Source organism: Lentibacter sp. (genome assembly GCF_965658795.1).
GTDB lineage: Bacteria > Pseudomonadota > Alphaproteobacteria > Rhodobacterales > Rhodobacteraceae > Lentibacter.
Window position 1 is genome coordinate 55,968 of record NZ_CBFHTG010000010.1, and the last position, 56,357, is coordinate 112,324.

At 55.5% G+C, this 56,357-nt stretch carries 55 protein-coding genes (1 of these 55 only partly in view); 31 read left to right on the forward strand and 24 right to left on the reverse strand.

Features of this window, described 5'->3' with window-relative positions; translation table 11 throughout:
* Window positions 1-65 precede the first annotated feature (65 nt).
* Window positions 66-2,321, forward strand: a complete 2,256-nt coding sequence (locus ACTG3X_RS08970) for an NADP-dependent malic enzyme (RefSeq protein ID WP_439110913.1) — start codon at window positions 66-68, stop codon at window positions 2,319-2,321.
* A gap of 3 nt (window positions 2,322-2,324) precedes the next feature.
* On the forward strand, window positions 2,325-3,200 hold the full coding sequence (locus ACTG3X_RS08975; protein WP_439110914.1) for a ribokinase: 876 nt from the start codon (window positions 2,325-2,327) through the stop codon (window positions 3,198-3,200).
* Window positions 3,201-3,306: 106 nt separating this feature from the next.
* Here ACTG3X_RS08975 and msrA read toward each other — a convergent pair whose 3' ends face one another.
* Window positions 3,307-3,954: a peptide-methionine (S)-S-oxide reductase MsrA gene (gene msrA / locus ACTG3X_RS08980; protein WP_439110976.1), complete on the reverse strand. Its 648-nt coding sequence runs from the start codon at window positions 3,952-3,954 to the stop codon at window positions 3,307-3,309.
* Window positions 3,955-4,066: 112 nt separating this feature from the next.
* On the opposite strand from msrA, the gene ACTG3X_RS08985 reads away from it, so the two are divergent.
* From ACTG3X_RS08985 to ACTG3X_RS08995, 3 genes are all read left to right on the forward strand, one after another.
* Window positions 4,067-4,972 (forward strand): D-amino acid aminotransferase, encoded by a 906-nt coding sequence (locus tag ACTG3X_RS08985; RefSeq protein WP_439110915.1) that lies wholly within the window; start codon window positions 4,067-4,069, stop codon window positions 4,970-4,972.
* Window positions 4,969-5,685, forward strand: a complete 717-nt coding sequence (locus ACTG3X_RS08990; RefSeq protein ID WP_439110916.1) for an HAD family hydrolase — start codon at window positions 4,969-4,971, stop codon at window positions 5,683-5,685. The genes ACTG3X_RS08985 and ACTG3X_RS08990 overlap by 4 nt, the downstream gene beginning before the upstream one ends.
* A gap of 122 nt (window positions 5,686-5,807) precedes the next feature.
* The gene (locus ACTG3X_RS08995; protein ID WP_439110917.1) at window positions 5,808-6,845 is read left to right on the forward strand and encodes a fatty acid desaturase; all 1,038 of its coding nucleotides are present in this window, start codon (window positions 5,808-5,810) and stop codon (window positions 6,843-6,845) included.
* 47 nt (window positions 6,846-6,892) lie between these two features.
* Here ACTG3X_RS08995 and ACTG3X_RS09000 read toward each other — a convergent pair whose 3' ends face one another.
* Together ACTG3X_RS09000 and ACTG3X_RS09005 are read right to left on the reverse strand one after the other, a co-directional pair.
* A complete protein-coding gene (locus ACTG3X_RS09000; RefSeq protein WP_439110918.1) occupies window positions 6,893-7,168 on the reverse strand; it encodes an SCP2 sterol-binding domain-containing protein in 276 nt (91 codons plus the stop codon).
* 291 nt (window positions 7,169-7,459) lie between these two features.
* Entirely contained in the window at window positions 7,460-8,677 is a 1,218-nt protein-coding gene (locus ACTG3X_RS09005; protein WP_439110919.1) for an argininosuccinate synthase, read from the reverse strand.
* Between the two features lie 102 nt (window positions 8,678-8,779).
* Between ACTG3X_RS09005 and ilvA the strand changes: the two genes are divergently transcribed.
* The gene (gene ilvA, locus ACTG3X_RS09010; RefSeq protein WP_439110920.1) at window positions 8,780-10,018 is read left to right on the forward strand and encodes a threonine ammonia-lyase IlvA; all 1,239 of its coding nucleotides are present in this window, start codon (window positions 8,780-8,782) and stop codon (window positions 10,016-10,018) included.
* Here the strand turns inward: ilvA and ACTG3X_RS09015 are convergent.
* The 4 genes from ACTG3X_RS09015 to ACTG3X_RS09030 all read right to left on the reverse strand — a co-directional run bounded on the left by ACTG3X_RS09015 (window position 10,004) and on the right by ACTG3X_RS09030 (window position 14,025).
* Window positions 10,004-11,137, reverse strand: coding sequence for a CCA tRNA nucleotidyltransferase (locus ACTG3X_RS09015; RefSeq protein ID WP_439110921.1), 1,134 nt, complete (start codon window positions 11,135-11,137; stop codon window positions 10,004-10,006). The genes ilvA and ACTG3X_RS09015 overlap by 15 nt on opposite strands.
* Entirely contained in the window at window positions 11,134-11,697 is a 564-nt protein-coding gene (locus ACTG3X_RS09020) for an NUDIX hydrolase (protein ID WP_439110922.1), read from the reverse strand. The genes ACTG3X_RS09015 and ACTG3X_RS09020 overlap by 4 nt, the downstream gene beginning before the upstream one ends.
* Window positions 11,698-11,731: 34 nt before the next feature.
* Window positions 11,732-12,694 (reverse strand): Hsp33 family molecular chaperone HslO, encoded by a 963-nt coding sequence (locus ACTG3X_RS09025; protein ID WP_439110923.1) that lies wholly within the window; start codon window positions 12,692-12,694, stop codon window positions 11,732-11,734.
* A gap of 68 nt (window positions 12,695-12,762) precedes the next feature.
* Window positions 12,763-14,025: a PP2C family protein-serine/threonine phosphatase gene (locus ACTG3X_RS09030; protein ID WP_439110924.1), complete on the reverse strand. Its 1,263-nt coding sequence runs from the start codon at window positions 14,023-14,025 to the stop codon at window positions 12,763-12,765.
* Between the two features lie 158 nt (window positions 14,026-14,183).
* Between ACTG3X_RS09030 and ACTG3X_RS09035 the strand changes: the two genes are divergently transcribed.
* Together ACTG3X_RS09035 and ACTG3X_RS09040 are read left to right on the forward strand one after the other, a co-directional pair.
* Entirely contained in the window at window positions 14,184-14,504 is a 321-nt protein-coding gene (locus tag ACTG3X_RS09035; protein WP_439110925.1) for an Hpt domain-containing protein, read from the forward strand.
* Between the two features lie 67 nt (window positions 14,505-14,571).
* A complete protein-coding gene (locus tag ACTG3X_RS09040; RefSeq protein ID WP_439110926.1) occupies window positions 14,572-15,069 on the forward strand; it encodes a L,D-transpeptidase family protein in 498 nt (165 codons plus the stop codon).
* Window positions 15,070-15,084: 15 nt separating this feature from the next.
* On the opposite strand, the gene ACTG3X_RS09045 is transcribed toward ACTG3X_RS09040, so the two are convergent.
* The gene (locus ACTG3X_RS09045; RefSeq protein ID WP_439110927.1) at window positions 15,085-15,597 is read right to left on the reverse strand and encodes a CAP domain-containing protein; all 513 of its coding nucleotides are present in this window, start codon (window positions 15,595-15,597) and stop codon (window positions 15,085-15,087) included.
* A 158-nt stretch (window positions 15,598-15,755) separates the two neighbouring features.
* Here ACTG3X_RS09045 and ACTG3X_RS09050 point away from each other — a divergent pair, with 158 nt between their 5' ends.
* Both ACTG3X_RS09050 and ACTG3X_RS09055 read left to right on the forward strand, forming a co-directional pair.
* Window positions 15,756-16,361, forward strand: coding sequence for a L,D-transpeptidase (locus tag ACTG3X_RS09050; RefSeq protein WP_439110928.1), 606 nt, complete (start codon window positions 15,756-15,758; stop codon window positions 16,359-16,361).
* A 134-nt stretch (window positions 16,362-16,495) separates the two neighbouring features.
* A complete protein-coding gene (locus tag ACTG3X_RS09055; RefSeq protein ID WP_439110929.1) occupies window positions 16,496-16,675 on the forward strand; it encodes a hypothetical protein in 180 nt (59 codons plus the stop codon).
* A gap of 72 nt (window positions 16,676-16,747) precedes the next feature.
* Here ACTG3X_RS09055 and hemH read toward each other — a convergent pair whose 3' ends face one another.
* Together hemH and ACTG3X_RS09065 are read right to left on the reverse strand one after the other, a co-directional pair.
* Complete coding sequence (gene hemH, locus ACTG3X_RS09060) at window positions 16,748-17,806, reverse strand: ferrochelatase (RefSeq protein ID WP_439110930.1); 1,059 nt, start codon at window positions 17,804-17,806, stop codon at window positions 16,748-16,750.
* A complete protein-coding gene (locus ACTG3X_RS09065; RefSeq protein ID WP_439110931.1) occupies window positions 17,807-18,619 on the reverse strand; it encodes an SAM-dependent methyltransferase in 813 nt (270 codons plus the stop codon).
* Window positions 18,620-18,669: 50 nt separating this feature from the next.
* Between ACTG3X_RS09065 and ACTG3X_RS09070 the strand changes: the two genes are divergently transcribed.
* Genes ACTG3X_RS09070 through ACTG3X_RS09085 form a run of 4 tightly spaced genes read left to right on the forward strand, consistent with a single transcriptional unit; the run spans window position 18,670 to window position 20,967 of the window.
* Entirely contained in the window at window positions 18,670-19,401 is a 732-nt protein-coding gene (locus tag ACTG3X_RS09070; RefSeq protein ID WP_439110932.1) for a double zinc ribbon domain-containing protein, read from the forward strand.
* Window positions 19,402-19,433: 32 nt separating this feature from the next.
* Entirely contained in the window at window positions 19,434-19,694 is a 261-nt protein-coding gene (gene grxC / locus ACTG3X_RS09075; RefSeq protein WP_439110933.1) for a glutaredoxin 3, read from the forward strand.
* The gene (locus ACTG3X_RS09080) at window positions 19,694-20,527 is read left to right on the forward strand and encodes a carbon-nitrogen hydrolase family protein (RefSeq protein WP_439110934.1); all 834 of its coding nucleotides are present in this window, start codon (window positions 19,694-19,696) and stop codon (window positions 20,525-20,527) included. Before grxC ends, ACTG3X_RS09080 begins: the two co-directional genes overlap by 1 nt.
* The gene (locus ACTG3X_RS09085) at window positions 20,524-20,967 is read left to right on the forward strand and encodes a MarR family winged helix-turn-helix transcriptional regulator (protein WP_439110935.1); all 444 of its coding nucleotides are present in this window, start codon (window positions 20,524-20,526) and stop codon (window positions 20,965-20,967) included. The genes ACTG3X_RS09080 and ACTG3X_RS09085 overlap by 4 nt, the downstream gene beginning before the upstream one ends.
* On the opposite strand, the gene ubiG is transcribed toward ACTG3X_RS09085, so the two are convergent.
* Window positions 20,968-21,714, reverse strand: coding sequence for a bifunctional 2-polyprenyl-6-hydroxyphenol methylase/3-demethylubiquinol 3-O-methyltransferase UbiG (gene ubiG / locus ACTG3X_RS09090; RefSeq protein ID WP_439110936.1), 747 nt, complete (start codon window positions 21,712-21,714; stop codon window positions 20,968-20,970).
* Between the two features lie 44 nt (window positions 21,715-21,758).
* On the opposite strand from ubiG, the gene pip reads away from it, so the two are divergent.
* The 5 genes from pip to infB all read left to right on the forward strand — a co-directional run bounded on the left by pip (window position 21,759) and on the right by infB (window position 28,174).
* Window positions 21,759-22,733 (forward strand): prolyl aminopeptidase, encoded by a 975-nt coding sequence (gene pip / locus ACTG3X_RS09095; RefSeq protein WP_439110937.1) that lies wholly within the window; start codon window positions 21,759-21,761, stop codon window positions 22,731-22,733.
* 128 nt (window positions 22,734-22,861) lie between these two features.
* Window positions 22,862-23,437 carry a ribosome maturation factor RimP gene (gene rimP, locus ACTG3X_RS09100; RefSeq protein ID WP_439110938.1) on the forward strand — a complete coding sequence of 192 codons (576 nt, stop codon included), beginning with the start codon at window positions 22,862-22,864 and terminating at the stop codon, window positions 23,435-23,437.
* Window positions 23,438-25,045, forward strand: a complete 1,608-nt coding sequence (gene nusA / locus ACTG3X_RS09105) for a transcription termination factor NusA (RefSeq protein WP_439110939.1) — start codon at window positions 23,438-23,440, stop codon at window positions 25,043-25,045.
* Between the two features lie 12 nt (window positions 25,046-25,057).
* Window positions 25,058-25,678: an RNA-binding protein gene (locus ACTG3X_RS09110; protein ID WP_439110940.1), complete on the forward strand. Its 621-nt coding sequence runs from the start codon at window positions 25,058-25,060 to the stop codon at window positions 25,676-25,678.
* A 9-nt stretch (window positions 25,679-25,687) separates the two neighbouring features.
* On the forward strand, window positions 25,688-28,174 hold the full coding sequence (gene infB / locus ACTG3X_RS09115; protein WP_439110941.1) for a translation initiation factor IF-2: 2,487 nt from the start codon (window positions 25,688-25,690) through the stop codon (window positions 28,172-28,174).
* Window positions 28,175-28,433: 259 nt separating this feature from the next.
* On the opposite strand, the gene mutT is transcribed toward infB, so the two are convergent.
* From mutT to ACTG3X_RS09130, 3 genes are read right to left on the reverse strand one after another with little or no spacing between them, the layout of a single operon-like run.
* Window positions 28,434-28,832 (reverse strand): 8-oxo-dGTP diphosphatase MutT, encoded by a 399-nt coding sequence (gene mutT / locus ACTG3X_RS09120; protein WP_439110942.1) that lies wholly within the window; start codon window positions 28,830-28,832, stop codon window positions 28,434-28,436.
* Window positions 28,829-30,058, reverse strand: a complete 1,230-nt coding sequence (gene argJ / locus ACTG3X_RS09125) for a bifunctional glutamate N-acetyltransferase/amino-acid acetyltransferase ArgJ (RefSeq protein WP_439110943.1) — start codon at window positions 30,056-30,058, stop codon at window positions 28,829-28,831. Before argJ ends, mutT begins: the two co-directional genes overlap by 4 nt.
* A 6-nt stretch (window positions 30,059-30,064) precedes the next feature.
* Window positions 30,065-30,919 carry a peptidylprolyl isomerase gene (locus ACTG3X_RS09130; RefSeq protein WP_439110944.1) on the reverse strand — a complete coding sequence of 285 codons (855 nt, stop codon included), beginning with the start codon at window positions 30,917-30,919 and terminating at the stop codon, window positions 30,065-30,067.
* Window positions 30,920-31,093: 174 nt separating this feature from the next.
* Here ACTG3X_RS09130 and secA point away from each other — a divergent pair, with 174 nt between their 5' ends.
* From secA to ACTG3X_RS09145, 3 genes are all read left to right on the forward strand, one after another.
* Window positions 31,094-33,781, forward strand: coding sequence for a preprotein translocase subunit SecA (gene secA, locus ACTG3X_RS09135; RefSeq protein WP_439110945.1), 2,688 nt, complete (start codon window positions 31,094-31,096; stop codon window positions 33,779-33,781).
* 98 nt (window positions 33,782-33,879) lie between these two features.
* Entirely contained in the window at window positions 33,880-34,806 is a 927-nt protein-coding gene (locus ACTG3X_RS09140; RefSeq protein WP_439110946.1) for a hypothetical protein, read from the forward strand.
* Between the two features lie 22 nt (window positions 34,807-34,828).
* Window positions 34,829-36,391, forward strand: a complete 1,563-nt coding sequence (locus ACTG3X_RS09145; RefSeq protein ID WP_439110947.1) for a phosphate ABC transporter substrate-binding/OmpA family protein — start codon at window positions 34,829-34,831, stop codon at window positions 36,389-36,391.
* On the opposite strand, the gene radC is transcribed toward ACTG3X_RS09145, so the two are convergent.
* The 3 genes from radC to dnaK form a co-directional block, all read right to left on the reverse strand.
* The gene (gene radC / locus ACTG3X_RS09150) at window positions 36,388-37,152 is read right to left on the reverse strand and encodes a RadC family protein (protein ID WP_439110948.1); all 765 of its coding nucleotides are present in this window, start codon (window positions 37,150-37,152) and stop codon (window positions 36,388-36,390) included. The two genes, ACTG3X_RS09145 and radC, sit on opposite strands and share 4 nt — an antisense overlap.
* Window positions 37,153-37,383: 231 nt before the next feature.
* Window positions 37,384-38,541, reverse strand: coding sequence for a molecular chaperone DnaJ (dnaJ, locus tag ACTG3X_RS09155; RefSeq protein WP_439110949.1), 1,158 nt, complete (start codon window positions 38,539-38,541; stop codon window positions 37,384-37,386).
* A gap of 75 nt (window positions 38,542-38,616) precedes the next feature.
* Window positions 38,617-40,527 (reverse strand): molecular chaperone DnaK, encoded by a 1,911-nt coding sequence (gene dnaK / locus ACTG3X_RS09160; protein ID WP_439110950.1) that lies wholly within the window; start codon window positions 40,525-40,527, stop codon window positions 38,617-38,619.
* Window positions 40,528-40,726: 199 nt separating this feature from the next.
* Here dnaK and ACTG3X_RS09165 point away from each other — a divergent pair, with 199 nt between their 5' ends.
* Window positions 40,727-41,341: an alpha-ketoglutarate-dependent dioxygenase AlkB family protein gene (locus ACTG3X_RS09165; RefSeq protein ID WP_439110951.1), complete on the forward strand. Its 615-nt coding sequence runs from the start codon at window positions 40,727-40,729 to the stop codon at window positions 41,339-41,341.
* 5 nt (window positions 41,342-41,346) lie between these two features.
* Here ACTG3X_RS09165 and ACTG3X_RS09170 read toward each other — a convergent pair whose 3' ends face one another.
* On the reverse strand, window positions 41,347-42,168 hold the full coding sequence (locus ACTG3X_RS09170; RefSeq protein ID WP_439110952.1) for an ABC transporter permease: 822 nt from the start codon (window positions 42,166-42,168) through the stop codon (window positions 41,347-41,349).
* Between the two features lie 137 nt (window positions 42,169-42,305).
* On the opposite strand from ACTG3X_RS09170, the gene cysQ reads away from it, so the two are divergent.
* The 7 genes from cysQ to ACTG3X_RS09205 all read left to right on the forward strand — a co-directional run bounded on the left by cysQ (window position 42,306) and on the right by ACTG3X_RS09205 (window position 50,820).
* Complete coding sequence (gene cysQ, locus ACTG3X_RS09175) at window positions 42,306-43,103, forward strand: 3'(2'),5'-bisphosphate nucleotidase CysQ (RefSeq protein WP_439110953.1); 798 nt, start codon at window positions 42,306-42,308, stop codon at window positions 43,101-43,103.
* 1 nt (window position 43,104) lies between these two features.
* Window positions 43,105-44,322 carry a glycosyltransferase family 2 protein gene (locus ACTG3X_RS09180; protein ID WP_439110954.1) on the forward strand — a complete coding sequence of 406 codons (1,218 nt, stop codon included), beginning with the start codon at window positions 43,105-43,107 and terminating at the stop codon, window positions 44,320-44,322.
* 157 nt (window positions 44,323-44,479) lie between these two features.
* Window positions 44,480-45,376 carry a UTP--glucose-1-phosphate uridylyltransferase GalU gene (gene galU, locus ACTG3X_RS09185; RefSeq protein ID WP_439110955.1) on the forward strand — a complete coding sequence of 299 codons (897 nt, stop codon included), beginning with the start codon at window positions 44,480-44,482 and terminating at the stop codon, window positions 45,374-45,376.
* Between the two features lie 25 nt (window positions 45,377-45,401).
* A complete protein-coding gene (locus ACTG3X_RS09190; protein ID WP_439110956.1) occupies window positions 45,402-46,637 on the forward strand; it encodes a glycosyltransferase family 4 protein in 1,236 nt (411 codons plus the stop codon).
* A gap of 46 nt (window positions 46,638-46,683) precedes the next feature.
* Entirely contained in the window at window positions 46,684-47,694 is a 1,011-nt protein-coding gene (locus tag ACTG3X_RS09195; RefSeq protein ID WP_439110957.1) for a glycosyltransferase family 2 protein, read from the forward strand.
* Window positions 47,691-49,391, forward strand: a complete 1,701-nt coding sequence (locus ACTG3X_RS09200; RefSeq protein WP_439110958.1) for a DUF5927 domain-containing protein — start codon at window positions 47,691-47,693, stop codon at window positions 49,389-49,391. The genes ACTG3X_RS09195 and ACTG3X_RS09200 overlap by 4 nt, the downstream gene beginning before the upstream one ends.
* Window positions 49,392-49,395: 4 nt before the next feature.
* Entirely contained in the window at window positions 49,396-50,820 is a 1,425-nt protein-coding gene (locus ACTG3X_RS09205) for a sulfotransferase family 2 domain-containing protein (RefSeq protein WP_439110959.1), read from the forward strand.
* Window positions 50,821-50,823: 3 nt separating this feature from the next.
* Here the strand turns inward: ACTG3X_RS09205 and ACTG3X_RS09210 are convergent, their stop codons facing one another.
* The 6 genes from ACTG3X_RS09210 to ACTG3X_RS09235 form a co-directional block, all read right to left on the reverse strand.
* Entirely contained in the window at window positions 50,824-51,288 is a 465-nt protein-coding gene (locus ACTG3X_RS09210) for a PTS sugar transporter subunit IIA (RefSeq protein ID WP_439110960.1), read from the reverse strand.
* Window positions 51,289-51,333: 45 nt separating this feature from the next.
* Window positions 51,334-51,903 (reverse strand): ribosome hibernation-promoting factor, HPF/YfiA family, encoded by a 570-nt coding sequence (gene hpf / locus ACTG3X_RS09215; RefSeq protein WP_439110961.1) that lies wholly within the window; start codon window positions 51,901-51,903, stop codon window positions 51,334-51,336.
* Window positions 51,904-52,128: 225 nt separating this feature from the next.
* A complete protein-coding gene (gene lptB / locus ACTG3X_RS09220) occupies window positions 52,129-52,896 on the reverse strand; it encodes an LPS export ABC transporter ATP-binding protein (RefSeq protein WP_439110962.1) in 768 nt (255 codons plus the stop codon).
* On the reverse strand, window positions 52,883-53,368 hold the full coding sequence (locus tag ACTG3X_RS09225; protein ID WP_439110963.1) for an LptA/OstA family protein: 486 nt from the start codon (window positions 53,366-53,368) through the stop codon (window positions 52,883-52,885). The genes lptB and ACTG3X_RS09225 overlap by 14 nt, the downstream gene beginning before the upstream one ends.
* Before the next feature lie 4 nt (window positions 53,369-53,372).
* On the reverse strand, window positions 53,373-53,987 hold the full coding sequence (gene lptC, locus ACTG3X_RS09230) for an LPS export ABC transporter periplasmic protein LptC (RefSeq protein WP_439110964.1): 615 nt from the start codon (window positions 53,985-53,987) through the stop codon (window positions 53,373-53,375).
* 30 nt (window positions 53,988-54,017) lie between these two features.
* Window positions 54,018-54,632 carry a ribonuclease D gene (locus ACTG3X_RS09235; RefSeq protein WP_439110965.1) on the reverse strand — a complete coding sequence of 205 codons (615 nt, stop codon included), beginning with the start codon at window positions 54,630-54,632 and terminating at the stop codon, window positions 54,018-54,020.
* Window positions 54,633-54,770: 138 nt separating this feature from the next.
* Between ACTG3X_RS09235 and ACTG3X_RS09240 the strand changes: the two genes are divergently transcribed.
* Window positions 54,771-56,357: the 5' portion of a thiamine pyrophosphate-binding protein gene (locus ACTG3X_RS09240; RefSeq protein ID WP_439110966.1), read on the forward strand. The gene runs 69 nt beyond the window's last position; the window shows 1,587 of its 1,656 coding nt (coding positions 1-1,587); it begins with the start codon at window positions 54,771-54,773; the stop codon falls past the right edge of the window.

Below are 56,357 nucleotides of genomic sequence, written 5' to 3' on the forward strand. Positions count from 1 at the left end.
TTTTAGTTGAGAGAATGGCGCGCAACGTCTATGACAAACCGACCCAGCATAAAATCAGGCCCCAAATGACCAAGCAAAAGATCTCCCGCGAAGACGCCCTTGCCTTTCACCTCGAGCCGACACCCGGCAAATGGGAGGTCACAGCCACCGTCCCCATGACAACCCAGCGCGACCTGTCGCTCGCCTACTCCCCCGGCGTCGCTGTCCCGTGTGAAGACATCGCCGCCAACCCGGAGCTGGCCTATGACTACACCAACAAAGGCAACCTCGTCGCCGTGATCTCCAACGGCACAGCCGTTCTGGGCCTTGGCAACCTCGGCGCGCTCGGCTCAAAGCCGGTGATGGAGGGCAAGGCCGTGCTCTTCAAACGCTTCGCCGATGTGAACAGCATCGACATCGAGCTTGATACAGAAGACCCCAACGAATTCATCAACGCCGTGCGCCTCATGGGGCCAACCTTCGGCGGCATCAACCTCGAAGATATCAAAGCGCCCGAGTGCTTTATCATCGAACAGACCCTCAAAGAGCAGATGGACATCCCCGTCTTTCACGATGACCAGCACGGCACAGCCGTGATCTGCGCCGCAGGCCTGCTCAACGCCCTCCAGATCAGCGGCAAGCAAATCGGCGACGTCAAAATCGTCGTCAACGGCGCGGGGGCTGCGGGCATCGCCTGCATCGAGCTCATCAAAGCCATGGGCGCCAAGCACGACAACTGCATTTTGTGCGACACCAAAGGTGTGATCTACCAGGGCCGCGAAGACGGCATGAACCAGTGGAAATCAGCCCACGCCGCCAACACCGAAGCCCGCACATTGGCCGAGGCCATGGACGGCTGCGATGTCTTCCTTGGCGTTTCTGTCAAAGGGGCCGTCACACAAGAGATGGTCGCCTCCATGGGCAAGAACGCGGTCATCTTCGCCATGGCCAACCCTGACCCCGAAATCACCCCGGAAGAGGCCCACGCCGTGCGCGAAGACGTGATCGTCGCAACAGGCCGCTCCGACTACCCCAATCAGGTCAACAACGTGCTCGGCTTCCCCTACCTCTTCCGTGGCGCGCTCGACATTCACGCCCGCGCCATCAACGACGAGATGAAAATCGCCTGCGCCGAGGCTCTGGCCAAACTGGCGCGCGAAGATGTCCCCGATGAAGTCGCCATGGCCTACGGCAAAAAGCTCAGCTTCGGGCGCGATTACATCATCCCGACTCCCTTTGATCCGCGCCTGATCTACGTGATCCCCCCCGCCGTCGCGCGCGCAGGCATGGACACGGGCGTCGCCCGCCGCCCCATCATCGATATGGACGCCTATGAGGCCTCGCTCAAGTCGCGGATGGACCCGACAGCCAGCATCCTGCGGGGCCTCAACGCCCGTGCGCGCCAGAATCAGGCCACAATGATCTTTGCCGAAGGCGATGACCCCCGCGTTCTGCGCGCCGCCGTGCAGTACCAACGCTCTGGCATGGGCAAAGCGCTCATCGTCGGCCGCGAGGAAGATGTGCGCACCAAGCTCACAGCCGAAGGCATGGCCGATGCGGTCGAAGAGCTCGAAATCGTCAACGCCGCCAATACCCCCCACTTGGCCGAATATAAGGCCTTCCTCTACAAGCGCCTCCAGCGTCAGGGCTTTGACCGCCACGATGTTCACCGCCTCGCTGCGCGCGACCGTCACGTGTTTGCCGCCCTCATGCTGGCCCACGGCCACGGTGACGGCCTCATCACAGGTGCCACCCGCAAGTCGGCCCACGTGATGCAGCGCATCAACATGGTGTTTGATGCCAGCGCCGAGGCTGGCGCTGTCGGCGTCACAGCGCTCTTGCACAAAGGCCGCATTGTTCTCATCGGCGATACGCTGGTGCACGAATGGCCCGATGAGCAGGACTTGGCCACAATCGCCGAGCGCTCCGCCGATGTGGCCCGCCACTTGGGCCTTGAGCCGCGCGTGGCCTTCGTCAGCTTCTCCACCTTTGGCTACCCCCGCTCCGAGCGCGCCGAAAAAATGCACAAGGCCCCCGAAGTGCTCGAGGCCCGCGGCGTTGACTTCGAGTTCGAAGGCGAAATGACAGTCGATGTGGCGCTCAATGCCCAAGCGCAAAAGAGCTACCCGTTCTCGCGCCTCACTGGCCCGGCCAACATCCTCGTTGTGCCCGCGCGTCACTCGGCCTCGATCAGCACCAAGCTCATGCAGGAAATGGCTGGCGCAACCGTCATCGGCCCGATCCTTGCCGGCATCGACGAAAGCATCCAGATCTGCTCAACCGTCAGCACCGTGAACGACATTCTCAACATGGCCGTTCTCGCCGCGTGTAAAGTTGGCTAACCCATGACGCTCTTTTGCCTCGGCTCGATCAACCTCGACCACGTCTACGAGGTGCCTCACCTCCCCGAGCCGGGGGAAACCCTGCTCGCCACCGCCCATGCCACAGGCCTTGGCGGCAAAGGCGCAAACCAGTCTGTCGCCGCCGCGCAGGCGGGGGCGTCCGTGGTGCATATCGGCGCTGTCGGCCCCGAGGGCGCATGGGCCGTGGCGCGTCTGCAAGCACTCGGTGTCAAGACAGGCTATGTCGCAGAAGTGGCGGCCCCCACAGCCCACGCCATCATCAATGTGGACCCAAAGGGTGAAAACGCCATCGTCGTGTTTCCGGGCGCCAACATGGAACAGTCTCTAACATCGCTCAAAGCGGCCCTGCTCACCGCAAAGCGCGGCGACATGCTGGTGCTGCAAAACGAAACAAATCTGGGCCTCGAAGCCGCCACGCTCGCGCGCAGCCTTGGGCTCACAGTGCTCTATGCCGCCGCCCCGTTTGATGCGACCGCCACCAAAGCGCTGCTCCCTCTCACCGATATTCTCGTGCTCAACGCTGTCGAGCTGGCCCAGCTCACCAAAGCCACAGGCCAAAGCGCCCAAGAGCTTGCGCCCGAAACCATCATCATCACCGAAGGTGCAAAAGGCGGGCGCGCCATCACATCCGCGGGCGAGGCGCGCTTTGCGGCCTTCCCCGTCACAGCGCGCGACACCACAGGCGCAGGCGACACCTTCACAGGCTACCTCGCCGCCGCCCTCCTTGAAGGTCAAAGCCTGCAAGAGGCGCTCCGCCTCGCCGCCGCAGCCTCGGCCCTGAAAGTCACAAAAAAGGGCACAGCCGATGCCATCCCCTCCCGCGGCGACGTCAACAGCTTCCTGAGGAGCCAACCCTAGCTCTTTCTTTTTGCTCTAAATATCCTGGGGGGATGTTTCAAAAGCTGCAGCTTTTGAAACTGGGGGGCTAGCCCCCCAGCTGGTCGGATTTGCAAAGCAAATTCGATCACCCCGCAAAAGGCGCAGCGCTGCCCCAAAGCGCTTTCACGGTTTTGTCGCGCCCACAGGCCTTGCGATAGAACTTATAAGCCGCCGCCTTGCTCTTTGGTCCGGCCCGCGTCAGCACAAGGGCCGAGCTTTTGTAATAATCCTGGTGGTAATCCTCCGCCGCATAAAACCCGTTCAGCGGCAAAACCCTGGTCACAATCTTGCGGCCCAAGTCCTGCCCTGCCTCGGCAATGGCTTGCTCTGCCGCCGCCTTTTGCGCAGCCCCGTCATAAAACAGCGCAGTCTTATAGGCTGGCCCACGGTCACAAAACTGCCCGCCATCATCGGTCGGATCAATCGAGCGCATGAACTTATGCAAAATCTCCTCACGGCTGATCTTGCCCGCATCAAAGGTGATCTTCACCACCTCATAATGCCCCGTATGGTTCTTATACGTCGGGTTGGTCGTCTTCCCGCCCGCAAAGCCCGACACAGCAGACAACACACCCGGCACGCTCTCAAAGTCTGACTCCACACACCAGAAACAGCCTCCCGCCAGCACGATCTCCTCACGCGGCCCTGCATTGGCGATACCCGCTTGCAGCATCAAAGCCAGCCCGATCAACACCGCCAGCGCCGCCGCTTTCATTTCTCTCACACAGCACATCATTGCTTTCACTCCTTGCAATCTTCTCTCCACTCTAGCGCGCAATAAATGTTCTGTAGACAGCCCTCACAGAGAGGTTACTACTTGTCCCCAAAACGTGAGAGGCCGAAATATGAGCGACAAAATAACAACCCACGCCGCCGAAGAAGACGCGCGCAACGAGCAAATCCTCATCTGGCTCAACGGCCGTTGCGTGCCCAAGGCCGAGGCGCTGGTCAGCGTCTATGACAGCGGTTTCATGCTGGGCGATGGCGTCTGGGAGGGGCTGCGCCTCTATGATGGCAAATGGGCCTTCTGGGACGAACATTTCGACCGCCTCTTCGAAGCCGCCAAAGCGATTGACCTTGATATCGGCATGACCCGCGATCAGCTCTATTCCGCCTTGTTAGAGACACAAAAGGCCAACGCCATGACCACAGACGCCCACGCGCGCCTCATGGTCACACGCGGGGTCAAGACACGGCCCTTCCAGCACCCTTCGCTCAGCCAGCAAGGCCCGACCATCACGATCATCATGGAGCACTCCCAGCCCAAGATCCCGCGGCCCATCCGCCTTGCCACCGTGCCGCACCAGCGCGGCCTGCCGATGACACAAGACCCCAAGCTCAACTCCCATTCCAAGCTCAACTGCATCCTCGCCTGCATCGCCGCCGAGAAGGCAGGGGCCGACGAGGCGCTCATGCTCGATGTCCACGGCTTTGTGAACACAACCAACGCCTGCAACTTCTTCATCGTCAAAAAAGGCGCTGTCTGGACGAGCACAGGCGACTATTGCATGAACGGCATCACGCGCCAGAAGGTCATCGACCTCTGCCGCGCCAATGATATCCCCGTGTTCGAGCGCAACTATTCGCTGGTCGACACCTATTCAGCCGATGAAGCCTTCCTCACAGGCACCTTCGGCGCCCAAACCCCCGTCAGCGAGATTGATGGCCGCCCCATCGGCACCGGTGAAATGGGCCCTGTCACCCAGCGCCTGCGCAGGCTCTACAAAGCCCTCATCGAGGCGCAGCCATGACCTCCATCGCCATGTGGTCTGGCCCGCGCAACCTCTCCACCGCGCTCATGTACAGCTTTGGCAACCGCGCCGACTTTGCCGTGGTCGATGAGCCCTTTTATGCGCACTACCTTGCACAAACAGGCCTCGATCACCCCATGCGCGCAGCGGTTCTGTCCAGCCAGTCACAAAGCGCCGAGGCGGTGATACAGTCTCTAACACAGCCCAAACCGCAGCATTTTTATCAAAAGCACATGTGCCAACATATGCTGCCCTCTGTCCCGCGCGACTGGATGCACGGCGTTCAGAATGTCTTTCTCATACGCCACCCCGCGCGCGTCATCGCCAGCTTCGGGGCCAAATACGAGGGCTTCGGCCTCGCTGATATCGGCTTTTCCCAGCAGCTTGAGTTGTTTGATATGCTCCGCAACGAGGGCCAAACACCGCTGGTCATCGACAGCGCCGATATCCGCGACGCGCCGGAAACCATGCTCACCAGGCTTTGCACGGCCCTTGGCCTGCCCTTTGACAAAGCCATGCTCGGCTGGCCCGCTGGCGGACATCCTGAAGATGGCGTCTGGGCGGCTCACTGGTACAATGCGGTGCACGCCTCCACAGGCTTCGCTGGCCCCGAAGGCCCGCTGCCCAAGCTGCAAACAGCCGCTGACCAAAAGCTCCTGTCCGAAGCCCTGCCTGTTTATGAGGCACTTGCCCAATTCAGGCTCACAGCGTGATCGATGATTTCAAGCCAAAACTTGCTACCTTTTAACTCACTTTTCACTGAAAAGGCACATTTTGCTTGTCACACCCCCCCGTTGCTCTATTCGTGCAACACACAACAATAAGACTGAGACGTATGAACATCGCATCCGCCTTCCCGACCGAGCCAACCACCAAAACAAAATCAGCCAAAGAATGGGTGACAACCCTTGCCAAGTTCCGCGAGCCAAACCCGGCGCGCAGCAACTTCGAGCTTCTGGTCACAGCCCTTCCTTTTGTCGGCCTTTGGGCTCTCGCTTGGGCGTCACTCTCGGTCAGCTACTGGCTCACACTGGTGCTCTCTGTGCCAATCGCCGCGTTCCTTCTCCGCCTCTTCACCATCCAGCATGATTGTGGCCACGGCTCGCTGTTCAAAAACCGCACAGCCAGTGACTGGGTCGGCCGCGTCATTGGCGTCGTCACGCTCACACCCTACGATGTCTGGCGTCGCACCCACGCGATCCACCACTCCAGCCACGGCAACCTGGCCAAGCGCGGCATTGGCGACATCGTCACTCTGACAGTGAGCGAATACAAAGCCCTTTCGACACTCGGGAAGCTACAGTACCGCTTCTACCGCAATCCGTTCTTCCTCTTCGGCTTCGTCCCCGCATGGCTTTTCTTTGTGCAACAGCGCTTCCCCGTCGGCTTGACCGACACAAAGAAATACTGGGTCTCTGCCATGCTCACCAACGCCACGATCCTCGCGATCCTCGGCACCATCTATTATTTTGGCGGCTGGGCTCCGATCCTGCTGATCTTCTTCCCCTCCACACTTCTCGCCGCAACGGCAGGCATGTGGCTCTTCTACGTGCAACACCAGTTTGAAGATACAACATGGGATCACAACGAAGACTGGGATCTGCACGACGCCGCCCTTTACGGCAGCTCGCACTACATCCTGCCGTCATGGGTCAACTGGTTCAGCGCCAACATCGGCATCCACCATGTGCACCACCTCTATGCGCGCATCCCGTTTTACCGCCTGCCCGAAGTGCTGCGCGAAAACGCCGAGCTCGCCAAGATCAACCGCATGACAATCCGCGAGAGCTTTGCAAGCGTGCGCATGCACCTCTGGGATGAAGACGGCAAGCGCCTTCTCTCCTTCCGCGAAGCGCGCGGCCTTGTGGCCTAAGAGGCCATGTAACCATTCGAGATGCGCAGGCTCTGCGCATCTCTTCTCTAAAGCAGCTTGGCCAGGCGCATCGCGACGGTCATGTCGCCAGAGACTTTCAGCTTCCCCGTCATCACACCTGTCATCGCGTTAAGCTTGCCTGTGAGCAGCTTGCCGAGGTTGTCTTTGCTGATCTTGAGGGTGCAGTCGGTCGGCCCGTCCTCTGTCAGCACCGCGCCATCGCGCAGAATGATCACGCCATCAGCCCCGCAGTCAAACTTGAGCGAGCCTTCAAAGCTCTTGCCCGCAAGCCCGCGCGCAATTCCGTCAGCCATCTCTTGCATATGCTCTCTCCTCAAGATGCCACAAATATGGCCCAGATCGGCGCAGAGGGCTGCACTAACCTTGCGGCAAGTGCCCCTGCGCACGCTGCGTTAGCTAATTTTCTCTTAACGCAAACCCGTTTCAGGCGGTGCACGCATGGTGCACGCCCGGTGCACGCATATCACCCCCCTGTTTTGGAGCGGCCAAAGCGCGTTAACCTTTGCAAACGACGGGCTTACCAAAGCAAAACGGGCCCATGCTATACTGCACAGACCCGTTTGATTTTGTTGGTTTTTTTGAACCTGAAAAGGTTACTTGAAGCGACGGTTGCGTGTCGCCAAAAGCTTGAGGCGCAGCGCGTTCAACTGGATGAATCCCGCCGCATCCTTCTGATCGTATGCACCGGCATCATCTTCAAAGGTCACATGCGCCTCTGAGTAGAGCGAGTGATCCGACCAGCGGCCCACACAAGTGGCCGCGCCTTTGTAGAGCTTGAGCTTCACAGTGCCTGTGACGTGCTCTTGGCTCTTGTCGATGGCCGCTTGCAGCATCTCGCGCTCTGGTGAGTACCAGAAGCCGTTATAAATAAGCTCCGCGTAGCGTGGCATCAGGCTGTCTTTGAGGTGGCCCGCACCGCTATCAAGCGTGATCTGCTCGATGCCGCGGTGCGCCTCAAGCAGCACAGTGCCGCCCGGCGTTTCGTAAATCCCACGGGATTTCATGCCAACAAAGCGGTTCTCGACAAAGTCGAGGCGGCCAATGCCGTGCTTGCCGCCCAGCTCGTTGAGCTTGGTCAGGATCGTCGCAGGGCTCATCGCTTCGCCATTGATGCTCACAGCATCGCCGCGCTCAAAGCCCACTTCGATGTACTCTGCCTCGTTGGGCGCATCCTCTGGGCTCACCGTGCGCTGGTACACATAATCAGGTGCCATCTCGGCCGGATCTTCCAGAACCTTGCCTTCGCTTGACGTGTGCAAAAGGTTCGCATCCACAGAGAAAGGCGCTTCGCCGCGCTTGTCTTTGGCAATCGGAATCTGGTGCTTCTCGGCAAAGTCGATGAGCTTGGTACGGCTCGTCAGGTCCCATTCGCGCCAAGGCGCAATCACCTTGATGTCGGGGTTGAGCGCATAGCAGGCCAGCTCAAAACGCACCTGATCGTTGCCTTTACCCGTCGCACCGTGGGCCACGGCATCCGCGCCCACTTCTTCAGCGATCTCAACGAGACGCTTTGAAATAAGGGGCCGCGCGATAGACGTACCCAAGAGGTAGAGCCCCTCATAAACAGCATTCGCACGGAACATCGGGAAAACAAAGTCGCGCACAAATTCTTCGCGCACATCTTCAATGTAGATGTCTTTCACACCCATCAACTCGGCTTTGGCACGCGCTGGTTCAAGCTCTTCGCCTTGGCCCAGATCAGCGGTAAAGGTCACAACCTCACAGCCATATTCCGTCTCAAGCCATTTGAGAATGATGGAGGTGTCCAACCCACCAGAATACGCAAGGACAACTTTTTTGGGAGCCGACATCGTAATTTCCTCTTGTCTCGTTTGCCGCGAGGTAGCTCTTTTTACGCGTCTCTGCAAGCGCAGCCCCTTGCTTTGAGGGCTTTCGTGGTAGAATAAAACCAGATGGATAACATCAAGCCCGCCTCCCGCCAGATCGCCCAAGCCCTCCGCGCTGTCTTTGAAGCCACCCCGCTCCAGCGCAATGCGCACCTGTCCGAGATCTACGGCGCAGACATTTTGCTCAAACGTGAAGACCTCACACCTGTGCGCTCTTACAAAATTCGCGGTGCGTTTAACGCTATGACCAACGCTATGAAAGGCCGCGCCGACGCGCCGCTCTTTGTGTGCGCAAGTGCGGGCAACCACGCCCAAGGCGTTGCTTTCATGTGCAAATACCTTGGCGTGCGCGGGCGGATCTTTATGCCGGTCACAACGCCCAGCCAGAAGATCATGAAGACAAAGACCTTTGGTGGCGAGCTTATCGAAATCAAACTCGTCGGTGACTTTTTTGACGAAACCCTCGCAGCCGCAAAAGCCTATTGCGAGGCTGAGCAAGGTATTTTCCTGCCGCCCTTTGATGCGGATGATGTCATCATGGGTCAGTCCACAGTCGCCGCAGAAATTGAAGAGCAACTCGGCCAGGCACCAGACCTTATCGTTCTGCCCGTGGGCGGCGGGGGGCTCTCGGCTGGTGTCACATCCTACTTCGGCCGCGAAACCCACTATGCCTTTGTTGAGCCTGCTGGTGGCGCCTGCCTCGCTGCGGCCCAACACGCAGGCAAGCCAATCGCTCTTGAGCGTATTGACTCGTTCGTCGATGGCGCAGCCGTTGCCGAAATAGGCCAGCTCACCTTTGAAAAACTGCGTGCATTCAATGACCAAACACACCTTCAGATCAGCGAAGACAGGCTTTGCACGACACTGATTGAAATGCTCAACATCGAGGGCGTCGTGCTTGAGCCTGCAGGCGCGCTCACCATCGACGCGCTCAAAGACATGCGAGACGACATTCAGGGGAAAACCGTTGTCTGCATCGTTTCTGGCAGCAACTTTGACTTTGAGCGCCTTCCCGAAGTCAAAGAGCGCGCCCAACGTTATTCTGGCCTGAAAAAGTATTTCATCCTGCGGATGCCCCAACGGCCCGGCGCCCTGAAGGATTTTCTTGGCTTTCTTGGCCCCAATGACGACATCACACGATTTGAGTATCTCAAGAAATCAGCCCGCAACTTTGGCTCTGTCCTGATCGGGATCGAGACAGACACACCTGAAAGCTTTGAACGCCTTATGCGCCTGGCCAATGACAAAGGCTTCAGCGCGCGTGACATCACAAACGACGAGGTCCTGTCGTCATTCCTTGTCTAAAAGCTCGGCCTTCGTCAGCTGAAAGCCAGAGGCGATCCAAGCACGTTCAGCGCGCTTCAGTTCGTCGCCCAAGGCGCGGCCCTTGAGCATGGGAAGGTCTTTTGCAGCAAGCGGAAAGCGCGCCTCTGCAGCGGCGTTCAGCCCCCCTAGCTCAGGCGCATCACCACACAGCGCCGCCTTGAGCCTCACGCCAGCCTGCGCCGCCCCCAGCCCCTCACGATAGGCAAGTTCAGCGCCGCTTTGCTGGCTCCAAGCAAAGCGTTGGAGCGTTTCAAAAGCCCGCTGCTCCTTCTTAGACAACCGAAGCGGCACATCCCGCACAAAGACCATAAGAGCCGCAAGGCGCTCCTCGGCAACCGCCTCGCTGTCCAATGCCAAAAACGCCCGCAAAACCGGCAAGCTAGCCCCCTTCAAGATCCGCGCCAAAACGCCCGTGTCCTGCATCACTTGCAGCACCGCCACTGGCTGCTCTGCCCCAAGCAACTTGAGCATCTCTGCTGTAATCCGCTCAACGGAAACGTGGTGCAAACCGTAGCTCAGCCGTGCAGCTGCTTTGGCCGCGACCGGATCAATCCCCTCAGCCCCAAAACCCAGCTGTGCTGCAAAGCGAAACAGCCGCACGCTGCGCAAATAGTCTTCTCTGATCCGCTCATCCGCAGCGCCGACAAAACAGATTTTGCGGGCCGCTATATCGGCCACACCGCCTGTTGGGTCAGTCACATAACCACGTCGATCAGCATAAAGCGCATTCATGCGAAAATCTCGCCGCGCTGCATCCTCCTCGAGGCTGTCAGAAAATGCGATCACAGCGTGGCGACCGTCTGTCTCTACATCTTTGCGAAAGGTGGTCACTTCCAGAACGGAGCCCCTGCCAACAATGGTGATGGTGCCATGTTCTATCCCTGTGGGGATTGGCTTGAAGCCAAGTGCTTTCGCTGCCTCGATGACAATTTCGGGCCGCGCACTCGTGGCGATATCAAGGTCTTTGACAGGCAGATCGAGCAGCGCATTGCGCACACAACCACCCACAAAACAAGCTTGCGCACCCCGCGCCTCAAGAGCGCTCAAAACAGCTTGCGCCGCCTCGTCTTCAAGCCATGTGCCTCTCACCTGTGTCACAGTGAAATCCGCTCCGCCAAACCCAACGTCATGCGCGCTGTCGCGCCCCAAATGTAATGTGGGCCATAAGGTATTGTGTAGTATTTTCGCACGGCACCCAAAAACAGGCGCTCTTGTATGGTGTATTTCGCAGGATCGAGAAGGTGCGCGAGCGGCGCAAAGATAATCTCTTCAACCTCGCCCTTATCCAGCAGTGGCTCGAAAGGGCCGCGCACAACACCCAAGATCGGCTTCACAGCAAAGCCAGTCACTGTCACATGTTCAGGCAGGGCGCCAAAGACCTCGACACTCTCAGGCGCCAGCCCGATCTCTTCTTGGGCCTCACGCAAGCTTGCCACTTCAACCGATGCGTCACTACTCTCTACCTTACCCCCAGGAAAGGCTATCTGCCCGGGGTGGTGGCGCAGATGCTGGGCGCGCTTTGTCAAGATAACGTGCAGCGCGCCTTCCCGCTCGATCAGCGCGATCAAGACAGCCGCTGGGCTCTTGATCCCGTGTTCCACGGGAATCACGTCGGGGTTCAAATCATAGTCAGAAGAGGCCGCCCCCGCCTTGGCCAAAGCGGCCCTTATCTGGCTGATTTGCTCCAACGGCTTACTTCGCCGCAAGTCCAACAGTGGCAGGATCCAGCTCGAAGTGACGGTTGCAGAACTGGCAATCAGCAGTAACTTTGCCCTCTGGCGTCGTCATCTTTTCGATGTCTTTCACACCGTAGATAGACAAACTCTGACGCACACGCTCTTCTGAACATGTGCACCCGAACTGCACTTCACGTGTGTCATATACGGCGGGCTCTTCCTCATTGAACAAGCGCCAGACAAGCTCAGCAGGCGAAACATATGGCCCCAGCAACTCGAGGCTTTCCACCGTGTTGAGCAGAATATTGACCCTGTTCCAGTCTTCGTCCTTGCGCTGCGCATGCTCGCGCTGCTCCTTTTCATTGTCAGGGTCGCCACCTTCACTCTTGAGCGACTTGGGCAAATGCTGAAGCAACATGCCAGCCGCGCGCCACTGCGTACCTGTCTCTTTCATGTAGGTTTCCCCATGCTCCACGATCAGCTTCGTTGCGATCTGCTCGGAGGCCGCAAAATAGCCCTCTGCCGCTTCCGCAATCGAACTGCCCTCCAGAGGCGCGAGCGCTTGATAAGGCTTGGTGCCTTTGCCTTCATCCACAAGCACAGCAAAGTAGCCTTTGCCGAGCTGGTCAAAAGGCTTGCCATCGGTCAGGCGCGCTGCATCAAAGCTCGCGTAAGCACGGATTTTCGCTGGTGCGTTAAGCTCGGTGGGCGCGAAATAATCGGTCGCAATCATACGCACTGGCCCATCTGTCTGAACTTGCAATGACAGCTTCCAGCGGGATTCGACCATGCTCCCCAAAAGCGCTGTGATGATCACCATCTCTGAGATGAGTGATTCAACCTGCTTAGGGTAGTTATGCTGCGCCAAGACGCCATTGACTGTCTCGTCAAGGCGCACAATTCGTCCGCGAACGTCTGACACGCGCAGCTCGAATGGCAGGATTTTCTCATCCCAGTTTGTGTTTGATACATCTTCCATAAAGGTCACCCGATCTGTGTGTTTGCTCAGCACCTAATAGCGTGAGCCACCGTGCGCAAGGCAGCAGGTCAGGTTTCGGCTTTGGAGAACTCAAGCAGAATAGCCGATATATCGTCAGAAAAGTCACGTGCGCCAGCGAATGTATCAAGTTCAAACAACAGCGCATCAAGCAGACCGGGGCCACGTTTGTGATGCCAGTTTCTGATAAAACGTTTCACGTTTTCATCGTCATAAAACGCGCCTGTCTCGTTCATGCACTCAGGCACACCATCGGAAAAAATAAGCAGCCTGTCTCCAGCATCGAGCTTAAGCTCGAATTGCTCATACGTCGCATCCGACACAAGCCCCACAGGCAGCCCGCCTGCCCCCACCATTTCGACAGCACCATCGGCGCGCTGCAAAAGCGGGTGGGGATGCCCAGCCTGACTGGCGATAACATGACCGGTTGCCAAATTGACCGTAGCATAGACGAGTGTGAAATAATGCTCTGTCGTCATTTCACGGAGCACAAGGTTATTGAGCCGCGCCACAACCTCCTTGGGCGCAATCGGGGCAAACCCGCCGTCCGTAGAACGCTCAATTGCTATATTTTGCTCTTTTGAAGCCGATGACATGTAGCCAGCCAGTCGGGCGGTCATAAGCGCAGAGCTGATACCATGGCCCGAGACATCAAATGCAAACAGCCCGATTTCATTGTCGTTGATAGGAAAATACCCGACAAGATCACCCCCGACATGACCGCTGGATTGCAGCATCAACGAAATCTGCGCGCTCCCAAAATCTCTGTAGCGCTCACGCACAAGTGACTGCTGTAGCTGCTTGGCTTCGATCAAATCGTTGTCGATGGTTGTGTAAAGAGCCTTCAGCTCATCCAATGTTGTCTTGATAAGTTCATTTTTACGCGTGAGTTCACGCTCCATCTTCAAGATTCGTTCACCCGCAACAAGACGCGCGCGCAACTCTGCAGAACTGAACGGCTTCGTCAAAAAGTCATCAGCGCCAGCATCAAGTCCTTGGGCGATCTCAGATTTGTCACTTTTTGACGTCAGCAGAATGAAATATCCAAATCGCTCAGAACCTAGCGCCTTAAACCGGCGGCAGAACTCTATGCCGTCCATCCCCGGCATCATCCAGTCACTGATCACAAGATCTGGGTGTTGCTCTTCGCAAAAAGCCAGCGCTTCATCGCCACTCTCGACCTCTGCAACACGATAGCCCCATTTCTTAAGGCTGGTTCGCAGAATTGTGCGCTGCAAACGGCTGTCATCAACGACAAGCACCAGGTTGCTTGCGGCTTCAACTGCATCGATTTGTTTAAGTTTGCTCTGCATGAATACTACCTAGAGCGCAAAGCACTCGATTTCCCACGTCACACTAACCCTCCCGATTTAAGGGCAGGTGAATATATTTTATCGGATTTTAGGTTTGTTTTTGTATTCTCTTAACCTCCTAACGCTAAAGTATAGGAGGACAAACTGGGATCTTAAAAATGATCAACTGGGACAAGGTACGAGAACTGCGCGACGACATCGGCGCTGAAGACTTCAATGAGATTATTGAAGTCTTCCTTGAGGAGGTCGAAACTGAGCTTGCGGAGCTTTCCGACAAGCCGACTTCAGAGCTGGGCGCGAGTATGCACTTTCTAAAAGGCAGCGCACTGAACCTTGGGTTTCAGGAGTTTTCTGAGAAATGCCACGCTGGCGAGAAAATGGCAGCTGATAACAGGGCCGAGTTCATCGACTTGGCAGATGTACAAGCCTCCTACGCCGCCTCCAAAGAAAAATTTCTAGAGAACTGCACCAAAATCTGAACGAAATGCTATGCAGGTAGAGCTCAACTCTGCTAATCAGCTCTAAAACAAGAAAAGAGCTGATAAAATGCGGGCACAGACACTTCTCAGCGCACTTCTGGCATTACTCTGCTTGGCTGGATGTTCTTCTTCAAAATTTCGCAGCTACGATGGACCACCCGTGACACAGGTGGTTGTCATGAAAGAAGATAGGAAGCTTTACCTTTTAAACGGCTCAGACGTACTAAAAAGTTACAAAGTCCATCTTGGCTTTGACCCTCTTGGGCATAAAGCCATCGAGGGTGACGGGCGCACACCAGAAGGCAACTACCTGATTGATCGCCGCAACCCAAACAGCCAATTTCACCTCTCCATTGGCATCTCATACCCCGATAAAGACGACATCGCCCGCGCCCACGCGCTTGGCAAAAGCCCCGGTGGAGATATTTTCATCCACGGCCGGCCCAAGAAGTATCGTGATGGCAAGAGAGACTGGACAGCCGGGTGCATCGCCGTGACAGATCGGCAGATGGAAGAGATTTATTCAATGGTCCGCAATGGAACGCCCATCTCCATCCAGAAGTAAGCTTCGTGATAGGCTTTAACCGCCCATCACCAACGTCCACCAAATCTTACCCGTGCTTTCCTGATACCAATTAAAACCGATATTGGTGGCCCGCTTATCCAACAAGATTGCCCGTGTCGCAGGCTCCTGCATCCAGGCACCAAGTGTTTCCAGCTCGGTCTCATAGGTTTCTGAAATCAGCTCACCTACCAGGTCGCCCGCGTATCCGCTCCGCGCGACACGATCAATCGGCGATGATCCGTCTGATCCAAAGTGCCATGGGCGATTTTGCGCCGACATATCACGTGAGTGAGTCGCTGCCGCTGCATTCAGCTGAGCGTTCAGCTCGACACTTGGTGCGCCAGCAGCCTGACGCAAAGAATTGACCGAGTCCAAAATTCGAAATTGAATTTTGCCAGAGGCATTGTTGGAAATTCGGTACAGCTTTGGCAGAGGCTTACCATCAGCGCCAAGCTGCGGCGTTGTGGTGCCGATAGAACATCCTGCAAGCAGCACAACAGATACAATAAGAGAAACAAAAAAGCGCATGACGCCCCTTTCCAAGAGAATTCGCTCTTTGCTTTAGCGCTGAATCGCAGATCAATCAAACGCAGTTATGCCTTTCATTGCTTATTACAAAGGTTTGAATTGCGGGCAAAGCTCAAGCAGCATATAGAAATTGCTATTCTTTTACCGGAGAAAGTCCGATGTCCCAGTTTAAAAACCACCTGAGCCGTAGAGGTTTTCTCGCAGGCTCCACCTCACTTTTGGCAGCGCCAGCTCTAGCCCAAACGACCTCTGTTAACGGAGAAGAGACTGTCGAAGTCGAGCGCGACTTAAGCGAAGTTGTGCGCCGCAATGTTTCAAGTTTCCGCACATTGAGCTGGGAACCATATTTCACGAACCTCAAAAATGGCGCCTGTCTTGTCGATACAACGTCACGCGCGCTGCACTTTTGGTCGGAAGATCAATCTATCTACAAACTTTATCCAACCAGCGTTCCGCTGACAGAAGATCTGACACGACTTGGCCGCACGTCGGTGACACAAAAAGTCGAGGGGCCAAGCTGGCGGCCGACGCCGTCAATGCGCAAGCGCAACCCCGAGTGGCCCGAGTTTGTTGGCCCAGGGCCAGACAACCCCCTAGGCACACACGCACTTTACCTTTCATGGACCTATTACCGAATTCACGGCACACACGACACTCGAAAGATTGGTCGACGTTCGTCAAATGGATGTATCGGACTGTACAACGAGCATATCGCAGAGCTCTTTGATCTGACAAAAGTAGGCACTCAAGTGTTGCTAATTTGACGATATAGAGGCGTTCTTACACAAGTGTCCGCCACTATAAGTTTGCAAAACCCCTAAAATACTGCTTATGACACGCATACATAACAAATCTTGGGACATGGTTTTCGCCATGTTTTCAATTTCTGGAGGAAAAAATGAAGAAACTCGTACTCGCGACTGCATTTGCTGCTGCTGCCTCTGCTGCTTCAGCTGGCAACATGTCAGACCCAATCATCGAAGCGCCAGTTATCGTTGAAGAAGCCGCTGGCTCTTCAGGTGGCATGGCTATCCCACTTCTTCTTCTGATCGCAGTAGCGGCAGCAGCAGCAAGCTAAGTTTTTCTTCCTTAGGGAAGAAGATAAAGAAACGGCAGCCTTGCGCTGCCGTTTTTTGTTTTGGATGCCAAATTACCAGCCGTGAATATTCTCTTTGATCAAATCAACGAGAAACGCGACGTGCTCTTCGCCTGCATTGAGGCAAGGAATGTACTCAAACACTTCTCCCCCGGCCTCTTCAAAAGCTTCTTTGATTTCTTCGTTGATCTCCTCAAGAGTCTCGATGCAATCAGCCGAAAACGCTGGAGCAACAACTGCAATCCGCTTTTTCCCGTCTTCTTCCGCTAAACGCGCCACTTCCTCGACAGTATAGGGCTTGAGCCACTCTTCGGGCCCAAAGACAGACTGGAATGTGGTGACAATATCAATGTCAGTCCACCCAAGACGCTCGCGTAAAAGCCGCGTCGTTTTCTGGCATTGGCAATGATAGGGGTCGCCCTGTAGCAAATAGCGCTTGGGCATACCGTGGTATGAAACAACCAGAGTTTCCGGGCGGTGCTCCATCTTCTCGACAGATGCTTCGATCGAGCGCGCAAGAGCCTCGATATAGCGTGTATCGTCAAAATAGCGTGCAACCGTACGCACAGATGGCTGCCATGTTTCTTTCATGACTGCGCGAAAAAACTGGTCATTGGCCGTAGCCATCGTCGCGCCTGCATATTGTGGATAGAGAGAGAAGAACAAAACTCTGTCACAGCCCTGTTCGATCATCTCAGCGACTTTACTTTCTGTCGACGGATTGCCGTAGCGCATACAGAAATCAACAAGGACTTCTCCGCCGTATTCCTTCTGGATCATATCCCGAACAGCCGCGGTTTGTTCTTTGGTGATCGTCATCAATGGGCTTTCGCCCTGCTCTTCGTTCCAGATGGATTTATAAGCTGCACCACTCGTGAAAGGGCGCTTGGTGAGAATAATCAATTGCAAGAGCGGCTGCCATAGCCATGGGGAATAATCAATCACACGACGGTCTGAAAGAAACTCGTTAAGGTAGCGCCGCATAGACCAATAATCATAGTTATCAGGCGTCCCCAAGTTGGCCATAAGCACACCAATCTTTGGTTTTTTCACCTGTGGGTGTTCGGCTGGCAAATCGCTCGTATCATATTTGGCTTGGGTCGTTTTCAGCATTTAGTCATCACCACTCTGTTTAAACATGTTTGTTTCGGGCAGTCTTATCTCATCGGTTTTCAAGGCATCAGCTAGACGGGTTTCCGCAGAGCCCGGTCGCAAAGGCTTCTGCTGGCTTTCATGAGGTGTCCAGCCAGTGAGGAATACAAGCTCAAAGGTCGCCACAATACGACCCGCCTCATCTGAAAAGTGTTCCTTGTAGATTTCATCAGCAACGCGAAACATCTCTTTCTTCTCAAAACTTCGTTTGCGCAAAGCCAAAGCGTTTGTCTCTCCCATACGCCTCAGATCATGAGCCAGATGAAAAATGCTCTCGTAGCTCGCAGTCAGTGTGATTTTGTCTGCAACAGGTAAAGCAAATCCTGCGCGCTGCATTAACTGACCGAGATCACGGACTTCGGCCGCCATCGCAACACGCGGGCTCAGCCCCCCGGTCAGCCGTATTTCAGCCTCACTCAACGACTTACGCAACTCTTGAAGGGTTTCACCCCCAAACATACAGCCCACAAACAAACCGTCGGGCTGCAATGCATTGCGGGCCTGAATAAGCTGGCCAACGACATCGTTTGCCCAATGCAGCGACATCGCATGTACGACAAGATCATGACCGCGCAGCGCACAGGCAAGCGTCTCTTCGTCTGTGATTGTTTCAAATTCAGGAAATGCGGAACACCATAGCGCGCTGCTTCCAGCAACCAACAGAGGCTTGGTAAACGCTCTGTTAACCAAACCTAGTCGATACTCGACCTCATCAATTGCGGCGGCATGTGCGAAGTCGGCTTCAGCGATATTTGCACGCTGTCGCTGCCGCATCAGCGCGTCGCGATCTGTGTGAAGGTTTCGGTTTGTCATAGGGTAGGAATATGGGCTGGCGCGCGGGGATTCAAACACTTGTTGGTACTGTTTACCCGACAACTTGTCTCAGCTGTGGAACCCCTGTCGAAGGTGAGGCAGGACTTTGCTCAAAATGCTGGCTCGGCTCCAACTTTATTGCCGGGCTGGTTTGCAACACATGTGGCGGCCCACTTCCTGGGGCATCGCTGCAAGAAGAGCTCTGCGACGCCTGCATCCAAACACCCAGAAACTGGACTGCCGCACGCGCAACCTTTCTGTATCAAGGTGAAGCCAGAAAATTGGTCTGGCAGCTAAAATACGCAGATCGCGCCGAAATCGCGACAGCTGCTGGGCCATGGCTTTTGAAGGCTCTGGAGCCAATCCTCCCCGAAAATCCTGTTATTGTCCCCGTCCCACTGCATTGGACACGACTTTTCAAGCGCAAGTACAACCAGTCCGAACTCCTTTCAGCGAGCTTAGCGAAGAAGGGGCAGTTTCAGCATATGCCAGCACTTTTAAAGCGCACCAAGCGCACGCCCCCTTTGATAGGACTCAACCGCGCAGAGCGACAGGCCCACTTGTTGGGTGCTATCAAAGTACAACACAAATTGGTCGAACAGATGAGCGGGCGACACATCGTACTTGTCGATGACGTCATGACAACAGGATCGACACTTGGCGCCGCAGCAGAGGCATGCCTTTCGCATAATGTCGCAAGCGTAAGGGCAGTTTTTCTGGCGCGCGCGACAAAGAATGACTAGGTTCCGCCTCAACACACCATTTTGAGGGCAACATGAAACAAGTCGAAATCTACTCATCTCCGCTTTGCGGATTTTGCCACGCAGCCAAACGGCTCTTGGACAAAAAAGGCGTAAGCTACACAGAATACAACGTATTGACCAACGCGAAGCTGAAACCTGAGATGATCGAACGCGCCAACGGAGCCCGCACGGTACCGCAAATTTTCATCGAAGGTGTTGGGATTGGTGGCTATGACGACATTGCAGCACTCGACAACGCAGGCAAGCTGGACGCACTACTGGGAAAGGCCTGATGAAAACGGCCCTTGTGCAAATGACCTCCACAGAAGACCCTGCAGCAAACCTTGCAGCATGCGAAGCACTTGTGATTGGGGCGGTGGCTCAAGGGGCCAAATTCATCCTGACACCAGAGGTATCAAACTGCATAGCGCCATCCAAAAGCATCTTGCTTGAAGCGTTGAGCTATGAAGAATCTGATCCGTTTCTTGCTCGCATGCGCGAAATCGCAACGCAATCGCAAGTCTGGATACTGATTGGCTCACTAGGCGTAAAGAGCAACGAAATAGATGGAAAGTTTGCCAATCGGTCTGTCCTGATCGACCCCCAAGGCGCAATCGTCGCCAGATACGACAAAATTCATATGTTTGATGTCGATATCTCCGAGGGTGAAAGCTACCGAGAAAGCGCCACTTACGAGCGTGGCGACAAAGCTATTTTGGCAGCTACCAATTTCGGCAAAATTGGAATGAGCATTTGCTATGATCTACGATTTCCTCATCTGTTCCGCACACTCGCTCAAGCTGGCGCGGAAATTTTGACAATACCTGCCGCCTTTGCCGAAACGACAGGCAAAGCGCACTGGCATGCGCTGCTGCGTGCACGGGCGATAGAGAACGGCGCATATGTCATTGCGCCTGCTCAAACAGGATTTCACTACGCAAAAAATGGCAAAGAGCGCCGCACATATGGCCACTCATTGGCAGTTTCGCCTTGGGGTGACGTGCTAGTCGATGCTGGCACGGATGTTGGCGTCAGCTATTTCAACCTTGACCTGGAAAACGTTAAAAATGCTCGCGACAGGATCGGATCGCTCACACAGCAAAGTAAATTTGAGGCGCCACAGTGAACAACAAACAAAGTTCTCTCGCCATCGCCCTGATCAGCGAAATTTTGGCAACAGACCAGCTTTTGCGAAACAAGCTGACACGGGTCCTGCCAGCGGGCATGGAAATTTCGCATTTCTCAGTGCTAACGCACCTTGCCTATACCAACACAGAGAAAACACCCGCCCAACTGGCGAAGACATTTCATGTCACCAAAGGGGCAATGACAAACACGCTCAACAAACTTGAATGGGCGGGTTACGTTCATATCCGCCCTGATTGGGACGATGCGCGGCGTAAAATGGTGGCAATTAGCCCCGCTGGGCGGCAGGCAAGAGATGCCGCACTCTCTGCCATTGAACCGATCATCAAAACGCTGGTTGACGAAAAGGGCTCAGACAGTATTCGAGCGGCACTACCCGTCCTGCGCGATATGCGACTTAAGCTTGAAACAAACGATTGATCAGTCTGGCTTTTTTGCTGCTGTCACGTAGTTCACACTCAAGTCCCGATCCGATATTTTCCAGCTCCAGCTGATCGGATTAAAGACAAAGCCCTTACGATCAACAGGCTCCATGCCCGTTCTTTCGATAAAGGCAAACAACTCATCTGGCGTGATAAACTTACTCCATTCGTGCGTTCCTTTTGGTAGCCAGCGCATCACATATTCAGCCCCAACAATCGCCATAGCGAAACTCTTGGCGTTACGGTTGATGGTAGAACAAATGTGCAGGCCGCCCGCCTTGAGGAGGTTGGCGCATTCATCAAGGTAGTCTTGCGGGTCGGCGACATGCTCAACCACTTCCATATTGACCACGATGTCAAACCGCTCCCCCGCATCAGCCAGCGCTTCCGCCGTCACAGCACGATAGTCAATTTGTAAGCCCTCTTGTTCAGCGTGGAGCTTTGCCACAGTAATGTTGCGCTCGGACGCATCTGCGCCCAAAACATCGGCTCCAAGACGTGTGAGCGGCTCGCTCAAAAGCCCGCCGCCACAACCAATATCAATGATGCGCAGCCCCTCAAACGGCTTGGGGTCAGCCAAATTGCGATTGAACTCTGTGGCGATTTGCTTCGTAATATAGTCAAGCCGGCACGGGTTCATCAGGTGCAGCGGGCGAAACTTGCCGTTTGGGTCCCACCATTCAGCAGCCATCGCTTCAAACTTGGCGAGCTCGGTCGGGTCAACTGTTCTGGTCTGATCTTGCATGGTCTGGCCCTCAACTTGCTCTGATGCGTCTGGAAAGATACGGCATGCACGAATCCGCAGATGAAAAAAGTGTCCGAGCGCGACTGTATCCTTCGGTTGAGCCGTTTGATAGGCGGATGATCGACGCAGGGGAAGGGCATACGCTCTATGTTGAACAATCAGGCAATGCTTCAGGCGTACCTGTTGTTGTACTTCATGGCGGCCCCGGTGGCGGCTGCAGCCCTGCCATGCGCCGATTCTTTAACCCGAAGCACTACCGCATCATCATGTTTGATCAGCGCGGCTGCGGGCGCAGCAAGCCTTTTGCTGCGGTTGAGAACAACACCACATGGCACTTAGTACGCGACATTGAGACTATTCGTGCTGAATTGGGAATTGAAAGCTGGCATGTGTTTGGTGGGAGCTGGGGGGCAACACTTTCGCTTCTCTATGCAATCACACACCCTGAGCCCACAAAGTCGCTGACATTGCGAGGCGTGTTTTTGGGCAGACAGCGCGAGCTTGACTGGTTCTATGGCGGTGGTGCTGGTGCTTTTTGGCCAGATGTTTGGCATCGATTTCTTGCACCGATCCCCAAAGGCGAACACACAAATCTGATTGAAGCCTATCACAAACGTCTCTTTGGCAGCGATGACGGCGAAGCCTTGCGCTGCGCTCAAGCTTGGACAGCTTGGGAAAACACACTTGCATCGATCCAATCAGAAGGGGCATTTTATGTGCCAAACGACGCCTTCTGCCGCGCCTTTGCACGACTTGAGAACCACTACTTTCATAATAATCTATTCTTGGAGGCGGATAATTTCATTCTGGAGAACACCTCCAAAATCGACCACATCCCAACAAAGATCGTGCAGGGGCGCTATGATATGATCTGTCCGCCCGTTTCAGCCCATGATCTGGCCTCGGCCCTCTCCAATGCAGAACTGCAAATAGTAGGGCTGTCTGGGCATGCTTTGTCGGAACCGCGCATTAGCGCAGCTCTCGCAGAGATCATGGATGATATCGCCCTGCAGCCCTGACCGATTCGGCCTTGCATCTCCTGAGCATTCACACTAGACACCATTCAACAGCGGCGTGCTGATAACCAGCGCACCACCGAGAAATTCAGCGGGCCGCACGGTCCGCTTTTTTGTTTGAGCGAAGTGAAATGTCGAATCTGATTGCTAAGACGGCCCAAGACAGGCGTATGGCCGAACTGATTACGCCCGTCATTGAAGACATGGGCTTTGAACTGGTTCGTCTTCGGCTGCAAAGTGGTGAAATCCCCCTTCTGCAGATCATGGCTGAACGGCCTGAAGGTGGCATTGAAGTAGATGACTGTGGTGCTATCTCGAACGCTGTGAGCGCGCTTCTTGATGTCGAAGACCCCCTCGAAGAAGAATACACTCTCGAAGTCTCCAGCCCGGGCATTGACCGCCCGCTGACGCGCCTCAAAGATTTTGAGACATTTGAGGGCTTTGAAGCCAAAGTCGAAACAGCAGAAATGATTGACGGCCAAAAGCGCTTTCGTGGAGAGCTTGCGGGTGTTGAAGATGACGAAGTTCTGCTGACAATCGATCAGGGAACGATTGGTTTGAAATTTGAATGGCTTGTAGAAGCCAAGCTCATCATGACCGACGAACTCATCAAAGAAATGTTGCGGCAACGCAAAGCCGCCGGCGCATATGCTGACGGTGAAGAAGTAGATATTGAAGAATCGCCTGAGTCTGAGGAGGACGCATAAATGGCAATTACATCAGCCAACCAGCTTGAGCTTTTGCAAACAGCCGAGGCCGTGGCCCGCGAAAAAATGATCGATCCCGGGCTTGTGATTGAAGCCATGGAAGAGAGCCTCGCGCGCGCAGCCAAAAGCCGCTATGGTGCCGAGATGGACATTCGCGTTGCGATTGACCGCAAGACAGGCAAAGCCACATTCACACGTGTTCGCACCGTTGTCGACGAAGCCGAGCTTGAAAACTATCAGGCCGAGATGACGGCCGAACAGGCGAAGCTCTATCTTGATGATCCTAAGGTCGGTGACACCTTCGTTGAAGAAGTGCCCCCTGTTGAAATGGGTCGTATTGCAGCACAGAGCGCCAAACAGGTTATCTTGCAAAAAGTCCGCGAAGCTGAGCGCGAGCGTCAGTTTGAGCAGTTCAAAGACCGCGCAGGCACGATCATCAACGGCGTTGTTAAGCGCGAAGAGTACGGCAACGTAATCGTCGATGTGGGCAGTGGCGAAGCAATCCTGCGCCGAAATGAAAAAATTGGCCGCGAAAGCTATCGCCCCAATGACCGCATTCGCTGCTACATCAAAGATGTGCGTCGCGAACAGCGCGGCCCACAGATTTTCTTGAGCCGCACAGCGCCTGAATTCATGGCCGAGCTGTTCAAGATGGAAGTGCCCGAAATCTACGAAGGCATTATCGAGATCAAAGCCGTAGCTCGCGACCCCGGTTCGCGCGCCAAGATCGCGGTAATTTCGTTTGACAACAGCATCGACCCCGTCGGCGCATGCGTTGGTATGCGCGGTAGCCGTGTTCAGGCTGTTGTAAACGAACTGCAAGGCGAAAAAATCGATATCATTCCTTGGAATGAAGACGTTCCAACATTCCTCGTGAACGCGCTGCAGCCCGCAGAAGTTTCCAAGGTTGTTCTGGATGAAGAAGCCGAACGCATCGAAGTTGTCGTACCTGACGAGCAGTTGAGCCTTGCAATTGGTCGCCGCGGTCAAAACGTCCGTCTTGCCTCACAGCTGACAGGACTTGAAATCGAGATCATGACGGAAGCGGACGAATCTGAGCGCCGCCAGCGCGAGTTTGAGCTTCGCACGAAACTGTTCATGGACAAGCTCGACCTTGACGAATTCTTCGCACAGCTTCTGGTTTCAGAAGGCTTTACGACGCTTGAAGAAGTAGCCTATGTCGAAAAAGACGAGCTGCTTGTGATTGACGGTGTAGATGATGACACAGCTGAAGAGCTCCAAGCTCGTGCCCGTGACATTCTGGAAGCCGATGCAAAGGCAGCTATGGATAACGCCCGCGCGCTTGGTCTTGAAGACAGCCTTGCAGAGTTTGGCGAGATGACTCCCCAGATGCTTGAGGCACTTGCCAAAGACGATGTCAAAACGCTTGAAGACTTTGCAACATGCGCTGACTGGGAGCTTGCTGGTGGCTGGACAACAATCGATGGCGAGCGCGTCAAAGATGAAGGTATTCTCGAGCCATACGACATCACTCTCGAACAGGCTCAAGACCTCGTTATGACAGCACGCGTACAGCTTGGCTGGATCGACCCTGCAGAGCTCGCAGTCGAAGAAGACGCCGTCGAAGACGAAGATGAAGCGATGTGAGTCAGGGTTTAGATGACATTGGAAGCTGTTAAAAAAGGCAAAGACTCTGAAGATGCGGTGCGCAAATGCATCGCAACTACAGAGCTGCGCCCCAAGGCACAGCTTCTAAGGTTTGTCATCGGCCCAGATCAGACTTTGGCCTTTGATGTCGCAGGGAAGCTTCCCGGGCGCGGCATCTGGGTAAGCGCAACAAAAGAAGCACTTGCGCAGGCGGCGCAGAAAAACCTGTTTAGCCGCTCGGCAAAAACGCAGGTGACTGTTCCCGAAGGGCTTACCGACTGGGTTGAAACTGTGCTGGTAAAACGGCTCATCAGCCTGTTAGGTCTAGCTCGAAAATCTGGTGGTGCCGTAACAGGCTCAACCAAAGTTAAAGACTGGGCCACGAGCGAGCGGGCCCAAGTCTTGTTTCAAGCGAGCGATGGCTCACCGCGTGAAAAGTCGAAAATTCGACTCTGGGGCGACGGAAAAACATTTGAATGCCTCACACGCAAAGAGCTTGGGGCAGCCTTCGGGCGAGAATTCGCAGTTCATGCGGCCTTAGATGCTGGAGGTTTGGCCTCACGTGTTATAGAGGAAGCAACAAGATTAGAGGGCTTCCGGCCCGCCGCGCCCGACGGGCGCATGAAAGGATGAGTATATCGAATGAGCGATAACGACGGCAAAAAGACACTTGGTCTCCGCAGCGGCCCGCGGTCTGGCAATGTAAAGCAAAGCTTCAGTCATGGCCGCACCAAGAATGTCGTAGTTGAAACGAAGCGCAAACGCGTTGTCGTTCCCAAGCCTACTGTAACGACGTCAAGCCAAGGTGCTGGCGACAAAAAGCTGAGCACAGCGCCGAGCAACCGCCCAGGCGGAATTTCGGATGCAGAAATGGACCGCCGCTTGAAGGCTGTTCAGGCTGCAAAGTCGCGTGAAGTAGAAGAAGAGCAGCAACGTGTTGCCGAAGAAAAGCAGCGCGAAGAAGAGCGCATGCGCCGCCGGCAAGAAGCTGAAGAAAAAGAACGTGAAGAGAAAGAGCGCGAAGAGCGGGCTCGTGCCAAGGCTGAAGACGACGAGCGTAAAAAGCGCGAAGCGGAAGAAACAGCCAAGCGCGCAACAGCCGCGCCAGCCCCTGCAGCAGCCGCAGAGCCTGGACGCACTGCAGCCAAGCCTCTTACAGACCGTCGCAAAACTGAAAAAGAACGCGATGACCGCACCAAAACGGCCAAGACCCGTGGAGACGAAAGCCGCCGCAGTGGCAAACTGACACTGAACCAAGCTCTCTCTGGTGGTGAAGGTGGGCGTCAGCGCTCTATGGCCGCCATGAAGCGACAGCAAGAACGCGCACGTCAAAAGGCGATGGGCCAAAGCGCTGACCGTGAGAAGATTGTCCGCGAAGTACAACTGCCAGAAGCGATTACTGTCAGTGAGCTCGCCAACCGTATGGCTGAGCGTGTAGCAGCAGTTGTGAAATCACTAATGAACATGGGCATGATGGTTACACAGAACCAGACAATTGATGCCGATACAGCAGAGCTCATCATTGAAGAGTTCGGCCACAAGGTGACACGCGTGTCCGATGCCGACGTTGAAGATGTCATCAAAGAGGTTGCCGAGGATCCTGCAGACCTGAAGACACGTCCACCCGTGATCACCATCATGGGTCACGTTGACCACGGTAAAACATCACTTCTCGATGCAATTCGGGACGCGAAAGTTGTTGCCGGCGAAGCTGGTGGGATCACGCAGCATATTGGCGCTTATCAAGTTAAAACAGATAGCGGCGCGCTGCTTTCCTTCCTTGATACGCCCGGCCACGCAGCCTTTACATCGATGCGCTCACGCGGTGCTCAGGTCACAGATATTGTTGTGCTTGTAGTTGCTGCCGACGACGCTGTGATGCCGCAGACGATTGAAGCGATCAACCACGCCAAAGCGGCAAAGGTTCCGATGATCGTTGCGATCAACAAAATCGACAAGCCTGCAGCCAACCCCGATAAAGTTCGTACCGATTTGCTTCAGCATGAGGTCGTCGTCGAAAAAATGTCGGGCGATGTGCAGGATGTCGAAGTTTCAGCGATTACCGGCCAAGGTTTGGACGAGCTTCTCGAAGCGATCGCACTTCAAGCCGAAATTCTCGAACTGAAAGCCAACCCTGATCGCGCCGCAGAAGGTGCTGTTATCGAGGCTCAGCTTGATGTGGGCCGTGGGCCTGTCGCGACAGTGCTCGTGCAAAAGGGCACCTTGCGCCAAGGCGATATCTTTGTTGTCGGTGAGCAGTACGGTAAGGTCCGTGCTCTTATCAACGACAAGGGCGAACGCATTAAAGAAGCTGGCCCATCTGTACCGGTCGAAGTCCTCGGCCTGAACGGTACGCCAGAAGCGGGCGACGTGTTGAATGTCGTGAGCTCGGATGCGCAAGCGCGCGAAATTGCTGAATATCGTGAGAAAGCCGCGAAAGAAAAACGCGCAACGGCTGGCGCAGCGACGACACTTGAACAGCTTATGGCCAAGGCCAAGGAAGACAAGAACGTCACCGAGATGCCTGTTATCATGAAAGCCGACGTTCAAGGCTCGGCTGAAGCAATTGTGCAAGCTCTGGAGAAAATCGGTAACGATGAGGTCCGCGTGCGGGTTCTCCACTCTGGCGTTGGTGCGATCACAGAAAGCGACATCGGCCTGGCGGAAGCATCAGGCGCACCCGTGTTTGGCTTCAACGTGCGCGCCAATGCGCCTGCACGTAACAGCGCAAACCAAAAGGGTGTCGAAATTCGGTACTACTCCGTAATTTACGACCTCGTTGATGATGTGAAGCAAGCCGCCAGTGGCCTTCTATCTGCAGAGATTCGCGAGAAGTTCATCGGCTATGCCGAAATTCGTGAAGTCTTCAAAGTCACAGGTGTTGGCAAAGTTGCTGGTTGTCTTGTGACCGAAGGTGTCGCACGCCGCAGTGCTGGCGTACGACTGCTCCGCGACAACGTTGTGATCCACGAAGGCACACTCAAGACACTCAAGCGCTTCAAAGATGAAGTTGCCGAAGTTCAGTCTGGTCAAGAGTGTGGTATGGCATTTGAAGCCTATGACGATGTTCGCCCAGGCGACGTGATCGAGATCTTTGAGCGTGAGGAAATCGAGCGCAATCTCGACTAACCTTTAGGCTATCTAAAGATAAAAAGGCTGGCAGTTTTCACTGCCGGCCTTTTTCATTTTATTGATGTCACAGGTATTCCTGAGAACAATTTTTGGCCTACAGACACGGTCACCTGCCCGTTGGAAAGAGCTTCCACAAACGAACCTTGAACGAATACTGCGGTTCCAAGCATGATTGTGCACATGTTGACCACTCCAGTTAACTCGTAGTTAACTCAAAGCAGAGACTCAGGCTTTCTGGCAAATGTGTAAAAGATAGTTACAGCCAATCTCGCAAGATCGGGATCAGTGGAATGTCGGCTGCTGGCATGGGATAGTCTTTCAACTTTGCAGGCTGAACCCACGATAAAGTCTGGCCCTCGCGCGCCGTCAAGATTCCGTTCCATTTGCGACAAACAAACAGCGGCATGAGCAAATGGAAGTCCTCGTAGCTGTGGGAAGCAAACGTCAACGGTGCAAGACAGCTGTTCCAGGTCTCAATCCCAAGCTCTTCATGCAGCTCACGAACCAAGGCTGTTTCGGGGGTCTCGCCCGGTTCGATTTTGCCCCCGGGAAACTCCCAAAGCCCGGCCATTGACTTGCCCTCGGGCCTCTGCGCGAGCAAAACGCGGTTGTCTTTGTCTAAAAGCGCGACAGCAGAAACAAGCACCACCTTCATGATCGATAATCCGCGTTAATTTCGATGTACCCATGGGTCAGGTCGCATGTCCAAACTGTGCTGCTACCCTGCTCCAAGCCCAGATCCACTGTAATCAAAATTTCCTGCTCTTTCATAAGTGCGGCTGCATCTTCTTCACGATAGTCAGGATTAACCCAACCTTTCTCAGCCACCAAAACACTCCCGAACATAATCGAAAGTTTGTCACGGTCAGCGTAGGCCCCAGATTTGCCAATCGCCATGACAATGCGGCCCCAATTCGGGTCTTCCCCTGCGATGGCCGTTTTCACGAGCGGCGAATTTGCGATGGATAACGCGTGAACGCGCGCATCGGCGTTACTTTTTGCGCCTGTTACGCGAATCTCGATAAACTTTGTCGCGCCTTCACCATCCCGCACAACCTGATGCGCCAGATCGAGCATGACAGATCGCAATGCATCTTTGAATGCAATGTCGTGCTGATCAGCAGCGACACCGCTCTTGCCTGTCGCACAGAGCAGCAATGTATCAGATGTGGATGTATCACTATCTACTGTAATGGAGTTGAAAGTGGAGTCTGTCAGCTCCGAGAGAACAGCCTGCAAATCGGCCTGGCTGATCGCTACATCAGTGAAGAGATACACCAGCATAGTGGCCATGTCGGGCGCAATCATGCCCGAGCCTTTGGCTATTCCTGCAATATTGACAGTCTTTCCTGCCACATCGTAGCTGGCACTCGCTCCTTTGGGAAAAGTATCGGTTGTCATGATAGCTTTGGCCGCATCAGAGATGCTCGTCTCTGACAGAGACCCTGCCAAACCGCCCAAGGCATCAACGATTTTGCCGTGTGGCAAGCGTTCACCGATTACACCTGTCGAGGAGGTAAAAACGCGGCTCTGCTCAAGGCCCAACGCTGCTGCCGTGGCCGACGATATCGCATCCACAGATGCTTGACCAACTGCGCCAGTGAACGCATTTGAGTTCCCGGAGTTCACAAGAATGGCCGCACCTCCCGATGCGTCGCCACCGATCTTGCTTTGGCAGTCCAGCACCGCTGCCGAGCGCGTTGATGAGCGCGTAAACACGCCAGCAACGGCTGCGCCCTCGCACAGTGATGCGAGCATCACATCTGTACGAGCCTCATATTTCACGCCAGCGGCTGCCGTCGCAAATTTGACACCTTCAATGGCAGGAAGCTCCGGAAAAGAAGCAGGCGCGAGAGGAGAAACTTTAGTGATCTTGGCCATGGGCCTTTACTCCGTAAGTAGGATGTCTTCTTTGAGAATAGCGGGGTCAATATCGCCCTCAGCGGACAGCTCGATTGTGCCAAGCTTTTTGAGGCGTGCAACTTCGTCCTCGATCACTGTGTTGAATAGCTCACTTTCCAGCTCTGCCTTAACTTCTTCAAAAGACGGCTTGTTGGCAAGGCGCGTTTCGCTGAGCTTTATAACGTGCCAGCCAAATTGGGTTTGAACGGGCCCAGAGATGGCACCATCATCAAGTTTGGCGACAGCCTCTTCAAACGGGGGCACCATCATACCTTTGCCAAACCAGCCCAAGTCGCCGCCATTTGGCCCGGAAGGGCCCGTTGAGCGCTCTTTGGCCAGCTCGGTAAAGTCTGCGCCACCCTCAAGTTCTGTCACCAACGCTTTGGCTTCTTCTTCGGTTTCGACCAAAATATGAGCCGCCTTAAACTCTTTGTCAGGGGCCGCAGATGCGTATTTTTCGTCATAAGCAGCTTTCAGTACAGCCTCTGTCAGCTTTTCTTCAACGATCTCCTCAATCACGGTTGAAGCAACAAGCGAGCGGCGCTCATTCTCCAAGCGGCGCTGCACAGGGCCAGGAACTTCGCCTTCAAAACGGTCGGCAAGGATGGTCTGATTGACCAGTTGATCAAGGATCGCATTATAGAGAACATCATCGGGTAGTTGCAAATATTGCTCAGGCAAGCCACTCCGAGCTGCGGCCATGTGCCCGAGAGTGATCTGGGTGCCATTTACGGTGGCCACCACAGTGCTTGAATTGGCGGTTTGCTCTTCTGCACCAGCCAACATCGGTGCGAAAGCTGTCGCAAGAGCCAGCGTGAAAATCTTGAAGTGTTTGGACATCATTTTCCCTTTGTTTCATTCGCGTATCGCGCACAGCGTTGACACTGCCAGACCCGACCCTTACATCGCCTTAAGGCCAAGACACGCTTATGTTCCCAGCCGTTGTAGGACGCGCATATATCCGGAGCAAGCAATTGTCTTGCGACAAGATAAAATGATCGGATCGGACTGAATATGCTTGGACTTGGATCTATTGCCAAAAAGGTTTTTGGCACGGCAAATGACCGCAAGGTTAAGGCCACGAAGCCATTGATCGAGAAGATCAACGCGCTTGAGCCAGATTTTGAGAAACTGACCGACGCACAGCTTATCGAGAAGACAGCCGAGTTTAAGAAGCGCTATCAAGATGGCGAGACGCTCGACGCGTTGCTGCCTGAAGCTTTTGCAAACTGCCGCGAAGGCGCAAAGCGCGCTCTGGGTTTGCGCGCCTTTGATGTACAATTGATGGGCGGTATTTTTCTTCATCAAGGTAACATCTCCGAGATGAAGACAGGCGAAGGTAAGACCCTTGTTGCCACCTTCCCTGCTTATCTCAATGCCCTCACGGGAAAAGGTGTCCATGTTGTTACGGTCAACGACTACCTTGCCAAGCGTGACGCCGAATGGATGAGCAACGTCTTTGCCGCTTTGGGCATGACAACGGGTGTTATTTACCCGCAACAACCCGAGGCTGAAAAGTCGCAGGCCTATGCCTCGGATATCACTTACGCGACCAATAACGAGCTCGGATTTGACTATCTGCGCGACAACATGAAATCAGAGCTGCGTCAGATCAATCAGAAGTATCATCACTTTGCGATTGTCGACGAAGTTGACTCGATCCTGATTGATGAGGCGCGCACACCTCTCATTATTTCTGGCCCTGCCGAAGACCGCTCAGAACTTTATATCCAGATCGACAAACTGATTCCCGAACTGGCTGACGAACACTTCACGTTGGATGAAAAGACGCGCAACGTAACCTTCTCTGATGAAGGCAACGAATTCCTCGAGCAACTGCTGCACCAGCGCGGCCTGCTAGACGAAGAGCAAAGCCTCTACGACCCAGAGAGCACAACGATCGTGCACCACGTCAACCAGGGCCTGCGCGCGCACAAGCTGTTCACAAAGGACAAAGATTACATCGTGCGCAACAACGAGGTTGTGCTTATTGACGAATTTACTGGCCGTATGATGGCCGGTCGCCGCCTTTCGGAAGGTCTGCACCAGGCGATCGAAGCCAAAGAGGGCTGCGACATCCAACCTGAGAACGTGACACTCGCGCAGGTGACGTTCCAGAACTACTTCCGCCTTTATGACAAGCTTGGCGGCATGACTGGTACAGCCACGACCGAAGCCGAAGAATTCATGGAAATCTACGGTCTGGGTGTTGTTGAAGTTCCGACGAACAAGCCGATTGCGCGGATCGACGACGATGATGCGGTTTACCGCACCGCTCAGGAAAAGTTCGCAGCCATTGTTGAGACGGTCAAAGAGGCCAGCGAACGCGGCCAGCCAATCCTCGTTGGGACAACGTCTATTGAAAAGTCTGAACTGCTCAGCGAGATGCTTACAAAAGAAGGCATCAAGCACAACGTTTTGAACGCTCGCCAGCATGAGCAAGAAGCTCAAATCGTGGCTGACGCCGGTAAACTGGGCGCCGTTACCATCGCCACCAACATGGCTGGCCGTGGTACAGATATTAAGCTTGGTGGTAACTTCGAATTCCAGGTTATGGAGGCGATTGCTGCCGCTCCTGATGCGGATCCTGAAGAAGTACGCGCGCGGATTGAAGCTGAGCACGATGCTGATGAAGCCAAAGTGAAAGAAGCTGGCGGTTTGTTTGTTCTGGCGACAGAACGCCACGAAAGCCGCCGCATCGATAACCAGCTGCGCGGCCGCTCTGGCCGTCAGGGTGACCCTGGGCGCTCATCTTTCTATCTGAGCCTGGAAGATGACCTTATGCGCATCTTCGGCTCTGAGCGGCTTGATAAGGTGCTCTCCACACTTGGCATGAAAGATGGCGAAGCCATTGTGCACCCATGGGTCAACAAATCCCTTGAGCGCGCCCAAGCCAAAGTCGAGGGCCGGAACTTCGACATTCGCAAACAGCTTTTGAAATTTGACGATGTTATGAATGAGCAGCGTAAAGTGATCTTCAAACAGCGCCGCGATATCATGGAAGCTGCCGACCTCTCGGCCATTACGCAAGATATGCGTAATCAGGTTATCGACGATCTGATCGACCAATATATGCCACCCAAAACATATGCTGACCAATGGGACACCGAAGGTCTTTATGCTGCCTGCCTTGAAAAGCTGGGCATTGATGTTCCGGTGATCGATTGGGCCGCCGAAGAGGGTGTGGACGACGAAGACATCACCGAACGTCTTGAGAAGGCATCAGACGAGTTCATGGCGTCGAAGGCCGCACACTTTGGCCCCGAGACAATGCGGATGATCGAAAAGCAGCTATTGCTCCAGACCATTGATAAGAAATGGCGCGAGCACCTGCTTACTCTTGAGCACCTGCGCTCTGTTGTCAGCTTCCGTGGCTATGCCCAACGCGACCCGCTGAACGAGTATAAAAACGAAGCCTTCCAACTCTTTGAAAGCATGCTCGACAGCCTGCGCGAAGATGTCACCCAGCAACTTGCGCTTGTACGCCCTCTTTCGGAAGACGAACAGGAGCAGGCCCGCGCCATGATGCAGGAACAGCCCCAGATGAGCCAACCACAGGCCGAGCAGCCCGCTGTAGAAGCGGGTGAGCCTCTGGCTGGATTTGTCGAGGATGATCCAAGCACTTGGGGCACACCGGGCCGCAACGAAGCCTGCCCTTGTGGCTCAGGCAAAAAGTTCAAGCATTGCCACGGGCGGGTTTGAAGGTTCACACAAAGGCCTGAATGACTCCGCTGTTTTGCCTCATGCATGCCTGATTTCTTAACCATGTTGGCCTCGTACCTTAATTGGCGGAGGCCGACATGCCTGACTATAAAAGATATGGAATCGCTGGCGCGACTTTGGCAACGATTTTGCTGACAGGTCAGATCATGCAGGTGTCTTCTGGCACTCAGCAGGCAAGCGCCGCTGATGTTCAGGCGATGCCGCTGCCTGTTGCCATATCCGACATCACGCTGACAGCAGCCGAGGAAAGCGCCTTTGTGCCAGCGGCTGCTGATGGATCGGTCGGCATACGGAGCGGCTCAGAGCAGCCACAAACAGCCGACGCTTGCAAGATCACCATGTCCGCCAAGCCCATCGCCGCGGCCTTGGTTGACCTTGAAATGTCTGCCCCTTGCGCTCCCAACGAGCGGGTGGTGATCCACCACAATGGTATGATGTTTGCAGAGCTCACTGACAGCGCGGGCAAGTTCAGAACGACTGTCCCGGCGCTCAGCGAAACGGCTGTTTTTATTGCTTCTTTTGCCGGCGGTGAAGGCGCGGTGGCCAATGCCACTGTAGAAGAGCTTTCAAGCTACGACCGTGCCGTTGTGCAGATGCAGGGCAACTCAGGCATCGGCCTGCATGCCCGCGAATTTGGTGCTGACTATGGCGAGAGAGGCCATGTCTGGCGCGAAAGCCCCGGGCAAGTGGCAGACGGGGTCACAGGCTACGGCGGGTTTATGATCCAGCTTGGCAACACAAGCCTTGAAACACCGCTCCTGGCAGAGGTTTACAGTTTCCCGACTGGTATGGCCAAAGAGATCGGGTCAGTGGCGCTGAGCGTCGATATCGAGATCACAAATGCCAACTGCGATCAGGACATTGAAGCGCAGACATTGCAAACCAGCCGTGGCGCTCAGATCACGGTTCAGACGTTAGATATGTCAATTCCGGCTTGTGATGCGATTGGCGACTTTCTCATGTTGAAAAATATGGTGAATGACATGAAGGTAGCGTTCAACTAACCGTCATGTTGCGAGGCTCCTTTTGGATTTGGTAAAACGTGCGGCGGTCATCGCCGCACTTTTCTTTTTTGGTTTTGTTCCGCTTGTTTCTGCGCAAGATGTGACGCTGACATCTCGTGACAAAAGTGTCGAGGTGAGCGGCAATCTTCTGGGCTTTGACGGCGAGTTTTATCGCGTAGAGACCGACTATGGCGAGCTCACAATTGATGGCGCAGGCGTTGATTGCGCGGGCCCCGGATGCCCTAACCTTACAGCCTTTGTCGCCGAGCTTGATATTGCTGGCGCACCCGAAGTCGGGCGACTGCTCCTGCCTGCACTGATAGAGGCCTTTGCCACCAAAAATAACCTCAAGACAGAGCGTGTTTCGGAAAACGACGACACATTCAACATCACCCTGTCGCAAAAATCAGATGGTACAACCCTTGCCCGCTTCTTCATCGATATCAATTCCAGCGGCGAAGGCTTCGCTGATTTGCTGGCCGACCAAACCGATATCGTTATGTCGACACGTGAGATCACCCCACAAGAGCGCAAGCTCGCCCGTGAAATAGGCATGGGAGACCTCACACAACTGGGGCGCGCGCGCGTGTTGGCGTTGGATGCTCTCGTCCCCGTTGTGTCGACGCAAAACCCCATAAATGAAATCAGCCTTCAACAGCTTTCCGAGATTTATTCTGGAAACATTAACAACTGGAAAACGCTCGGCCCGCAAGACGCGCCGATAACCCGTTACCTGCGTGACTTGGAGACCGGGTCTGGCGCTGTTGCTCTTCAACGGCTCAAACTAAACGCCGCAGACGCAGCCGACGCGCGTACACTCTTTTCGGCTGATAATCTTGACCTCGCAACACGTGTCTCTGTTGATCCATTTGGCATCGGATTGGTCGGGCGCTCCACCACGCTCGACACCAAGATACTCACGCTTACAGGCACCTGCGCGCGCACGCTCAGGCCCACACGGCGCAACGTGAAGACAGAGGATTATCCGCTCACTACGCCATTGTTTTTATACCTCCCTGCACGACGCTTACCCAAAATTGCCCGCGAGTTTCTGAGCTATACGCGGAGCCCCGCAGCCCAGCTTGTCATCAGACGGGCCGGGTTTGTCGATCAAGCGCCAGAAGAGATCCCTATTGATTTTCAAGGAGATCGCCTTGCGAACGCCATATCGGTTGCGGGTAACGATGTCAGCGTTGAGGCTGTCCGCGAAATGATCGGCGAGCTGCGCCAGATGCGACGGCTCACGACATCCTTTCGGTTTGAGACGGGGTCTGTCAGGCTTGATGCGCAGTCCCGTTCGAACGTAGAGCAGCTTGCCAGCGCTTTGGAGGCCGGGATCTATGATGGTAAGAGCCTTGTTTTTGTTGGGTTTAGTGATGGCGAAGGCGCAGCTGCGGCCAACCTCGAGATCTCGCGGCGGCGGGCTGAAGTTGTGAAAGCGGCAGTGCTGAAAGCCGCTGAGACTGCGGACTTTAACCAGCTTGATGTCAGCGTGCAGGCCTATGGCGAGGCGATGCCTATGGCGTGTGACGACACCGAGTGGGGCCGTCAGGTGAACCGGCGTGTTGAGGTCTGGATTCGTTAGAGAAGCCCTGATGCACGGAAGCTGAGCTCGGTTGATTTGCCGATGATCAGATGGTCATGAAGCGTCAGGCCAAGCGCTTGCGCTGCGCGCTCGATTTGCTCCGTCATCGCAATATCTTCTGGCGAGGGTGTCGGATCACCCGAGGGGTGATTATGTACTAAAATCAAAGCGCTGGCGTTCAACTCGAGCGCACGTTTTACCACTTCGCGGGGGTAGACAGGCACATGATCAACTGTTCCAGAGGCCTGTTCTTCATCGGCGATGAGTGTGTTTTTGCGGTCTAGAAACAAGACGCGAAACTGCTCTGTGTCGCGGTGTGCCATGGCGGTGTGGCAGTAGTCTATGAGAGCGTCCCAGCTGGAGACAACGGGGCGCTGCAGAATACGGGAGCGCGCGAGGCGTTGGGCGGATGCCGCAACGATCTTGAGTTCGCAAATAACGGCCTCGCCAACACCGTTAACCTCCATCAAACGTTCAGCCGAGGCGCTTATTACTCCGTTGAAATCATTGAATTTATCAAGCAAAAGCCGCGCGAGGGGTTTCACATCGCGGCGGGGAATTGCGCGAAACAGGACAAGCTCAAGCAGCTCGTAATCAGGCATCGCATCAGCTCCGCCCGAGAGAAAGCGCGCGCGCAGGCGTTTGCGGTGATCCGCGATGTAGGACGGCAGCTTACCCTCTGGAATCACTTGAGAAACCACCGTCTCGTCAGTGTCAAAGAGAGGCAGGGACGCCTCGGAAAAGCGGTTTTGCTGGGCCATAAGGATAGGCTGCCGCAGCAAGGTGAAGAAGTGGTTAATTTCGCAAGGGTTAACGATTCGATTTTGCCAGAATAGGGGGGTGAAAAGCGTGCACAATGCGTGCACCACCTGTGCACCGCCTGTTGCAGATGGCCGAAATTGGCCAGTGTTAACGCAGCGCGCGGTGGCCTTGGCCCAAAAAGAAAGGGCGCACCCGAAAGCGCGCCCTTTCTTCTGATTTTATCAAAAGGCCTAGCCCTTCATCGAATCCCAAAAACTCTTCACAGAGGAGAAGAAGCTCTTGCTCTCCGGGTTGTTGTCTTCAGACAGGGCCGCGAACTCTTTGAGCAGCTCTTTTTGCTTGCTCGTGAGGTTCACGGGCGTCTCGACTGCGAGCTCGATGAACATGTCACCCGCGCCGCCGCCACGTAGGGCAGGCATACCCTTGGAGCGAAGCCGCATCTGACGGCCAGATTGGCTGCCTGACGGGATCTTGACGCGTGAACGCCCCCCATCAATCGTGGGCACTTCAATGTCGCCACCGAGCGAGGCTGTCGCCATGCTCACGGGCACACGACAGAAGAGGTTGACCCCTTCGCGCTCGAAGATGGAATGCGCTTCAACCTCGATGAAGATGTAGAGGTCGCCCGTGGGGCCACCGCGCATGCCAGCTTCCCCTTCGCCAGCGAGGCGAATGCGTGTGCCTGTCTCGACACCTGCGGGGATGTTCACAGCCAGAGAGCGGTCTTTCTGGACCCGGCCCTGACCGTGGCATTTGCCACACGGGTTTTTGATGGTCTGGCCGAGGCCCGAGCAAGTCGGGCAGGTGCGCTCGACCGTGAAGAAGCCCTGCTGCGCACGCACCTTGCCCATGCCTGAGCAGGTTGGACAGGTTGTTGGCTCGGCGCCGCCTTCGGCACCTGTACCATTGCAGCTGTCACAGCCCACCGAGGTTGGCACGTTGATTGTCTTTTGAAGGCCAGAGAAGGCCTCCTCAAGTGTCACACGCAGGTTGTAGCGCAGATCAGCACCGCGCGCGGCACGTTGCCGCCCGCCGCCGCCACGCTGGCCGCCCATAAAGTCGCCAAAGAGGTCATCAAAGACATCGGAAAAGGCGCTTGAGAAGTCGCCCTGCCCGCCGCCGTAACCGCCACCGGGACGCCCACCGCCGCCGCCCATTCCGCCCTCAAAGGCAGCATGGCCGTAGCGGTCATAGGCTGCCTTTTTGTCGGCATCCTTCAAGACTTCGTAAGCCTCGCCAGCTTCTTTGAACTGGGATTCAGCTTCAGGGTTGTCTGTATTGCGATCGGGGTGAAGCTCTTTCGCTTTGACACGATAGGCTTTCTTGATCTCGTCTGCTGAGGCCCCTTTTTGGATGCCCAGCACTTCATAATAGTCGCGTTTTGCCATGGGGATTACCCTTTCTGGAAACAGGTAAGGCCGGCCCGGTAAACGAACCGGCCTTTTCCAAGCTTCCTAAGGCGCTTAGCTGCGCTTTTCGTCGCCAAGGTCTTCAAAGTCGGCATCGACGATATCGTCGTCACCACCCTGATCAGCAGCGGCTGGCTCATCGTTGCCAGCATCTGCTTGGGCCTTGTAGATCGCTTCGCCCAGTTTCATGGCCGCTTCTGTTACGTTCTGGATGCCGGCTTTCAGCTTCTCGGCTGAAATGTCGTCTTTTTCCAGATCATCGCGCAGAGCTGCAATCGCCAGTTCGATGACTTCGACTGTCGTTGGATCAACCTTGTCGGAGTGCTCTTCAACCGACTTTTCAGTCGAGTGGATGAGGCTCTCGGCCTGGTTGCGTGCTTCGACGAGCTCTTTGCGCTCTTTGTCGGCATCCGCGTTTTCTTCGGCGTCTTTCACCATTTTCTCGATATCGGCTTCGGAGAGGCCGCCCGAGGCTTGGATGGTGATTTTCTGCTCTTTGCCTGTGCCTTTGTCTGCCGCACCAACCGAAACGATGCCGTTGGCGTCGATGTCAAAGGTCACTTCGATTTGTGGCATACCACGTGGCGCTGGCGGGATGTTCTCGAGGTTGAACTGGCCAAGCATCTTGTTGTCAGCCGCCATTTCACGCTCGCCCTGGAACACGCGGATTGTCACGGCGTTCTGATGGTCTTCCGCAGTAGAGAAGATCTGCGACTTCTTCGTCGGGATCGTTGTGTTGCGGTCGATCAGGCGGGTGAAGACACCACCGAGTGTTTCGATGCCGAGAGAAAGCGGTGTCACGTCAAGAAGGACAACATCTTTCACGTCGCCTTGCAGAACGCCCGCCTGAATGGCGGCACCCATGGCAACAACTTCATCAGGGTTCACACCCTTGTTTGGCTCTTTGCCAAAGAACTTGGACACTTCTTCGATGACTTTAGGCATACGTGTCATGCCGCCGACGAGAACGATTTCGTCGATGTCGTCTTTTGAAAGGCCCGCATCTTTGAGCGCCGCGGCGCAAGGCTTGAGCGAGTTTTTGATCAGGTCGTTGACGAGGCTTTCAAGCTTGGCGCGTGTCAGCTTCATAACCATGTGGAGCGGCGAGCCGTCTTTGCCCATCGAGATAAACGGTTGGTTGATCTCGGTTTGTGATGAGCTGGAGAGCTCGATCTTGGCTTTTTCGGCAGCTTCCTTGAGGCGCTGGAGCGCCATCTTGTCTTTGGTCAGGTCAACGCCGTGCTCTTTTTTGAACTCGTCGGCAAGGTAGCTGACGATGCGCATGTCAAAGTCTTCACCGCCGAGGAATGTATCGCCGTTGGTGGACTTCACTTCAAAGAGGCCATCGTCGATTTCGAGGATGGTGACATCGAATGTACCGCCACCAAGGTCATAGACCGCGATGGTTTGGGTTTCTTTTTTGTCCAGACCGTAGGCCAGGGCAGCCGCTGTCGGCTCGTTGATGATGCGCAGCACTTCGAGGCCAGCGATTTTGCCGGCGTCTTTTGTGGCTTGGCGCTGAGCGTCGTTGAAGTAGGCAGGCACGGTGATAACCGCTTGCGTTACTTCTTCACCGAGGTAGCTCTCGGCTGTTTCTTTCATTTTGCCGAGGATGAAGGCAGAAATCTGGCTGGGAGAATACTTCTCGCCGCGCGCTTCGATCCACGCGTCGCCATTGCCGCCATCAACCACGTTGAAAGGCATATGCTTTTGGTCTTTGGCAAGATCCGCATCATCATAGCGGCGGCCAATCAGGCGCTTGACGCCAAAGACTGTGTTTTCAGGGTTTGTGACGGCCTGACGCTTGGCTGATTGGCCAACGAGGCGCTCGTCTTCTGTGAAAGCAACGATCGACGGCGTGGTGCGCGCGCCTTCGGAGTTTTCGATGACACGGGCGGCCGAGCCGTCCATGATGGCAATACATGAGTTTGTTGTGCCGAGGTCAATACCAATGACTTTTGACATAGTTCGATCCCTTCTACGTTAAGGCGATGTTACGACGACAGACCCGTTACGGCATCTGCCCCCGATCTGTTAGCTTGGGTCGGAGAGTTCCGGCTCAAGGGCTTCGAGGGGTATATAAGGAGCGAAAAATGCCCCTGCAAGCGCCGAGACGTGTAAGAATCAGCTTATTTTTGAGGTTTTCGCAAAGAAAGATGGATACGTGGTAAATCTGGCTCACAAGATCGACCTGAACGGCGCTGCTTTTTATGCCGATGCGCTGGATCGCGCGGCGCAAAATGCGCTTTTGGAGGATATCCGCGCAATCGGGCGCGCAGCCCCGCTTTATGCCCCCGAAACTCCGCGTGGCCAAAAAATGAGCGTGCGGATGACGGCAGCTGGTGACTTTGGCTGGGTCAGCGATGCGCAGGGCTACCGCTATGAGCCGCGCCACCCGTCGGGCAAGCCTTGGCCCCCGATCCCCGCGCGGCTCATGGCGATTTGGAAGTGCGTTGTGCCAGAAGCGCGGGTACCCGAGTGTGTTTTGGTCAACTTCTATGGCGAGGGTGCGCGCATGGGTCTGCATCAGGACAAAGACGAAGCCGACTTTGACCAGCCTGTTGTGTCTGTCAGCCTCGGAGATGAGGGGCTGTTCCGCATTGGCGGTGTTGAGCGAGGTGGCAAGACCGCCTCACATTGGCTGCGCTCTGGCGACATTGTTGTGCTTGGCGGCGCCGCACGGCTGGCGCACCACGGCGTGGACAAGATCCGCTTTGGCTCAAGCACATTGCTCCCCGCTGGCGGGCGGATCAACCTGACGATGCGCGTGGTGACATGAGGCGCTTAGCGGCGCGCATCCCATGAGAGTGATGCGTGGCGGCGTGTGTAGAACTCGCCCATCAGGCCCAGCATGATCAGGATCAGGCCGACTGTCAGGGCATATTCCCAATTGCTGTTGCGCGGGTTGTAATTGATGAAGGCAAAGCCGCGTGACTGGTCGATGATGTGAAAAAGCGGGTTCCAGTCAAACATCGCCAGCATGTAGCCCGGCATGGTATTGGCGACGAACATCTTGCCTGAGGCGATCATATTAGCGCGCTGATAGATAAGAGTGAACGCCGCAACAAAGCCCGGAAACCACGGTTTGATTGCGAGCAGGATCATCCCCACGGCGCAGCCTGTAAACCAAGCCAGCATGAGCATGGCCATAGCGGCAATGGGCCGATCAATGGTGAAGGGCGTAACGGCCATATAGTAGCCAAACAAGATCACGAAGGCGGAAAGAATTTGCAAATAGAGCGAGGCCAGCGCCGCCGAGGCGATAGAGATAATCGTGTTCATGGGCGCGTGCAGCATCATCGGCGAGGACGGCCCCGCCGAGCCGGAAATCGCACCGACCGCCTTCACATGGGTCATGTAAAGAAAGATGCCTGTCATGATGTAGACCAGAAAGTCGCCGCGCAGCGCCGCACCGCGAATGCCCAGAAGCGAGAACATAATGTAAAACGCCAGCACCATGATGGCCATTTGCATCAGGTTTGTGACAAGCGACATGATTGCGTTGCCGTGAGACGAGCGAATGGAATGAACTACCGAATGGTAGATCAGTTCAAAAATAATAAGGGCTGAAGTGATCGTCGATCTGCGACGTTTGACCTGAAACATATACTGCCTGCCCGCCTCTCGCGGCTACTCTTACGCGCCAATTCTTGCCGAACCGTTACACAGGTACCATAAAGGGGTTGAACGGGCTAAGCAACAAAACCGTGACTTGAGGCGTGAAGAGTAAAGGATAGACCAAAATGGATTATGAGAAGCTGACCACTGTGATGCGGGAGCTGTCGCTTCTGGCCGGTGACAAGATCATGGAAATTTACGGGCGTGACGACTTTGAGGTAAAATCAAAGTCAGATGACAGCCCCGTCACAGAGGCGGATGAAGCCGCCGATGCTATTATCTCGGCAGGTCTGCGGGCAGCATTTCCCGATGTGCTTTTGATCACAGAAGAGCAGGCAGCCACACACAGCCAGCGCGCCGATACATTTCTGATCGTTGATCCGCTGGATGGCACGAAAGAATTTGTCCACCGCCGCGGCGACTTTACAGTGAATATTGCCTATGTCGAAGCAGGGGTGCCGACCCGTGGTGTTGTCTATGCGCCCGCAAAAGAGCGAATGTTCTACACACGCGCCGATGGCAGCGCCGTGGAAGAGCTTGGCCCCTTTGAGAAGGGTGAGGCCGGCGAGACACGCCAGATCAAGGTTGCGGCAAGCGACAACGCCGCGCTGCTGGTTGTTGCCTCCAAGTCGCACCGCGACCAAGCAACAGACGACTACATCAACAAATATGCTGTGAAAGATAGCAAAAGCGCTGGCTCGAGCCTGAAGTTTTGCCTTGTCGCCACAGGCGAGGCCGACATCTATCCGCGCGTTGGCCGCACGATGGAGTGGGACACAGCAGCGGGCCATGCTGTCTTGCACGGGGCGGGCGGCAAGGTCGTTGTCTTTGAGAACCATGACCCGCTTGTCTACGGCAAGGACGGCTATGCAAACCCTTTCTTCATCGCATATTCGCCTGCTGTTGAGTTGAAAAAGCCCTGATATGGCTGCGCCGTCTGTCAGCGTTGTTGTTGTGAGCCACGGGCGGCCAGAGAGCCTGATGTGGTGTCTTTCGGCGCTGGCAGGGCAAGCTTATGAGCCATATGAAATTGTCGTTGTCGCGGATCTGGCTGCTTGTGCTTATGTGAGCGAAAGCCACTTTGCGGGGCGCCTCAAGCTTGTGCCTTTTGAGGAGCAAAACATCGCCGCCGCGCGCAACAAGGGTGTGGCCGAGGCGGCGGGCGAGATTATTGCATTTGTCGATGATGATGCGGCGGCTGAGCCTTTGTGGCTGCGCAACCTTGTGGCCGGGTTTGGCTTGCCTGAAGTCGTGTGCGCGGGCGGATATGTGCGCGGACGCAACGGAATATCCTTTCAGTGGACTGCGCGACAAGTGGACGAGACAGGGCATGCCACACCGCTTGCAGCTGTTGGCGACAGACCTTTTGTACCAGAGGTGCCTGCGGGGCGGGCTGTCAAAACCGAAGGCACGAATATGGCGGTGCGCCGTGATGTGCTCGTGGCGCTGGGCGGGTTTGACGAGGGGTTTCACTTTTTCCTTGATGAGACCGACCTCAACCTGCGGCTGGCGCAAGCGCACCACAAAACAGCGCTTTGCCCCAGCGCCGAGGTGCACCATGCCTATCGGGCGAGCACGCGGCGCATGGCCGACCGCACTGTGACTGACCTTTTTGATGTGGGGGCGAGCACTGTGCTGCTTTTGCGCAAGTTTGGCCTGCCGCTGGGGCCGCGGTGTGAGGAGATGCGCGACGAGCAGACCAGCCGCCTGGCCGACCAGGTCAGCCGAGGGCTGCTGAACCAAACCGCCGCAACGCTTGTTCTGGAAAGCCTTGAAGCGGGCTTTGACGCGGGCAAGACGCGTGACTTTGGACAGTATGCAGATGGTCTGCACCAGCCGCCGCCTTTTCTGGGGTTTCGGCCTGATCGTAGCGGGCATGTGACCCTTTCGGGGCGCTGGCGGCAGCGCGCAAAGCTGCGCCACGCGGCCGCAAGGATGGCCAAGGATGGCGCGACTGTTTCGCTCTATTTGTTCTCACTTGGCACAAGGTTTCACCATGTCCGCTTTGATGAAGCAGGCTATTGGGAGCAGGCAGGAGGCCAGTTTGGCAAAGCCCAGCGCGACGAGCCACTCTTTAGGCTGACAGCCTTTGAAAGCAGGGTGAAGCGTGAGCAAAACAGGGTGAAATTAGCGCGCGGCTGAGGCTTGAATGTTAACAAAAGCGCCACAGTGAAGAAATTTCCCCGTCTTTGTCTCATTTTTAAGACCTATAGTATACTCGCTGGGCAAGTTTCATGCCATTGTATCGAACAATATGGTGTGCGCCAAACGACACGCCTTTTTAGTAACGAGGTCAGTAATGAAAAAGAAGATTACCAAAGCCATTTTCCCTGTCGCAGGGCTTGGAACACGTTTTTTACCAGCGACAAAGTCGGTCCCCAAAGAAATTATGACATTGGTTGACCGCCCCCTCATTCAATATGCGATTGATGAAGCCCGTGCCGCAGGAATCAAAGAGTTTATCTTTGTCACCTCTCGCGGCAAAGGCGCGCTTGAAGACTATTTTGACGAAGCGCCGCAGCTTGAGCAGACCCTTCGCAAAAAAGGCAAAGACGAGCTTCTCGATATTCTACAATCCACCAATATGGAAAGCGGCGCGATTGCTTATATCCGCCAGCACAAGGCGCTTGGGCTGGGCCACGCCGTGTGGTGCGCACGCCGCCTTATCTCAAACGAGCCTTTTGCCGTTATCCTCCCTGATGACGTGATCGCGGCAGAAAAGCCCTGTTTGCAGCAGATGGTAGAAGCCTACGAGGAAAACCCCGGCTGTATGGTTGCGGCAATGGAAGTGCCCCAGTCGCAAACAAGCTCTTATGGTATTCTCGATGTGCAGGACGATATGGGCGCGCGGGTGAGTGTCAAAGGCATGGTTGAAAAGCCTGCCGTAGGCGAGGCCCCTTCCAACCTTGCTGTGATTGGTCGCTACATCCTGACACCTGATGTGCTGCGCAACCTCAACAAGAAAAAGTCGGGCGCGGGTGGCGAGATCCAGCTGACAGATGCGATTGCTGACGAGATCGACGAGGGCCGCCCCGTCTATGGCTACCGCTTCCGCGGGCAGCGCTTTGACTGCGGGTCTAAATCGGGCTTCTTGCAAGCGACCGTTTCATTTGGCCTCGACAGACCAGAGCTGCGCGACGACTTGATGGGCTATTTGCAACATGTGGTGACCAACAGCCGCAAAGCTGCAGAGTAACGCCCGACATGGGCTTTGAAACCCTATGACAAGAGACACACCACATGCGCGGCTTTTAGACCTGTCTCGGCTGATCAGCCGCGCGGGGCGTGTGCTGACAGGTGTTGACCGTGTCGAGCGGGCCTATCTTGACGCGGTACTCAAGAGCGATGTGCCAGCCTTCGGGCTGATCCGCACACCACTCGGCTTTTTGCTGCTGGATGAGGCAGGTCTAAGAGCTTTTGCCACCAAAATTGATGGCAAAGCACCTTGGGGGCCAGCCAGCCGCTTGGCAAAAGTGTTTTCAAAACTGGGCCCAGAGCTGCAACGCGCGCTGACAGACGCGCGCAAACTGGCCATTGCCCGCTGTACAAGACGCGGGCTGGGCCGAATGCTCAAGCGGCACCTGCCAGATAGAACCGCCTACCTCAACACGGGCCACAGCAACCTGACCGACTTTGTCACGACAGGGGTAAAAGCGCTTCGGGGCAGCACAATATCGGTGTTTGTCCACGACACGATCCCGCTTGATTTACCCCATTTTCAGCGTGAGGGGTCGGTTGAGCGGTTTGAGCTGTTTCTGCGCCGCGTGTCTGCCAAGGCAGATCTTGCGATCTATAACTCGCGCGCCACACAGAACAGCGCAGAGACCCACATGGGCCAAATGGGCCGCGTCCCACGCGGACTGGTGGCGCATCTGGGTGTTGAGCTCCCCCAAGCCGACCCCAGCGCGCTGCCCAAGGGTATGCCATTTGACGAGCCATATTTTCTCTGTGTCGGGACAATCGAGCCACGTAAAAACCATCTCTTTCTGATGGATGTCTGGGAGCAGATCGAGAAGCAGGTTCCCCCCCAAGAAATGCCGCATCTGGTTATTTGCGGGCAGCGTGGTTGGAAAAACGAAGAATTCTTCTTCCGTTTGGACAACTCGCGCCTGAAAGGACGCTTTATACACGAGGTCGCAGGGCTGAACGACGGGGCGATTGCTGCGCTTCTGGATCAAGCCGCAGGCGTTGTTTTTCCTAGCCTTTCGGAGGGGTATGGCCTCCCTGTTTTGGAAGCGGCAGGGCGCAATATACCCGTTATTTGCACAGAACTCCCTGTTTACAGGGAGATTTTGGCCGATATTCCCGTTTACGCAAGCGTGAATGACAGCTATCTTTGGATACGTCGAATAATGTCATTGGCTGAGAGCAGGCGGACAGGACAGAGGCCACAAAAAGAAGCCTTCGCCCCGCCGACATGGACCGAACATTTCAACCTCGTCTTAAGTGAGACGTGAGATAGCTGGTTTTTGTAAGTGTTTGAGTAGTGAGGTGAAGTAGCAGGTGGGCTTGGTCCAATCGTATCGCTTAAGACTGCAGCGCCGCCGTTGGCGCATTCGCGCGTTTCGTAAACGCCGCGAGCTGAAGGCGATGTCTGACCGCTCTGCAACAATCAAGCCCGACGATATTCTTTGCTTCACAACCATGCGCAACGAAAAGGTGCGCCTGCCCTATTTCCTGAAATATTACCGCGACCAAGGGGTTGATCACTTCTTTATCGTCGACAATGACAGCGGCGATGGCTCTCTGGAATACCTGATGGAGCAACCCGATGTGACTGTCTTTCATACGGCGCGCAGCTATAAACGTGCGCGCTTTGGCGTGGATTGGCTCAACTGGTTGCAAATGAAATATGCCCACGGACATTGGGCTCTTGTGGTCGATCCTGACGAATTCCTGATTTACCCGTTTTGTGACACACGCCCTATCAGAGCGCTCACCGACTGGCTGGATGCAAGCTCTATCAAGAGCTTTAGCGCCATGCTGCTGGATATGTACCCAAAGGGGCGTATTGATGCGCAGCCTTACCAAGAGGGGCAGAACCCGCTTGAGATCACCAGCTGGTTTGACTCCGGCAACTACATGATCACCAAGAACAAGAAGTTTGGAAACCTGTGGATACAGGGCGGGCCACGCGCGCGCACGTTCTTCAAGGACAAGCCCGCAAAGGCCCCCGCACTCAACAAGATACCCCTGGTGAAATGGGACAGGCGCTATGCTTACGTAAGCTCGACGCATATGTTGCTGCCGCGCGGGCTTAACCTTGTTTATGACGAATGGGGCGGAGAGAAGGCCAGCGGCGTACTTTTGCACACCAAATTTCTGGATACATTTACCCACAAGGCCGCCGAAGAGCTTGAGCGGCGCCAGCATTATTCGGCCAGTGTAGAATACCGCGCCTATGCCGAGAGCCTGAAGGACAAACCCGACCTTTGGTGTAAGTGGAGCGAAAAATACATCAACTGGCGACAGCTTGAGATCCTTGGTCTCATGTCAAAGGGGAACTGGGCATGAGCAGTGTGGGCATCATCATGCTGGTACATACCGCGTTTGACCGGGCCGAGCAGATCGCACGGCATTGGAACGCTGCGGGCTGCCCTGTTGTGATCCATGTAGATAAGGCCGTGCCGCGCGCAGCGTTTAACGCCTTCAAAGGCAAGTTGGGTGATCTGGACAATATCCGTTTTTCCAACCGCCACCGCTGTGAGTGGGGCACATGGGGGATTGTTGCGGCCACGCAGGAAGCCAGCGAGCTGATGTTGGCAAGCTTTGCAGAGGTGCGCCATGTCTACCTTGCCAGTGGCTCATGCTTGCCGCTGCGCCCGGTTGAAGAGCTGATAGATTATCTGGCCGAGCGGCCCAACACCGACTTTATCGAAAGCGCCACGACTGCCGATGTCCCTTGGACAGTGGGCGGCTTGGACGAAGAGCGCTTTACTCTGCGCTTCCCTTTCAGCTGGAAGCGGCATCGGATCCTTTTTGACCGCTATGTCGCGATCCAGCGTGCGCTGCGCTTTAAACGCAGGATGCCCAACGGCGTTGTGCCGCATATGGGCAGCCAGTGGTGGTGCCTGACACGGCAGACTCTTTCGGGTATTCTGGAAGGGCCAGATCGCAAGCTTTATGACAACTATTTCAAGCGCGTCTGGATTCCTGATGAAAGCTACTTTCAAACGCTGGCGCGCCAATGCAGCCAGAAGATCGAGAGCCGGTCTCTCACGCTTTCGAAGTTTGACTTTCAGGGCAAGCCACACATCTTTTATGATGACCACCTCCAGCTCCTGAAGCGCTCTGACTGTTTTGTGGCGCGCAAAATATGGCCCCATGCGAACCGCCTCTACGAGGTTTTTCTGGCCAGTAAAGAGAGCCCCGCAAACCGCACAGAGCCAAACCCCGGCAAGATCGACCGCATATTTGCCAAGGCCGTAGACCGCCGTACACGCGGACGGCCCGGGCTGTATATGCACAGCCGTTTTCCCAACCACGGCTGGGAAAACGGGACAACCTCGGGGCAATATTCGGTCTTGCAGGGCTTTGCCGACCTGTTTGAAGACTTTGAACCGTGGTTTTCAAAAGCCACTGGCGCAAAGGTTCACGGCCACCTTTTTGCCACTGATCGGGTGCATTTTGCAGGGGAGCAAAGCGTGATCAACGGCGCACTGAGCGATAGTGCAGCCGTGCGCGACTATAATTCGCGCGCCTTTCTCACCAGTCTGGTGTGGAATACACGCGGCGAGCGACAGTGCTTTCAGTTCGGCCCCGCAGACAACCAGGATCTGACATGGCTGATGGCGGGCGACCCGAATGCGCAGATTTCGGTGATCAGCGGTGCCTGGGCTGTACCGCTGTTTCGTTCCAACAAGAACTTCAGCGAGCTGCGCGCCGAAGCGGCAGAGCTTCAGAAAGTCGAAAGCGAGTTTCTCGACGTCTTGCGCTCGCCCCACTCAAAGGCGCGCATCCGTATTTGGACGATGGCCGACTTTATCGAAAACCCGATGGAACACCTGCAAACAATCATCGACGAGATTGGCTTCAAATCTCTGCGCCGCTTGGCAGAAGCGCCCAAGATGAACGATCTGTCAGGTTTTGGGCAGTTTCTACAGAACCTCAAAAACCAAGGTATGCACCCCTACCTCATGGGCGATTTCCCCGTGGTGGGCAGCCCTTCGGCTGTGCATAAACCGACCCCGAAACCCTATTTGGTAAAGTAGAGCTATGAGCAAACGCTTTGATTATTTTGTCGTGTTTGCGGAGATGCGGACTGGCTCGAACTTTTTGGAAGCCAATATCAACGCCTTCCCTGCGCTAAGCTGTCTGGGTGAAGCGTTTAACCCTCATTTCATCGGCTATCCCAACCGAGAGGATTGTTTGGGCGTGAGCGAGGAGGCGCGCAACCGCGACCCTCATGTCCTGATTGACGCGGTCAAACATGCGCAAGGCTTGGCCGGATTCCGGTTTTTCCACGATCACGAGCCACGCGTGCTGGAGAGCATTCTGAACGATGAGCGCTGCGCCAAGATCATTCTCACGCGCAACCCTGTGGAAAGCTATGTCAGCTGGAAGATTGCCCAAGAGACCGGCCAGTGGAAGCTCACCAACGTGGCCAAACGCAAGGATGCGAAAGCCACCTTTGATGCCAAGGAGTTCGGCGCGCACCTGAAGGCGCTGCAGGCCTTTCAGCTGCGGCTGCTGAAGGCGTTGCAGATCACAGGGCAGACTGCTTTTTATGTGGCATATGAAGACTTGCAGGATGTCGACGTTATGAACGGGCTGGCAGCCTTTCTTGAGCAACCCGACAAACTGGAGCGGCTTGACCGCAACCTCAAGCGCCAGAACCCTGAGCCACTGAGCGAAAAAGTGGCCAACTTTGACGAGATGGAAACGGCCCTAGCAACCACAGACCACTTCGGCCTCGGACGCACGCCAAATTTTGAGGCGCGGCGCGGTGCGGCTGTGCCCAGCTATGTGGCCTGCGCAAAAACGCCACTGCTGTTTTTGCCCGTACGCTCGGCGCCTGAAGACGAGATACTGACATGGATGGCGGCGCTTGACGGTGTGACCACAGATGCGCTGCAAACCGACTTTAAGCAGAAGACCCTGCGCCAATGGATGCGCACCAACACGGGGCACCGCTCTTTCAGCGTGGTGCGCCACCCTGCGCTGCGCGCGCACCATGCTTTTTGTGAACGGATCTTAAACAAGGGGCCAAAGTGCTTTACCGAAATCAGGCGCACATTGCGTCGGGTGCACAAGCTACCGATTCCACAAGATGCACCTGATGGAAGCTGGACACGGGATGAGCACCGCGCCGCGTTTCTTGCCTTTCTGGATTTTGTGAAAGCGAATGTTTCCGACCAGACAGCCGTGCGCGCTGACGCGTCTTGGGGCACGCAAGCGGGGATATTGCAGGGGATGGGCAACTTTGCCTTGCCCGATTTTGTGCTGCGGGAAGACGAGCTTGAGGCCTACCTCCCTGCGCTCGCCATGCAAGTGGGCGTGAGCCAAGATGTGGCTTTGCCCACGGCTGCTGCTGATACGCCCTTTGCGCTAGACGATATCTACGACGCAGAGGTCGAAGCGCGGGTGGCCGATGCCTACCAACGCGACTATCTCGTGTTCGGGTTTTCGAGCTGGAAGTGACGTTTAGGCGACTTGCTGGCTCAGATCTTCGGTGATGATCGTGTAGAGTGTGCTGGCGTTTTTATTAGAGCGCAGCTTGGCGCAGCGGCCCGGGTCGCGCAGCGCACGGCTCACTTTGGCCAGGGCCTTCAGGTGCTCGACACCAGCGTCGCTTGGGGCGAAGAGTGCAAACGCAAGATCAACAGGAAGCTTATCCACAGAGTCAAACTCGATGGGGCGCTCTAGCAGAACAAAGACACCTACGACCTTTTCAAGCCCTTCGACACGCGCGTGGGGCAGGGCGACGCCATTGCCAACACCTGTTGGGCCAAGGCTCTCACGCTCTTGCAGCGCACGAATGGCAAGGACCGGGTCAACGCCATAGACAGAGCCAGCCGTTTCGCCAAGCTCTTGCAAGAGGCGCTTTTTGCTCGAGGCGGAGGACAGAACCCTGACCGCCTCGGGCTTCAATAGAGATGACATTTCCATAGTGCGCCTACTGCTCCACAGACGCTCAAAAAAGAAACGCGTCTGTTATTTACCTGGGTCGATCCAACCGATGTTGCCGTCTTCTCGGCGATATACGACGTTGAGACCCTCTTTACTCTCGTTGCGGAAAACCAGCACAGGGGCGCCAGATAGTTCCATTTGCATAACAGCTTCACCAACTGAGAGCGATTGAATTTTGGTTTCCATCTCTGCAATGATCATAGGTTGCAGGGTATCTGGCTCTGATTCCTGATTTTCTTGGTCTGAAGCGAGGATATACGAGGACGCGCCAAAAAGTTCAACAGGCTCTACCCTATCTTTATGGTGGTCTTTCAGGCGGCGCTTGTAACGCCTAAGTTGTTTTTCCATTTTCTCGCAACACCCATCAAACGCAGCGTAGATCTCGTTGGCGCTGGCCTTGGCGGACGCGGTGAGACCTGTCGAAAGATGCACGGTAGATTCACAGTTAAATTCGTGACCGCTCTTGGAAAACACAACCATCGCCTCGACAGGTCGCTCTGAGTACTTCGCAACAGCTGCGCCGAGCTCTTCTTTCACATGAATTTGAAGGGCCTCGCCGATGTCGATCTGCTTTCCACTGATTTGGTAGCGCATCTCATATCCTTTTCTATTTAGGACAAACCACAATTTCGGGCCGCAAAAAAGCGGCACAGAAGCAAAAGGTTTATCCGGAGTTAAGGCTTTTCGTCAGGTTGAGGAGGGGCGCTGCAAGAAATGCAGGATGACCTTCACACAAAGCACAAAGACGGTTTGCCATAAGTTGATTTGAGGCCAGAGGGGCATGTCTTGTCAACCGAAACCGCGAGAGTTTGGTAAAAATCAGGAGATGCGGAAGCTGTCACCAAGATAAACGCGACGCACGTTTTCGTTTTGGACAACCTCTTCAGGCGCGCCAGACATCAGCACGGTGCCATCGTGCAAAATATACGCGCGATCAACGATTTCGAGGGTTTCGCGGACGTTGTGATCTGTGATCAACACACCAATTCCGCGCTTTTTGAGGTCGGAAACAAGGCCACGGATATCGCCAACCGAAATCGGGTCAACCCCTGCAAAAGGCTCGTCCAGAAGCAGATATGACGGGTTCGCAGCAAGGCACCGCGCGATCTCGACACGCCGCCGCTCACCCCCTGAAAGGGCCATAGCCGGCGCGCGACGCAGATGCTCGATAGAGAACTCGGACAGAAGCTCTTCGAGCTTTTTGGCCCGTTCGCGGCGGTTGGGCTCAACAATTTCGAGAACCGCTGCGATATTGTCTTCGACAGAGAGGCCCCGAAAGATGGACATTTCTTGCGGCAGATACCCGATTCCCAGCCGCGCGCGGCGGTACATCGGCAGATCGGTCACGTCGACATCGTCAAGAATCACATGTCCGCCTTCGGCCTGAACAAGACCCGCGATGGCGTAAAACGTGGTTGTCTTTCCCGAGCCGTTCGGCCCGAGAAGGGCAACAACCTCGCCGCGCTTCAGCTCGAGCGACACATCGCGAATAACAGGCCTGCGCTTATAACTTTTGCGCAAGTTGCGCACCTGCAGGCCTGTTTGGCCCTCGGTCACAGAAAAGGTGGGCGCATCAGTTTTTGACATCAAGCACCGTCTTTACCTGACCTTCCATGCGGGCCGTCCCTGCACTTGTGTCAACGCGCATTCTATCGGCCGTAATAGCGGCCTGGCCCTGCACAAGCAGCACATTGCCGGACAAAACAATCAGCCCCGTGCTCACGTCATAGTCAGCGCTGGCGGCTTCGGCTGCGTCTTCGCCACTCACCAATGTCACGCCACCAGAGGCCTGAAGCCGCGCAATTTGGGAGCGGTCAGAATTGTAGACAATACTCACAGAACTGGCCGACAAGCGCATAGCGCCCTGCCCGATAAGCACATTACCCGACAGGGTGGCTGTGCCTGTGCTCTGGTTGATATCCATCGTATCAGCAGACACTTCAACGGGCGCGCTTGCGTCTTGCTTGATGTTGCCAAAGGCAATGCTGCTCCCTTGCGATAGCACCGGGCCAGCCAGCACGGCGCAGAGCGATGTGACAATCAAAAAACCAAAGCGCAAAGATCTATTCCTCATTCTTGAGAGGGGTATACACCAGCTTGACCCCGTCTTTTAGCAAAATATGCGCCTCTTTTTCCCCCTTGGGAACCTCAAGTGTCATTTGACCCGCCTCAAAGGTAAAGCCAGGCCCCGCCCCCGTGACGCGCCCCATGCTTTCAGCCTCGAGGTTTCTAAGGCTCAGCACAAGCGCACGCGCTGCGAATGTATAGCCTGTGCTCGTGACAGCGGTGACTTTGTCAACAAGGGTAACAAGCCCCGCATCTGCGTTATGTGTTGCCGTTGCCGAAGACAGCTCCACCGTCTGACCAGATGTCAGCTTGATTTGAGCGGCGATATCGACGGCTTCCATCAGCAAGATATCTTCAGCATTCTGGCGCGCGAGTGCGGCGCGCACTGAGATGAGATCTCCGCGGGGCGTGACACCAAAGACCTCGGGGCCAGAGATCTGCTGGCCTTCTGTTCGCGCAGCCAGGTCGCTCTCGGAGAAGGGTATTGTTGAAACAGGGTCAACGCTTTTGGAGAGCAAAAACAACGTCGACAGCATACCCAGAGCAATGATGGGCAGCACAATCTTTGCCCATGCCACCAGCCGTGTATGCCTGTCTATCCGGCTTTGCATGTGTTCAGGGCCCCTTTTCGCCGCAGCGCTTTAAGCGTGAGCGAAGATATCGGTTTCTGGCCAGCCTTCCAGATCAAGCAGCGCACGTGTCGGCAAGAAGCGGAAACACGCCTGCGCAAGCTCATCGCGGCCTTCACGGGCAAGCATGACTTCGAGCTTTTCGCGCAGCTTGTGAAGGTACAGGACATCCGACGCTGCATATTCGATCTGCGCCTTGGTAAGCGCATCTGCGCCCCAATCAGAGCTTTGCTGTTGCTTGGAGATATCTTGGTTGAGCAGCTCTTGGAGCAGGTTTTTCAGGCCGTGCCTGTCTGTATAGGTACGCACGAGGCGGCTGGCGATCTTGGTGCAGTAAACAGGCGCAGTCAGCGCACCAAAGGTGTGCTGCAAGACAGCAATGTCAAAACGGCCAAAGTGAAACAGCTTGAGCACATCAGGGTTGGTCAGCATCGCGCACAGGTTCGGCGCTTCGGTCTGGCCTTGGGCCACCTGCACAAGATGCGCATGACCATCGCCTGAAGAGAGCTGCACAACACAAAGCCTGTCGCGGTGAGGATGCAAACCCATGGTCTCGCAATCAATGGCCACGATTGGGCCAAGGTCGAGGCCATCTGGAAGGTCGTTCTGGTAGAGATGATTTGTCATGTGATCTGCCTTTTGCGCCTGACGCGGAGTTTCTCCTGTCATACTGGCTTGCGCCGCGAATTCAAGCAAGCAGAGGGTGCTTCCCTTGCTCTGCGTCTCTGGCTACGGTGGCCGCAAATCAGCCCGGAGACAGAGACTATGACCACCAGCACAACCAGCGCACGCCACGGCGGAGAAATCCTTGTAGAGGCACTCGAAGCGCAGGGCGTGAACCGTGTTTTCTGTATTCCGGGTGAAAGCTATCTGGCTGCGCTCGACGGGCTTTATGCCTCGGGAATTGATACGATTGTTGCGCGCCAAGAGGGCGGTGCCGCCATGATGGCGGAAGCCCATGGCAAGCTCACGGGCAAGCCCGGTGTCGCGTTTGTCACCCGTGGGCCCGGTGCAACCAATGCGTCAGCCGGTGTGCATGTGGCGACGCAAGACAGCACACCCATGGTTCTGTTTATCGGTCAGGTCGCAAGCGACCAACGTGACCGTGAGGCCTTTCAGGAGGTTGATTACCGCGCGATGTTTGGGCCGCTTGCCAAATGGGTTGGCGAGATTGACCGCTTGGACCGCATTCCTGAATATGTGAGCCACGCCTTCCATATCGCGCAAAACGGGCGACCCGGCCCTGTCGTATTGGCTCTGCCAGAGGATATGTTGTCATCCGTGGGTGTGGCCGCAGCTGCCCCTGCTGCAACATTGGTCTCTGGCGAGGCGTCAGAGGCAGATGTGCTGGCGGTGGCCGCGCAACTGGCCGCCGCTGAGCGTCCGATGGTCGTTGTCGGCGGTGGCGGCTGGACAGCAGAGGGCGCGCGCGCGCTTGGCGCATTTGCAGAGGCTGCCGCGCTGCCTGTGGGCGCCTCTTTCCGCTGTCAGGATTATCTGGACAACCGCCACCCGAACTATGCGGGCGACGTGGGCATCGGGATCAACCCGGCGCTGGCGAAGCGCGTGCAAGAGGCTGATGTGCTGCTGGTGCTTGGCGCGCGCATGGGCGAAATGACGACGAGCGGCTACACTCTCCTTGATGTGCCTGTTCCACAGCAAAGGCTGATCCATGTCTACCCTGACGCGAGCGAGCTTGGACGTGTTTACCGCCCCGAGCTTGGCATTGTGGCCAAGCCTGCGCAATTTATGCAGCAGCTCTTGGCTGTGGCCGACAAAGCGCGAGGCCCGCGCACATCCGATGTGGCCGCTGCGCGCGCAGCTTATGAAGCATGGCAAGAGCCGGAAGAGACACCCGGCGCGCTCAAAATGGAGCGGGTGATCAGCCACCTGAACGCAGCACTGGGCGATGATGCTATCTTGACGAACGGGGCAGGCAACTATGCATCTTGGCTCCACCGCTATTACCGCTACCGCGGCTGGCGCACACAGCTTGCGCCCACGAGCGGCTCAATGGGCTACGGGCTGCCCGCTGCCGTGGCTGCAAAGCTTGAGCGCCCCGAGCAAGACGTGATCTGCCTTGCGGGCGATGGCTGCTACCAGATGGTGATGCAGGAGTTTGGCACGGCTGCGCAGTATGGTGCAAATATCATCGTACTGGTTTGTGACAACGGCATGTATGGCACGATCCGCATGCACCAACAAAAGCACTACCCAAAGCGCCCCTCAGGTACGAGCCTTGTGAACCCCGACTTTGCAATGATTGCCAAAGCCTATGGCGGCTATGGCGCGACCGTAACAAGCAATTCGGAGTTTGAAGCGGCGTTTGCGGAAGCACGCAAAGCAGGCAAG

Coding starts and splice junctions, on each gene's coding strand:
- ACTG3X_RS09200 (WP_439110958.1), top strand. CDS start 47,691: ATGAGCAGTGTGGGCATCATCATGCTGGTACATACCGCGTTTGACCGG.
- hpf (WP_439110961.1), bottom strand. CDS start 51,903: ATGCGCTACCAAATCAGTGGAAAGCAGATCGACATCGGCGAGGCCCTT.
- ACTG3X_RS09170 (WP_439110952.1), bottom strand. CDS start 42,168: ATGTTTCAGGTCAAACGTCGCAGATCGACGATCACTTCAGCCCTTATT.
- msrA (WP_439110976.1), bottom strand. CDS start 3,954: ATGTGCTGTGTGAGAGAAATGAAAGCGGCGGCGCTGGCGGTGTTGATC.
- ACTG3X_RS08975 (WP_439110914.1), top strand. CDS start 2,325: ATGACGCTCTTTTGCCTCGGCTCGATCAACCTCGACCACGTCTACGAG.
- argJ (WP_439110943.1), bottom strand. CDS start 30,058: ATGGCCAAGATCACTAAAGTTTCTCCTCTCGCGCCTGCTTCTTTTCCG.
- ACTG3X_RS08985 (WP_439110915.1), top strand. CDS start 4,067: ATGAGCGACAAAATAACAACCCACGCCGCCGAAGAAGACGCGCGCAAC.
- ACTG3X_RS09045 (WP_439110927.1), bottom strand. CDS start 15,597: ATGCGCTTTTTTGTTTCTCTTATTGTATCTGTTGTGCTGCTTGCAGGA.
- lptB (WP_439110962.1), bottom strand. CDS start 52,896: ATGTCAAAAACTGATGCGCCCACCTTTTCTGTGACCGAGGGCCAAACA.
- nusA (WP_439110939.1), top strand. CDS start 23,438: ATGGCAATTACATCAGCCAACCAGCTTGAGCTTTTGCAAACAGCCGAG.
- ACTG3X_RS09190 (WP_439110956.1), top strand. CDS start 45,402: ATGACAAGAGACACACCACATGCGCGGCTTTTAGACCTGTCTCGGCTG.
- ACTG3X_RS08990 (WP_439110916.1), top strand. CDS start 4,969: ATGACCTCCATCGCCATGTGGTCTGGCCCGCGCAACCTCTCCACCGCG.
- ACTG3X_RS09065 (WP_439110931.1), bottom strand. CDS start 18,619: ATGCGGCAGCGACAGCGTGCAAATATCGCTGAAGCCGACTTCGCACAT.
- lptC (WP_439110964.1), bottom strand. CDS start 53,987: ATGCAAAGCCGGATAGACAGGCATACACGGCTGGTGGCATGGGCAAAG.
- ACTG3X_RS08970 (WP_439110913.1), top strand. CDS start 66: ATGACCAAGCAAAAGATCTCCCGCGAAGACGCCCTTGCCTTTCACCTC.
- cysQ (WP_439110953.1), top strand. CDS start 42,306: ATGGATTATGAGAAGCTGACCACTGTGATGCGGGAGCTGTCGCTTCTG.
- infB (WP_439110941.1), top strand. CDS start 25,688: ATGAGCGATAACGACGGCAAAAAGACACTTGGTCTCCGCAGCGGCCCG.
- ACTG3X_RS09050 (WP_439110928.1), top strand. CDS start 15,756: ATGTCCCAGTTTAAAAACCACCTGAGCCGTAGAGGTTTTCTCGCAGGC.
- galU (WP_439110955.1), top strand. CDS start 44,480: ATGAAAAAGAAGATTACCAAAGCCATTTTCCCTGTCGCAGGGCTTGGA.
- ACTG3X_RS09210 (WP_439110960.1), bottom strand. CDS start 51,288: ATGGAAATGTCATCTCTATTGAAGCCCGAGGCGGTCAGGGTTCTGTCC.
- ACTG3X_RS09130 (WP_439110944.1), bottom strand. CDS start 30,919: ATGTCCAAACACTTCAAGATTTTCACGCTGGCTCTTGCGACAGCTTTC.
- pip (WP_439110937.1), top strand. CDS start 21,759: ATGCACGAATCCGCAGATGAAAAAAGTGTCCGAGCGCGACTGTATCCT.
- ubiG (WP_439110936.1), bottom strand. CDS start 21,714: ATGCAAGATCAGACCAGAACAGTTGACCCGACCGAGCTCGCCAAGTTT.
- ACTG3X_RS08995 (WP_439110917.1), top strand. CDS start 5,808: ATGAACATCGCATCCGCCTTCCCGACCGAGCCAACCACCAAAACAAAA.
- ACTG3X_RS09005 (WP_439110919.1), bottom strand. CDS start 8,677: ATGTCGGCTCCCAAAAAAGTTGTCCTTGCGTATTCTGGTGGGTTGGAC.
- ACTG3X_RS09035 (WP_439110925.1), top strand. CDS start 14,184: ATGATCAACTGGGACAAGGTACGAGAACTGCGCGACGACATCGGCGCT.
- ACTG3X_RS09180 (WP_439110954.1), top strand. CDS start 43,105: ATGGCTGCGCCGTCTGTCAGCGTTGTTGTTGTGAGCCACGGGCGGCCA.
- radC (WP_439110948.1), bottom strand. CDS start 37,152: ATGGCCCAGCAAAACCGCTTTTCCGAGGCGTCCCTGCCTCTCTTTGAC.
- ACTG3X_RS09000 (WP_439110918.1), bottom strand. CDS start 7,168: ATGCAAGAGATGGCTGACGGAATTGCGCGCGGGCTTGCGGGCAAGAGC.
- ACTG3X_RS09080 (WP_439110934.1), top strand. CDS start 19,694: ATGAAAACGGCCCTTGTGCAAATGACCTCCACAGAAGACCCTGCAGCA.
- dnaK (WP_439110950.1), bottom strand. CDS start 40,527: ATGTCAAAAGTCATTGGTATTGACCTCGGCACAACAAACTCATGTATT.
- ilvA (WP_439110920.1), top strand. CDS start 8,780: ATGGATAACATCAAGCCCGCCTCCCGCCAGATCGCCCAAGCCCTCCGC.
- ACTG3X_RS09110 (WP_439110940.1), top strand. CDS start 25,058: ATGACATTGGAAGCTGTTAAAAAAGGCAAAGACTCTGAAGATGCGGTG.
- ACTG3X_RS09235 (WP_439110965.1), bottom strand. CDS start 54,632: ATGACAAATCATCTCTACCAGAACGACCTTCCAGATGGCCTCGACCTT.
- ACTG3X_RS09140 (WP_439110946.1), top strand. CDS start 33,880: ATGCCTGACTATAAAAGATATGGAATCGCTGGCGCGACTTTGGCAACG.
- ACTG3X_RS09070 (WP_439110932.1), top strand. CDS start 18,670: ATGGGCTGGCGCGCGGGGATTCAAACACTTGTTGGTACTGTTTACCCG.
- grxC (WP_439110933.1), top strand. CDS start 19,434: ATGAAACAAGTCGAAATCTACTCATCTCCGCTTTGCGGATTTTGCCAC.
- ACTG3X_RS09025 (WP_439110923.1), bottom strand. CDS start 12,694: ATGGAAGATGTATCAAACACAAACTGGGATGAGAAAATCCTGCCATTC.
- ACTG3X_RS09030 (WP_439110924.1), bottom strand. CDS start 14,025: ATGCAGAGCAAACTTAAACAAATCGATGCAGTTGAAGCCGCAAGCAAC.
- ACTG3X_RS09205 (WP_439110959.1), top strand. CDS start 49,396: ATGAGCAAACGCTTTGATTATTTTGTCGTGTTTGCGGAGATGCGGACT.
- hemH (WP_439110930.1), bottom strand. CDS start 17,806: ATGCTGAAAACGACCCAAGCCAAATATGATACGAGCGATTTGCCAGCC.
- dnaJ (WP_439110949.1), bottom strand. CDS start 38,541: ATGGCAAAACGCGACTATTATGAAGTGCTGGGCATCCAAAAAGGGGCC.
- ACTG3X_RS09055 (WP_439110929.1), top strand. CDS start 16,496: ATGAAGAAACTCGTACTCGCGACTGCATTTGCTGCTGCTGCCTCTGCT.
- mutT (WP_439110942.1), bottom strand. CDS start 28,832: ATGAAGGTGGTGCTTGTTTCTGCTGTCGCGCTTTTAGACAAAGACAAC.
- rimP (WP_439110938.1), top strand. CDS start 22,862: ATGTCGAATCTGATTGCTAAGACGGCCCAAGACAGGCGTATGGCCGAA.
- ACTG3X_RS09040 (WP_439110926.1), top strand. CDS start 14,572: ATGCGGGCACAGACACTTCTCAGCGCACTTCTGGCATTACTCTGCTTG.
- secA (WP_439110945.1), top strand. CDS start 31,094: ATGCTTGGACTTGGATCTATTGCCAAAAAGGTTTTTGGCACGGCAAAT.